Genomic DNA, 54,938 nt, shown 5'->3' with positions numbered 1-54,938 from the left:
AAATCCGCCCCTCCGCCGCATAGCCGAACAATTCCTGGAGCGCCGCGCGCATCCAGGCCGGGTCGCGGCGGGCATTGGTACCGAACGCGACGCCGCGGGCATCACAATTCTTCAAGAGCAGCAGGTTGAGCGGCAGCTTGGGGATGGAGCCGGCGGCAAAGCCGATCACCAGCAGCCGGCCGAACCAGGCCAGCGACCGCACCGCCTGCTCGGATTGCTCGCCCCCCACCGGGTCATAGACCACGTCGATGCCCTTCTCGCCGCCAAGACGCTTCAGCGCGGCCTTCAGGTCCTCTTGGGTGTAGTCGATCCCCGCGTCGGCGCCATGGGCCTTGGCAAACTCGATCTTGTCGGGTGAGGAAGCGCAGGCGATCACGCGCGCGCCCAGGATTTTGCCCAGTTCGACCGCCGCAAGGCCCACGCCGCCCGCCGCGCCAAGCACCGCCAGGGTCTCGCCGGGCTTCAGCTCGCCGCGATCCCGCAGCGCGTAGAGGGAGGTGCCATAAGTGACGGTGAGGCCGGCGGCCTTCACCATGTCGAGCCCCTCCGGCACCCGCGCCAGCGTGTCGGCGCGCACCACCACTTTCTCGCGCGCCGCGCCATAGGTGACATAGCCCGCCACCCGGTCACCCAAGGCCAGATCCGTGACGCCCTCCCCGAGCGCACTCACCGCCCCGGAGAACTCGCCGCCGGGGGAGAAGGGCAGGTCCGGCTTGTACTGGTAGAGGTCGCGGATGATGAGGGTGTCGAAGAAATTCAGCCCGACGGCGGCCACCGTCACCACCACCTCGCCGGGGCCGGGAATGGGATCGGGCAGGTCCACGACCTCCAGATCCTCGGCGGGGGCATAGCGGACGCAAAGCACGGCCTTCATCGTGATTCTTCTCCCGGTTCTGCCCCGTGGGCGCCGTCCACAGCACGACGCTAGGGATTGGCACGACTTGTGTTAAGGAAACGGCAAACTGTCTGTGTGCCATTTTTTGGTCGGCGTCCACCTTTAGGGGACGTCCCGAGACGCAGCGGGCGAGCTGGCGGGGACACCTGCGGCCGCCCCTCCAGCCAACAAGGTGACGTCATGGCTCCTATCCGTGCAAGTTCCGCCATCCTCGGCGCCGCTCTCCTCCTGGCGGCCACCGGTGGCGCTCTTGCCCAGGCGCCCCAGCCCAAGGCGGTGGCCCAGTTCGGTGACTGGAGCGTCTATGCCAGCGGCAGCGGCAACTCCAGGGTGTGCTACGCCATTTCCCAACCCAAGGATCGCCAGCCTGCCGGGCTGAAGCGCGATCCGGCCTATTTCTTCATCTCCACCCGTCCGGGCGAGAAGGTGACCAACGAGGTGAGCCTGAAGATGGGCTTCCCGTTGAAGGAAGGCAGCGAGGCCAAACTGACCGTCGGATCGCAGGCCTTCCAGCTCTACACCAAGGAAGACGGGGCCTGGGTTCGCAACGTGGCGGACGAGGGCAAGCTGGTGGATGCCATCCGCAAGGGCAAGGACGTGACGGTTGTCTCGACCTCGCTGCGCGGCAATCCCACCACGGACAAATATGGCCTGTCCGGCATCAGCCAGGCGCTCGACCGGGTGGCCCAGGAGTGCAAGTGATCGCGCTCCGCCGATGGCGGAGGCGTTGAAAGCGGGTTGAGGCCCGGTTCTGTGCATCCGGCATGCGTGCCGGGCGCGCGCCGCAGTGGCGGCGGCGGCCGGAAAACGCTATGTGTGGCCCCATGACGCGCATGATCGAAGAATTTTCGGCGCCTGTTCCGGCGGGCGCCGCACTGCCGAGCCTCGCCGGCCTTAGCCGGGAGAAGCTCAACCTTGCCCTCGGCGCCATCGGCGTGCCCGAGCGCGAGCGGCGCATGCGCGTCAACCAGCTCTGGCACTGGATCTATCTGCGCGGCGCCACCTCGTTCGACGAGATGACCAACGTCTCCAAACATTTGCGGGCACAGCTTGCGCAGAGCTATGGCCTTGCCCGGCCGGAGATCGTGGTCGAGCAGGTGTCCCAGGACGGCACCCGCAAATGGCTTCTGCGCCTGCCCGCCGAAACACCCGGGGAGCGTCCCCACGAGGTGGAGGCGGTCTATATTCCCGAGCGCGACCGGGGCACGCTCTGCGTTTCGAGCCAGGTGGGCTGCACACTCAATTGCTCCTTCTGCCACACGGGCACGCAGCGCCTGGTGCGCAACCTCACCGCCGCCGAGATCATCGGCCAAGTGCTGGTGGCCCGCGACCGGCTGGGCGACTATCCCGGCCAGGAGCGCGCGGTGGGCCCCGGCCTGCCCACCGAAGGCGACCGCCTCGTCACCAACATCGTCTTCATGGGCATGGGCGAACCGCTCTATGCCTATGATTCCGTGGCCGAAGCCATCGAGATCCTGGCGGATGGCGACGGGCTCGGGCTCGGCAAGCGGCGCATCACGGTTTCCACCTCCGGCGTGGTGCCGGAGATCGAGCGGCTCGGCCGCGATGTGGGTCCCATGCTCGCCATCTCGCTCCATGCGGTGCGCGATGATCTGCGCGACGTGCTGGTGCCCATCAACAAGAAGTATCCCATCGCGGAGTTGATGGAGGCCTGCCGGACTTATCCGCCCGCCTCCAACGCCAAGCGCATCACGTTCGAATATGTGATGCTGAAGGGTGTGAATGACAGCCCGGCGGACGCCCGCGCCTTGGTGAAGCTGCTGGAAGGCGTGCCGGCCAAGATCAACCTGATCCCGTTCAATCCCTGGCCCGGTACCAAGTATGAGTGCTCGGACTGGGAGACCATCGAACGCTTCTCGGACATCGTGTTCCGCGCCGGTTATGCGAGCCCTGTGCGCACGCCGCGCGGCCGTGACATCCTGGCCGCCTGCGGCCAATTGAAGAGCGAGACGGAAAAGCTCTCGGCCCGCGAGCGCCTGGCGCTGCGCGCCATGGCGGCGGCGGCGGAATGAGGCTCCCGCGCCTCAGCCGCCATATTTCAGGTTCAGCAGGGAACTGGTGAAGCCCGCCCCCGTGGTCGCGGACGGGTAGAGCTGCAGCACCGGATTGGTGGCGGTGTTCTGGGTGGCGTCCCACATCACCGTGAAGCGCTTCAGAATCTTGTCCACCTTGGCGGGGTCCTGCAGGTCCGCGACGTTGAGGCGCGCCTTCACGGCCTTCGCCTGCTGCTCGATGCCCGCGGCGCCCATTTCGGTTGGGAAGCCATAAACGGTCTTCACCACCTTCCAGAGCGCCGTATCCGCCAACAGGCCGTAGGCGCTTTTCACCGTCGGGGCCATGCGCTTGAAGTAAAGCGCGAGCTGCACACCCTGGTCGGTGGCGCCGAGGTCATCCTCCATGCTCTGCTGCACATAGGCCTTCACCACGTCGGTGGGTGAGGCGGCGGTGGCGAGCGAGGTGCCGTTCAGATAGCCGAAGGCCTTGGCAAAATTGGTGAAGCGGGAATCGGCAAGCTTGTTGGCAAAGCTGGTCTTGTCGGTGAGGTCCGAGGTGAGGACCTTCTTCATATAGGCCTTGGCATAAGCCATGTCGGACAGGCCATAGGCCTTCATGGCGAAATTGAAGACCCGGTAGTTGTTCACGAAGGCATCGACCGTCGTGATCTTGCCGACATTGGCCTTGAAGTAGTCCACCTCGTTCTTGACGGTGGGGCTCTTGGCCTGCTGGTCCAGGGCCTGCGCACCGGACTTGGTCAGGTAATTGTAGGTGAGGGTCGCCGATCCCAGATAGATGCTCATAACCTGCCTCACGCTACGCTTCCCTCACGCGTAGCAGTGGAAGCTGGCGCGAGGCTGGAGCGGGAGCGGCGGCAGGAGACGAACACCATGCTGGACCATATCGGCGTACCAGTCTCGGACTTTGACGCATCACGCACATTCTTCAGCGCAGCCCTGGCACCGCTGGGGATCTCGCTGGTGATGGAAGTGAGTGCCGAGGAAACCGGTGCCGCCGCCCATGCCGGCTATGGACAGGGGGGAAAGCCGTTCTTCTGGATCGGCTCAAGCGGCTCGACCGGCCCGACCACAAGCGCGGAAAGCCATGTACACGTGGCCTTCGCCGCGGCAAGCCGCGCCCAGGTGGACGCCTTCCACGCCGCGGCGCTCGCCGCCGGAGGCCGGGATAATGGCGGCCCGGGCTTGCGGCCGCACTATCATCCCCATTACTACGGCGCCTTCATTCTTGACCCGGACGGCCACAATATCGAAGCCGTCTGTCACCACCCGACCTGATGGGCGCATGGACAGCTTCTTCCGTCTTCTCCTGCGCCTGGTGCTCGTACCGGCGGGCTTCGTGACCGCGCTCACCGCGGGGGCACTGGTGATCCTGTTCGGCCAGTGGCGGGTGGGCGCCCTCTTCGCGGCGGTGCCGGGCGGTGACCCGGACACCGTCTTTGCCCTGCTGGATGCCCTGTTCGCGGCGGGCTTTCTGGTGATGTTCCTGGTGTCCACCATGTGGCTGGTGGGGGCGATCGGCGTCCTTTTTTCCGAGGCTTTCGCCGTGCGCTCCTGGCTGTTCCACGTGGCCAATGGCGCGGTGTCGGCCTTTGCCGGCGCGGCACTGTTTCCCCGCCTGTCCGGCGAGACGGCGCCGATCGCCGATCCCTTCTACATCCTGGCAGCGGGGCTTGCGGGCGGGCTTGCCTATTGGCTCACGGCCGGCTGGTCGGCCGGCTTCTGGAGGCCGGTGCTGCCCGCGCCCCACCGCCCGGCCCCGCCGGCCCCCGGGCGCGTAGACCCTGGGCCGACGGACCCGGCCGCCTGAAGGCCCCCTGCCCTCATTTTGCAGGGGAGAGACGAGCCTGGGCCAGGCTTACCGCGTGATCCAGGGCCTGCTCCAGGCGGTCGTTGCCCCAGAACAGGTCGCCATCGGCTGTGATGAAGGTTGGTGCGCCGAACACGCCGGCGGCTCCCGCTTCCTCGGTCACCGCCCGCAGGCGGTCCTTCACCGCCTGACTCTCCGCTTCCGCGCACAGATCCTCGCAGAAGTGCCCGAGGCCGGCCAGCAACTGGGCGAGCACCGTGCGGTCGGTGATGTCGCGGCCCTGGGCAAACTCCGCCTTGAAGGCGGCCACCGTAAAGCCGGGGCGGGAGGCATCATTGAGCCAGGTGGCCACCCGGGCAGCCGCCAGGGCATTGATGGGAAACGCCTCCGGCCGCCGGATGGGCTGCAGTCCATAGCGTTCCACCATGCGCTCCAGGTCCCGCCACATGTAGCGGCCCTTCAGCGGATAGGCGTTGAACGGGGAGGTGGTATAGCCCTGGGCGGCGAAGATGGGGCCGAGCAAGAACGGCTTCCAGCGCACATGCACCCCGGCCTGCTCTGCCAGGGGACCGATTCGGGCCGCCGCCAAATAGGAATAGGGCGAGGCGAACTCGTAGTAAAAATCCAGCGTGGCCTGGGCCATGGTACTTCCCCGTTTCTCGCCCGGCCCTCGCGGACAGCGGACGCACGCGCCGCGGCTCGGCTTCCCTCCCGGCCGCGCACGCACTATATGGCCGGAAGTCTTGCGGCCCACCCGGGTCACCCGCAAGGGTGAAGATCAAGGAAAGTGCGAACAAGATGCGGTTGCGCCGGTGAAGCTGACGGTCTTCTTCGCCCTTGTGGCCGGCGCTGCGGTCGCCATCCTCTTCACGGTCTTCCCGGAGTGGGACCTGGCCATCACCGGCTGGTTCTGGGACGCGGCCGCCGGCAATTTCCATCTGGCCGGCACGAAATGGGGCCAGTGGCTGCGCAAGGCGGGCAATATCATTCCCTGGCTGTTCGCCGGCCCCGCCTTTGCCGCCATCGCCCTGAAACTGCTCTTTCCCAGCGGGCGCATGTTCATGCCCGCGCGGGCAGCCGTGTTCCTGGCGCTGACCATGGCTCTGGCGCCGGGGCTGCTGGTCAATGGAATCCTGAAGGAGAATTGGGGGCGCCCCCGGCCGGTGCATGTGGAGACGTTCGGCGGCAAGGACGTGTTCAATCCCTGGTATGCCGCTGGCGGCGCCTGCCCCACCAACTGTTCCTTTGTCTCGGGCGAAGGGGCGCTGGGCTTCTGGATGATCGCGCCGGCGACCCTCGTGCCCGCCCCCTATCGCGGCCCGGCCCTGCTGGCCGCCGCCGCCTTCGGCACTGCCGCCGGCGGGCTGCGCATCACCTTCGGCGGCCATTTCTTCACGGACGTGGCCTTTTCAGCGGTTTTGACCATCCTCATCATCGCGCTCGCCCGCTGGCTGATCTTCACCCGGCCGGGCGCCCCCACGGACGCACGGATCGAGTCCTTCCTGGAATCTTGCGGGCGGGCGCTGCGCGCTCTCGCCCTGCGGCTGTTCCGCCTCGCGCGGTGGAGCCTGCGGCACGCCTTCCGGGGGCTGCGGGCGTTGTTCGCGCGCATCCCCTTGCCACGGCGCGGCTCGGGCCTATAGTCCGCCCGACTTTTCCGCCCCCCTATCCATCCGAGAGAAACGATGGCGCGCGATGTGAAGAAGGTGGTGCTTGCTTATTCCGGCGGGCTCGACACCTCGGTGATCCTGAAATGGCTCCAGACCACCTATGGCTGCGAGGTGGTGACCTTCACCGCCGATCTCGGCCAGGGCGAGGAACTGGCCCCGGCGCGCGAGAAAGCCCTGCTGCTCGGCATCAAGCCCGAGAACATCTTCATCGAGGACGTGCGCGAGGAATTCGTGCGGGACTATGTGTTCCCCATGTTCCGCGCCAACACGGTCTATGAGGGCCAGTACCTGCTCGGCACCTCCATCGCCCGCCCGCTGATCGCCAAGAAGCAGATCGAAATCGCCCGCAAGGTGGGCGCCGACGCGGTGTCCCACGGCGCCACCGGCAAGGGCAACGACCAGGTGCGCTTCGAGCTCGGCTATTACGCCCTTGAGCCGGAGATCACCGTCATCGCCCCCTGGCGCGAATGGGACCTGACCTCGCGCACCCGCCTGCTGGAGTTCGCCGAGGCCCACCAGATCCCGATCGCCAAGGACAAGCGCGGCGAGGCCCCCTTCTCCGTCGACGCGAACCTGCTGCACTCCTCGTCCGAGGGCAAGGTGCTGGAAGACCCGGCGGACGATGCGCCCGAATATGTCTACCAGCGCACCATTTCCCCCGAGGCGGCGCCCGACCAGGCGACCATCATCGATATCGGCTTCGAGCAGGGCGATGCGGTCTCCATCGACGGCGAGGCCCTTTCCCCGGCCACCCTGCTGGCGCGCCTCAATGCGCTCGGCAAGGAGAACGGCATCGGCCGGCTCGACCTCGTGGAAAACCGCTTCGTGGGCATGAAGTCGCGCGGCGTCTACGAGACCCCCGGCGGCACCATCCTTCTGGCGGCTCATCGCGGCATCGAGAGCATCACGCTCGACCGCGGCGCGGCGCACCTGAAGGACGAGCTGATGCCCCGCTATGCGGAGCTCATCTATAACGGATTCTGGTTCTCGCCCGAGCGCGAGATGCTCCAGGCCGCCATCGACCTGTCGCAGAAGTATGTGACAGGCTCGGTGAAGGTGAAGCTCTACAAGGGCAATGTGTCGGTCATCGGCCGTACCAGCCCCTATTCGCTCTACAACCAGGACCTCGTCACCTTCGAGGAAGGCGCGGTGGCCTATGACCATCGCGATGCGGCCGGCTTCATCAAGCTGAACGCCCTGCGCCTGCGCACCTACGGTGCCCGCGCCCGCAAGACCGGCGTCTGACCGGCACTTCTCCAAAAGCAAAAGGCCGGCCCGCATGTGCGGCGCCGGCCTTTTTGTTGCGCAGGACCAGGCTCACGCCGACTTGCGGAACACCTCGGCCTCGATCTCGTCGCCCGCCGCACCGATGAGGCCCACCGGGTCGGTGGCGATTTCCAGGTCCGCCTCGCTCACGGGAGGCGCGGACGCGGAGATCGGCTTCGGCTTCAGGAGCACATAAGCGGCGCAGGCGAGGACGCCCATGGCCGGGATCACGACGCCCATGGCCTGCGCCGGCTCGGAAAAGAGGCTCGCCACCGCCGAGCCCAGGAAACCGCCGCCGATCTGCATGCAGCCCATGAGCGCGGCCGCCGAGCCGGCCATGGTGGGAAAACCCGACAGCGCCGCCGTGGTGCCGCCCGGCAGCAGCAGGGCCACGCCGAAGGCCCACAGGGCCACCGGCCCCATCACGCTCGGAAAGCTGTAGGGCAGGAACCAGGGCATCACCGCCATGGTGCCGCCGCCCAGCAGCACCATCGCGAGACCCGCTGGCACCAGGCGGTTGGCGTCCACGCCCCGCTTCATGATCTTGCCGGCCACGATGGTGCCCAGCATGAACGAGCCCGTCTGGCACACCATGGCGTAGCCGAACTGGGTGGGCGAGAGGCCGACGGTCTCGATCAGCACGAACGGCACGATGGCCGCCAGCGAATAGATCCCGCCGAGCGAAAAGCCGATCATCAGGCTGGCGCGCATGAAGCCGGAATCCCGCAGCAGCGCGCCATAATTGCGCAGCACCTGGAGCGGGTGGGCGTTGGCCGGGTCGGGCGCCGCGTTGGTCTCCGGCACCGCCAGGATCAGGAGGCCCACGGCCAGCACGCCGTAAAGCACCATCACATAGAAAATGGGCTGCCAGCCCAGCGTGGAGAGGATCACGCCGCCGATGGTGGGCGCCAGCGCCGGGCCGATGGCCAGCATGGTCCCGATGAGATTGAGGATGCGGGCGGACGCCTGCCCCGTGAACTGGTCGCGCACGATGGCGCGGGAGATGGCGGGCCCGGCGGCCACCCCGATGCCCTGCAGGCCGCGGCCGATGATGAGCCAGGTCACATCCGGCGCGCTCGCCGCCACGATGCTGCCCACCACGTAGAGCGAGAAGAAGCCGATGGCCGCGGGGCGCCGTCCATAGGCGTCGGACAGCGGGCCACAGATGAGCTGCGAGAAGGCAAAGCCGCAGAAATAGACGCTCAGCGTCAGCTTCATCACCGAAGCGGAGGTGCCGAACGCATGGACCAGCGCCGGCAAGGCCGGCGTGTAGAGCGACATGCTGATGGGGCCGAGGACGATGATGAGCGCGCCGATGATGGCGGTGCGCATCTCTGTCATCACGGGCTTGGGCGCGGGGGGCATGGTCAAGGCTCCTCCGTCCGGCCGGACTGGCAGAGATTGGAGCGCACCCGCATGAGCACGTCCCGGAACACGTCGCGCTCGGCCGGCGTCAGGCCGGCCAGCGCTTCTTCCCGCGCCACGGAGGCCGCGGCCATGACCTGGTTCAGCAAGGGCTCGGCAGCGGCCGTGAGGCACACGATCTTGGCCCGGCGGTCCGTGGGGTCCGCCTCGCGCACGATCAAGCCGCGCGCCTCCAGGCGATCCAGAAAGCCCACCATGGTCATGGGCTCCACATTCATGCGCACCGCCAGGGCGCCCTGCCGCAGCCCCGGATTGATGTTCACATGCGCGAGCGTGCGCGCCTCGCCAGCGGTGAGGCCGAGGCCCGCCTGCTCGAAGGCGCGGTCGATGCGGGCCCGATACAGGCGCGCGGCATCCACCAGGAGAAAACCAAGAGGGACTTCGTTCATAGCCAGGACAACATAATGTAAGCTTACCTTACTATCAACCAATCCCCCCCTCCTTCGGTGCTGGTTTGCGCTCTCTAGCACCTGTCGCATTGGCGACGCAGGGTCAGGGCCTTATCTGAAGGACAGTCAGCACGGAGGTCGGGATGCCCTGGTCACTCACGCTCGGACGGATCGGCGGCACGGCCGTGCGCATCCACGTCACCTTTCTGCTCTTCCTGGTCTGGATCTGGGCCGCCTATTACCGGCAAGGGGGTGCCCAGGCCGCCTGGGATGGCGTCCTGTTTGTCGCGCTCCTGTTTTTGTGCGTGCTGCTGCATGAATTCGGCCACGTCTTCGCCGCCCGCCGCTACGGCGTGAAAACCCCGGACATCACCCTTTGGCCGTTCGGCGGAATCGCCAGCCTGGAGCGCATGCCGGAAAAGCCGTCGCAGGAACTGGTGGTCGCCATTGCCGGGCCGGCGGTGAACGTGGTCATCGCCCTGGTGCTGGTCCTGGTGCTCGGCGCCACCACCAATCCCGACCAACTCATGAAGATCGAGGACCCCGCCACCTCCATGCTGGCCAAGCTTGCGGGCGCGAACATCTTCCTGGTGCTGTTCAATCTCATCCCGGCCTTTCCCATGGATGGCGGGCGGGTGCTGCGGGCCTTGCTGGCCATGCGGATGGGGTTTGCCCGGGCCACCTCCGTCGCCGCCAGCATCGGACAGGCGCTGGCGGTGGGACTTGGGCTGCTCGGCATCTTCACCAATCCCATGTTGATGATTATTGGTGTCTTCGTGTTCCTCGCCGCCTCCGGCGAGGCGGGGCAGGTGCAGCTGAAGGAGGCCTCCCGCGGCCTCATCGTCTCGGATGCCATGATTACGCATTTCGAGACCCTCGGCCCCCAGGCGACGGTGGATGATGCGGTGGAAGAGCTCATCCGCACCACCCAGAAGGAATTTCCCGTGGTCGACGGCGCCGGGCGCCTGCGCGGCCTCTTGACCCGGGACGCCATGATTCGTGCCCTGCGAGATCCCGGTCCCGCCACCGCGGTGATCGAGGTCATGCAGGCGGATATTCCGACCGTGGACGCCCGCGCCCGGCTCGATGCCGCCCTCGCCCTCATCACCACGTCCCGCGCCCCGGCCATCGGCGTCACCGACAGTTCCGGCCGGCTGGTCGGCCTGCTGACCCCGGAGAATGTGGGCGAGCTGATGATGGTCCATGCCTCGCGTCCGGCAAGGCCCGCGACACCCTGGGCGCGTAAGGTCTAGCCGCGTCGTCCCAGGAATGGTTGACGGACCGGGGGAGACCCCTCACCGTCCACCGACGCTGGGTCACAAGAGCATCTCGACCGCGCGGGAGCGGGCATATCTTGCTGGATGGTTTTAAGAATCACCTCCGCCGGACGCAGGATCGCATGCCCATGGCGCAGCAGATCAGCCTGGTGGTCGCGCTCATCTGCCTGCTTGGCCTGTCGGGCCTTGCCCTTTTCTCCGCCCGCGTGAGCCGCGAGGAGATGAGCGGCCATGTCCGTGCCGACATGGAGCGGGTGGCCACCTCCCTGGCCGGGCAACTGGAGCGAGACCTGGGGGAACGCCTCGCGGACATCCGGCAGTTGGCGAATATGCAACCCCTGATGCCCGCCTGGGAATCGGGGGTCAGCGCCATGCGCTCCGTGCTCAGCCAGCTTCAGAGGATGATGCCGGTCTATGCCTGGATCGGCTTTGCCCGGCCCAACGGCGTGGTGGTGGCGGCCTCGCAGGGCCTTCTGGAAGGCCAGGATGCGGACCATCGCGCCTGGTTCAAGGAGGGGCTGAAGGGTCCCTTTGTGGGCGATGTGAACGTGGTGCCTGTCCTGGAGCCCCTTCTCCCACCGCGGCCGGACCGGTCGCCCCACCGCTTCGTGGACGTGTCCTTCCCGGTCTATTCACCCGACGACCGCCCGCTCGGGGTCATCGGCGCGCATCTGTCCTTCGCCTGGGCGGACGCCGCGCGGCGGCGGGTGCTGGATGACGAGCCGGGCCTGGAAGTGTGGATCTTGGGCGCCGACGGCACCATCCTGTCCGGCCGTGACAGCGGCCCCTCGCCCTATGGCCGCGAACAGATGGACCGGTTCCGCGCCGCAGGCAAAGGCACCCTCGTGGAAGATGACGGTGCCGCGACGACCCTCACCGGATTTGCCGTGATCGACAGCGAGCCCAGCATCGCCGCCCTCGGCTGGGTGGTGGTGGCGCGTCAGGATGCGGCCATCGCGTTCGGCACGGCCAACCGCATCGCCGCGTCGATCCTGGGCATCGGCGCCCTGGTGCTTCTGATCTCCATCGTCCTGGCCCTCGGCCTGACCCGCCTCCTGTCGCGCCCCCTTCAGCAGCTCACCGTCGCCGCCCATGCCATCGGCCGCGACCCGTCCGTGACCATGCTGCCTCGGGTGAGCGGAAGCCTGGACGTGCTCCAGCTCTCGGGGGCCCTGCGCGCGTTGCTGCGGCGCCTGGACATTGCCGAGCACCGCTATCTGACCTCCCAGCGCGCCCATGAAGAAGAAGTGGCGGCGCTGCGGGAACTGGCCGATACCGATCCCCTGACCGGCCTCCTCAACCGCCGGTCGTTCCTGTCCGTGGCCGAGGGGGCGCTCCAGGGCACCCGCAGCACCGACAGCCTGGGCATCCTCATGGCGGACATCGATCACTTCAAGGCGGTGAACGACACCTATGGCCATCCCGCCGGCGACGCGGTGATCCGCCATGTGGCCGCCACCATCGGCGCCAACCTGCGCGTGCAGGACCGCGTCGCCCGGTTTGGCGGCGAGGAATTCGTCGCCTTGCTCATGAATGTGGAGGAGGCCGGCACCCTGGCGCTCGCCGAACGCATCCGGGCCAGCATCAGCGCCCAGCCGGTTCACTTCGAGGGGCAGGACATCAAGGTGTCCATCAGCATCGGCGTGGCCCTCGCGGACCCCTCGGACCGGGATCTGGACGCCATCATTGAGAGGGCGGACTTCGCCCTCTACGATGCCAAGACCTCCGGCCGAAACAAGGTGGCGCTCTCGCGGCGGCCGACACGGGCGGTCTGAGGCGGGAGGCCGCCATGTGCAACCTCTACAGTGAAGTGAAGGGACAGGCGGCCATCCTGGCCTGGAGCCGGGCGATGCGGGATGCCACCGGCAACCTGCCGCCCCATCCGGCCATCTTCCCGGACCAGATGGCGCCTGTGGTGTGGACCGCCGCCGACGGGGTGCGGGAGCTGACGCGCATGCGCTGGGGGTTTCCGCCGGCCCCGGGCCTCGGCAGCCGGCCGGTGACCAATGCGCGCAATCTGGCAAGCCCCTATTGGGTGCCCTGGACGAAGGCCGAGCGGCGCTGCCTCGTGCCGGCCACCAGCTTCTGCGAATATGACGAGCGGGCCGGCAAGCGCCCCACCTGGTTCGCCCTGGATGCCTCCCGGCCGCTATTCGCCTTTGCCGGCTTGTGGCGGCCGTGGACCGGCACCCGCGGCACCAAGGCGGCGCCGGAGGACGGCGAGCATCGGCTTTTCGCATTCGCCACCTGCCCCGCCAACGGCATTGTGGCGCCTGTCCATCCCAAGGCCATGCCGGTGCTGCTGACCTCGGCTGAGGAACTGGACGTCTGGCTCCGCGCCCCCTGGGACGAGGCCCGCGCCTTGCAGCGCCCGCTGCCGGACGCCGCCCTTCAGATCGTCGCCACCGGCCTGCGGGAGGACGGCCTTTCGGCCCCAATCCCGGCCCCGTCCGGGCCGGAACTCGGGCAAACAAAGACCGGCGGCAAGCCACCGCCCCGGCAGCTTGGCTTCGACCTGTAGATCGCTTCAGAACATCATGAAAACATGAAGCGATCGAACTCTTTGTCTGCGCGCATTTCCTTCGCGAACCGGGTCGCGCTTCGCCCGGAAATGTCTGGGCGATCCTACGCCGCGAGGAAGGGGTTGGAGGCCCGCTCATCGCCGATGGAGGTGACCGGGCCGTGGCCCGGCAGGCACACCATGTTGTCGCCCAGAGGCAAGAGCTTGTCGCGGATGCCCTGGATCAGAAGGTCATGGTCGCCATAGGGAAAGTCCGTCCGCCCCACTGAGCCGCGGAACAGGGTGTCCCCCACGATGGCCACCGAGATGGGCTTGTGGACGAACACCACATGGCCGGGCGTATGGCCGGGCACCTGGAGCACATCCAGGACCAGATCGCCCACCTGAACCCTATCGCCTTCGGACAGATACAGGTCCGGCGTCACCGGCCGGGCGTCGGGAAGCGAGAAGCGGGCGGCGGAAGCCGGCAGGTCGTCCAGGAGAAATTGGTCGGCGGCATTGGGACCCACCACCGGCACGCCGAGGCTCTCCGCCAAGGCGGCCGCTCCCGCCGCGTGGTCCACATGGCCGTGGGTGAGGAGGATCTTCTCCACGGTGATGCCGGTCTCCGCGAGCGCGGAGCGGATGCGGTCGAGGTCGCCGCCCGGGTCGATCACGGCGCCCCGGTTGGTGGCGGAGCACCACAGGAGGGAGCAATTCTGCTGGAAAGGCGTCACCGGCACGATGGCGATCTGGATCGGCGGCTTTTCGGAAGAGCTGGAGGGCATGGCATGTCCAAGGCTAGCCCCGGCGCCGGCCGGGATCTCACCCATGCGCATAGAGCCTGGCGAGCCGCGGTTCAACCGGAGCCGGACGGCGCGGCTGAGTCCCCTACCCCTACCCCTACCCCTACCCCTACCCCGCCTTGCGGATGATGAGGCCGAAGCACGTGGAGGCAAAGCCGTCGATCATCAGCTTCAAATGCTGCGGCGCCTCGCGCCAGGACGGGACGCTGGCGGGCAGGTCGTCCGCATAGGGCGGCACGTCGATGAAGCGGTCGAGCCGGCCGGCGCCCACGTCGAAGTCCAGCGGCGCCACCTCATGCCCCTTGGCGGCAAGATGGGCCGCGAGATCCTTGAAGTGCCGGCGCTGGAACAGCACGGTCGGCCAATTGTCGATGGTGGCGTCGTCGCGCAGGAAGTTGAACTCGGTGGTGTGGACCGCCATGCCGCCGGGCTTCAGCGTCTCCAGCGAGGCCTCGATGAATGCCACGCCGTGGGCGATGGACCCCAGATGCTCCAGGGCGCAGATGGACCAGCAGAAGTCGAAGCCGCGCAAGCCGCGGTCGATGGCGTTCATGTCCACGAACTTCAAATGCACCAGCCGGTCGAAGGTGTCGCGATCCACCAGGTGCGGCTTGAAGGCGTGGTCGAGGGTGCTGGCATGCTGGGTGGTGGTGATCCAGCCCCGCGCCATGGCTTCGGCGGGATCGAGATCGGTCACGGTCACGTCGATGCCCAGCGCCGCCATGGCGCTCGGAAGCGGCTCCTGCCCGCAGCCGAAACCAAGGCCGCGCGCCCCTGAGACCAGGGCGCCCCGCTCGCTGAGGGCCTGCATCACATAGCACAGCTCCCAGACCTTGCGGTGATAGAGCGGGGCCATGCCGAGCCGCGCGCTCCAATAGGCAACCCACGGCGCCTCAATGTCGGCCTGCGTGGACGGCTTGCTCTTGAGGCCGACCGGGCCCGGCGCGTCGGGGGCGGCCCCCGCCCGTGCCTCATAGAGTTCCCGGGCCAGTTCGTAGCCAAAGAACTTCACATTCAGCTTGATGGCCTCGATGTCCTTCGCCAGGGCCCAGAGCCGGTTGATGTTGGGGGTCGCATCCGCGCGCACCAGATCCAGCAGGACATTGAGGTTGGCTTCGGTGTCGGCGGCCTTGGAGAAGGGCATCGTCTCCCACTTTCTGGCTTTGATGTGAGCGGCGCGGAGCATCCACGGACGGGAGCCGGGAGCGCATCCATCAACGGTCATAAAGGCTTCGCCCCTCGCCCACTTTAGGGCGCGCCTCCCGCTAGGGGAAGCACCCGGCGGGCTGTCACGGGCTGGGTTTGAAGCCGATTTCTCCCTTCACCGCATCAAACAAGACCTGGTAGTGGCGAAAGACAAGGCCGCCCGAATTGAAGCCCTTCACCCCTCCGTGAGGCGGCGCGTAGCGGTAGCGGTTGGTCCACAGCCGCCGCCCCGCGGTGACAGTCAGGTCCATCACGCCCTCCACGCGGGTTCGCACCAGTGCGCCCCTGCGAACAGGTCGGTGCAGCTGGGCGGGAGGCAGGTCGGGCGTCTGAAAGCTGCCACTGCCCGCTCCCGTGTCGAAGACCGTGCCATAGCATCCCTCAGGCCCGCCATTGACGGAAAAGCAGGTGCGGACGGACTTGGTGTTCCAGGCTCTCAGGCCCGCCGGCTGGGCGCCCTGGGCCGGTTCAAACGGGGCGCGCTTGAAGCCGGCGCTGTTCTGCGCCGTCAGTCCCACCACCAGATGCGGCTGGACGGAAGGCTCGGCCAGATCGTCCGCCACCACGATAAAGCCGTTGCCGAGATTTCCCGGCAACTGGGCGAGGGGATTGAAGACCGGCAAAGGATTATAGGCGACGCCCATGACACCCATCTGCCCGGGAGACCATCCGGGGCAGCGCGGCACCTCCGGCTTGCAGGTGATGGAATTCACCACATGCACGGCGATGGGGGCGGCGGTGGCCACACCGGGCTGTGCACCGGGAAAGGACACGGTGAGATAGCCGAGCACGCCGGTGAGCACATTGCCGCTGGTGTAGGAATAGGTCAGCGGCGTGGTTGTGAGCTGAACCTGCGGCCCGACCACTTCGGCCCGGATGCGCAGGCCCGTGGAACCGGTGTCCAGCAGCACCTGCCCCGCCGGACCGCCGCCGGCGGACACCGCGACGAAATTGGCAAAGCCGCTGTCGCCGGGCCGGTCGATCAGAGGAATGACCGCGCTTTCCGGCGGCGCATCCCCCTGTGCCCACGCATGGCCCCGGGCCAGCAAGGCGAGCAGAAGCCCCACCAGGATGAGGAGCCGCCGCCTGCGGCGCCGGTCAGGCCGTGGCGGCATCGCGCGCCATGTCCGCAAGGGTAGCCACCAGGGGCGACGCAGGGTCGGCCAATTGCTCAACCACGGTGAAGTGGTTGGTGTTGTCAACCACATGGGCGGCGGTGCGGGCGCCCTGCGCGGCCCAGCCGCTGGCGAGGTCCTGTCCCTGCCGCAGGAATTCGGCGCTTTCCAGCCCGCCGGTGAAGGTCTCGAACCAGCGCTGCGCCGGCACGGTCCACAAGGCGGGGGACAGCCGGCGGGCCTCCTCGGCGGTCAGATGCAGCCGGTCATTCATGCTGGTGTGCACCAGAGGCTCCACCTCATAGACACCCGATATTCCGGCACCGGCGGGCACGATATCGTCCGGCACGCGCGGATCGATCTCCAGCCAGCGGGTGGCGGTCAGGCTGGCCGCCAGATGCCCGCCCGCCGAATGACCGGTGACCGCGAAGCGGCGGCGAATGCGGTGGTAGAGGCAGACGGCGGCGCCCCTCAGCTGGCTGACGATCGTATCGAGCGGCACGTCCGGGGCGAGATCATAGCCGGCGAGAGCGACGCCGATGCCATGCTTCAACAAGCCCTCCGCCGCGAAGGTCAAATCGCGCGGATGCAGATATTGCCAGTAGCCGCCATGGATGAGCAGCACCACCGGCGCCTGCCGGCCGGTCTCGGGCCAGACGATGTCGAGGATCTGCCGGGGCGTCGGCCCGTAGGGGATGCCGAGATCGGCGGCCACCGCCTCGCCGCGCAGGCGCGCCGAGCGCGCCTTCCAATCGGCGAAGATGTCCGCCCAGTCGGGGACGCGGGCGCGGTTGTTGTATTCGGTTTCAAAATCCAAGGCCTGTCCTCCTGGTCACGGATGCGCCGGCCAAGGGCGCTGCAGGCATAAGGGCCAAGACCCGACCTGCTGAGGATGACGCCCGCGGGCGCAGACGGGGTGAATGCGGGATGGCGCGCGATCGTTCCCTTCAGGTCTCGCGCCCTCGCGCCTCAGTCGTGGTCGCCATGGGCCCGCCGGATCCGTCGCACCACGTTCCAGACGAAGAGGACGGCGACGGGAACGGCCAAGGCGGTGACAAAGCCCGGATTGACGGCAAAACCGAGATCATGGTCGATGCCGCTCTGGTGAATGCCCTCCGCCGTCAGATGGACGAGACTTGCCACATAATAGCTGATGGCCGCCACCGACAGCCCCTCCACCGTCCGCTGGAGGCGCAGTTGCAGGCGCGTGCGCTCGTTCATGGAAACGAGCAAGTCGCGGTTCTGCTGCTCCACCTCCACATTGACGCGGGTGCGCAACAAATCGGCGGCGCGGGCGAGCTTGTTGGACATGTCGCCCTGCCGGGCTTCCACCGCCGCGCAGGTGCGCATGGCCGGCGCCATCCGCCGGTCGAGGAATTGCTGCCAGGTGGGAAAGCCGGGAATGGGCTGCTCGCGCACGGTGGCCAGGCGCAGCTTGACGATGTCGTGATAGGCGCGGCTGGCGCCGAAGCGGAACAGCGAGGCGGTGGCCCCGGCTTCCAGCTCGGCGGCGAGCACCACCAGTTCGTCCAGCATGCGGGCATTGCCGGCCAGTCCCTCGGAATGGCGCATCTCGCCGGTCATGCGCGCCAGCTGGGCCTCGATGCGGGCAATATCCGGGCCGAGCCGCTGCGCCTCGGGCAGGCCGAGCAGCGCCAGAAGGCGATAGGTCTCGATCTCCAGCACCCGCTGCACCAGCGCACCGGCGGCTTCCGTCCCTAGCCCCCGGTCCCGCACCAGGATGCGCACGAAGCCGGACGGGTCCGGCTTGAAGTCGGTGGCGATCTCCGCGGCGCCGTCATTCACGTCGGAGCGGGCAAGGCTGGCCGGATCGAACACGGCCTCCAGATGAAAGTCCTCGGCGGTGTCGGTGACCAGGTGCAGGTCAACCGCGACCAGCAGCGGGCCGGGCTGGCTGATCTGGGTCAGGGGGCTGGCGAGGGCCAGGGCCGGCGGCTGGAACGGCAGGAGGCCGGGGCCCAGCTCCGTGGAGGGCAGGTCCCAGGTGAAGGTGGAAAATTCCGCATGGCTTTCCCACCGCAGGATCGCCCCGCCCAATTCCACCCGGTGGTGCTTGGCCCCCGGTGCCGGGCCGGCGACACCCCGCTCGCCGCAAAAAGCTTCGACGCCCTCCCGCGCCGCCTGGGGATGGGCGGGATCGGTCAGGAAGGCCACGTGCAGATAGCGGCGCGGCGTCGTGGCCGGAAAAAAGGGCCGGGCATGAAGCTCGGCGAGCACCGCGGCCCGCAACGGATGCGCCGCCATGGCCCGCCCTTCCCCGATGCCCAGATCCGCCGCTTCCCCCATGGCTTTCCCCCGCTGTTTCTTCCCCGCCAAAGGGCTGACACGCGCGAACCGGGCTGGCAAGCACGCGCGTGCGGCGGGGAAAAGATGTCGCGGGATTATGCGGGTTGAAGGTGCGCGGTGTCGTTGCAGCGGACGAGGCAGGCCTCGGCCCCCGTCCACTCAATGATGTTCAGGTTGCAGGGGTCCTGCTTGAACCGCCAATAGGCGCTCAACGGTAGCCCGAGGAGGTGGCACAGCAGCACGCGATTGACGCTGTCATGGCCCACCAGAACGACGCTCTCCCCCGCATGGGCGGACAGTACATGGCGCAGCATGTCGGCCGCTCGCACCAGCACGTCCTGGAGCGACTCGCCACCGGGGAAGCGCACCAGATGGGGTGCGGTGCGCCACTGGAGGTAGGCGTCGCCGTCCTCGGCCTCCACTTCCTCGTGGGTCTTCCACTGCCACGCCCCATAATCGATATCGCTTAATTCGGGACGGGACTGGGGCTCGATCCCGCAGGCGGTGCCGATGGCCGCGCCCGTGGCGATGCACCGGCCGAGCGCACTGGTGTAGATGGCCACTGGCCGAAACGCGCTGGCGATGCGCGCGGCGAGGGCGGCGGCTTGGCGCTCGCCCGCCGGAGAGAGCGCCACCTCCACGCGGCCCCGGAAGCGTTCAGGATGAATCCCGGGCACGAGCCCGTGACGGGTCAGGATCAAGGTGGTCAAGGCGCCCCTCCACACGATGTGGAACTTAACCTAGACCGTGGAAGTGACATTTGTCCCGCGTGCCGGCGGCACGATTACGCGCGCCGCCGGCTGCGCCTCAGCGGGTGCGGGGCGTTGGATCGTGGGCCGGTCCGCCATGGGGATCGGCAGACCGATAGGTCTTCGACTTCACCTTCCCGGTGGAATAGGACGTGTTCTGGGGAATGCCCAGCACGCCCTTCACGCCGCCGGCCACACCGCCCGCGACGCCGCCCACAACACCGCCGACGGCCCCACCCACGGGACCGGCCACAGTGTTGCCGGTGGCCGCGCCCTGCTGGGCGCCGCGAACCACGCCTTGCGCCGCCACGGGGGAAGCCGTCAGGGCAGCGACGCCAAGGGCCACGAAAATGATGCGTGTTTTCATGATCGGATCTCCCTTTCTGGCACTTGAACGGACGCGCGCCGGCTCAAGTTCCCGAAGGTGAGGCCGCACAGCCTTGCTCCGGGGCCTGCCCTCGCTCACATTGGCGTCAACGGGAATCCCATATGTCATCCTTTCTGATCGCCGGCCCCGCCCCTTGCCCTCCGGCCGTGATGCGGCCGATGGCGAACCTGCGCCCATCATGCCGCGCGTCCCTGCAGAGGACGTTGGCCGGACGGGTCGCCGGGGGCGTACTCCGCCCGCTCGCGCTCCTCCGCGTCCCCCCTTCCCTTCGGGGCCTCGCAAGGGGCTTCGCCCATGTGGTGGGAGCCGGACGACTGGAGGCGGTCGCGGTCCTGACGGCCAGGGCAGGCGTTTGGGGTCCCCCTCTTCTCCATCTGGCGCGGGTGCTGCGCATGGGAAAGGCAGACTAGGATGGCCGACGACCTCGCCGCCCCGCCCAAGCGCCGCCGCCGCAAGGCGCCGCCCCTGCTGCTGCCGTTCGATATGGAGGGCCCGGCACCGGCGGAAACCCAGCCGGCCGAGCCCGCTGCATTCGACACCGCGCCCTCGGTTGATTCTGCGGACGCCTCCCGTTCGGAGCCGCCCTTGGAGGCCCCATTGGACGCCCCTGCCGACGAGGACAGGGAGCCGCCGGTCCAAGCCGAAGCGCAGGGACCACAGATGCCTCCCCCCATCGAGGACGACGCGCCGTCCGAGGCGGCTGCCGCTCCGCCCCCGCCGCCCCCCCGCCGCCGGAAGCGATCCCCGCCGCCATCCCATGCCGTGGCGGAACAGCCGGTGTCGGAGGGCACCGCCCTGCCTTCGCCCGAAACTCAGGCACCATCGGCCGCGGGCGCGGTGCTTGATCCGGCCCCTGCGGCGTCCCGCGCAGAGAACAGCTCCGGCGAGCCCCCCCTTGCCGAACCGCCGCAGGAGCCACGCGCGGCAGACGTAGCCTCAGCTGACCCTGCATCAATCAAGCCGACCTCGGCAGAGCCGGCGTCGGCCGAGCCACAGGCGCCCGGCAAAGAGGCCCTCCCCGCCTCCGTCCTTCTGGAAACGGCATCGGCTCCAGAGGCGCAAGATCCCGCGACACCCGCCGCGCCGGGGGATGAGGCCGACGGCGCCGCCGAGACCGCGGACATTGCGCCGGAAGTGGCAGCGCCGGACGAAGCCAGCCCTCCCGGTGAGGCCACGTCTGCCGTCGCGGAGGGCCAGGACATGGCCCCGCACGATGGGGAGACCGTAAGGCCAGGCGTACCCCTCCCGGTGTTGGCGGAGATTGATGAGCCTGCATCAACCGAGCCGGCGCCGGACACCCGCTCTCCGGGCGAGGCCGAGGTGGCGGATGGCGCCGGCCCGCTGACCCTCACCGCCGCCCCAGGGGCCGAGCCTCCGGCGGAGGCGCGCCTTGACGATGGAGAGGACGGAAAGGACGCACTCCAGGCGGAGGCGCACGGCCGTCCCGCTGATGCGGCCTCTCAGGCATCAGAGGCCGTTCCCGCCCTCGCGGCCCTCCCGGAAGCTGCACCCTCCTACCGGCAAGACACGGCCCCGCTGGAGAAGGGACCGCCGGCCGCCGCCCTTGGGAAGCCAAAGGGGCCGGCCGGCCCGGCCCGCACGCCCGTTCGCCGCACCCGCACGGGCAAGGCCGTGAGCGTGAGCGCGGCGCAGATGGGCGCCGGCCAAGTGGGCGCGCTGGCGCTAGGGGCTCTGGCCATCGGCGCCTTGGCCATCGGCGCGCTGGCCATCGGGCGGCTCGCCATTGGCCGGGCGCGGGTGCGGCGCCTGGAGGTGGACGAACTGGTCATCGGCACCGTGAGCGAGCAGGACCGGAAACGGCCCCGCAAATAGGCCGGCGGCGCGACCCAAAGGGCGTGCACGGGAGCGTTCAATTGAGACGCTCCCGTCCGGCGCCGGGGGAACAGGTTTCCCCGCCGCAGATCTCGGTCGGCCCTTACAGGTGCCGCAGCACTCGAACGGGAGGCTCGCTCAGCGCGCGCCAGGTGCCGATGAGCCCGAAGCCCAAGGTGAAGGCAAGGGCCACCGCGATCACCACGCCCGCCGCCATGGGCGAGAAGGTGAAGCCGATATTCATCACCTGCGTCGCCACCCCATAGGCCGCGGCGGACCCCGCACCGATGGAAAAGACCGCCGTCACGAGACCCAGCGCCGCATATTCCAGGGCATAGGCGCCCATGAGCCGGGCGCGGGTGGCGCCCAACGTCTTCAGGATGACAGCGTCGTAAACGCGGTGCTGGTGTCCTGCCGCCAGCGCGCCCGCCAGCACCAGCACGGAGGTGAGCAGCGTCACCAGGCTGGCGATGCGGATGCCGAAGGCGATATCGCCGACCATCTTGTTGGCCTCGTCGAGGGCCTCCTTCACGCGGACCGAGGTCACGGCGGGGAATTGCGCGGCCATGGCCTTCAGCAAGGCGGCCTCCTGCGCGGGGGTGGCGCCGTCGGGGTAGGTCAGGGTCGCCAGCACGGTGTAGGGCGCGCCGGCGAAGGTGGCGGGCGAGAACACCATGACGAAATTGATGCCCAGCCGCTGCCAGTTCACGTCCCGCAGATTGGCGATGCGGGCGGTGATGTCCCGGCCGAGCACATTGACCGTCACTGTGTCGCCGATGTCGAGCCCCAGCCCATGGGCAAGCTTGCGCTCAAAGGACACCAGCGGCTCGGTCTCGCTCTCCGGCCACCAACCGCCCTGCACGAGCGTCGAGCCTTCCGGCACCTCATTGGAAAACGAGATGCCCCGGTCGCTCTGGAGGACCCAGGCGGCGTCGGCCGAGGGCTTGGCCTGTTCCACCGGCACGTCCTTCAGGGCTGTGATGCGCCCGCGCAGCATGGGAACGGAGCGATAGCTGGCGCCCGGCGCCTGAGCGGCCAGGAACGCCTTGACCGCCTCCTCTTCGCTGTTGGGCACGTCGACGAAAAAGAAGCTGGGCGCCTTTTCCGCGAGGGTGCCGGTGATCTCGGAGGTGAGGCTCCGGTCGATGAGGGCGATGGTGGTCAGGAGAGAGAGGCCGAGCCCCAGGGACAGAACCACCGTGGGCGTGAGAGCGCCCGGGCGGTGGATGTTGGCCAGCGCGAGGCGCGCCATGGTGCTGCGCGGGCGCGGCAGGCGCTTGGCCACGGCCATGATGGCTGACGCCACCAGGCGCAGCAGGGCGAAGACGCCAGCGGCCGCTCCGATGAAAATCAGCGCGGCCCGCTTGTCCTCGGCGCTCACCACGGCAAGCGCTGCCAAGGTGAGGATGGTAGCGGCGCAGGCCAGCATATAAAGACGCGGCGGCCTTCGCCGACCGGCCCCCAGCACGTCGCGGAACAGGGCGGAAACCGGCGCCTCCTGCGCGCGGGCCAGCGGCCAGAGCGTGAAGGCGAGGGTGACGAGCGCGCCATAAAGCGCCGCCAGCAGGAGCGCCAGGGGATCGAGGCTGGGCGCCAGCGGAAAGGGGATGAAGCCGGCGATGGCCGCGCTGGCCGCAAAGGGCAAGGCCGCGCCCAGAACGAGCCCACCGCCGATGCCGATGGCCGCCAGCGCCGACACCTGCGCGAAATAGGTGGCGAAGATGACCCGCCGGCTGGCCCCGAGCGCCTTGAGGGTGGCGATGGAAGCGCGCTTGGTGGCCAGATGGCTGGCCACCGCATTGGCCACGCCCACGCCCCCCACCAGCAAGGCGGTGAGGCCCACCAGGGTGAGATACTGGGCAATGCGCCGGACATTGCGCTCCAGCTGAGGGGCCGCGGCATCGCGGGTGCGCGTCTCAAACCCGGCTTCGGGAAGCTGCTGCTTCACCGTGTCGGTGAAGGCGGCGAGCGCGGCCGGCGCGGGGCTGTCGAGCTTCACCCGATAGGTCCAGCGCACCAGGCTGCCCGGCTGGATGAGATGGGTGGCCTCCAGGCCCGCCATGGAGGTGAGGAGGCGGGGGCCGAAGCCGACGCCCGCCGAGAGGCGGTCCGGTTCGTCTGTGATGACGCCCCGGATCTCCATGTCGGCCTCGCCCACCTTCACAAGATCCCCCACCGTCAAGCCCAGGCGGGCCATGAGGGTTTCGTCGGCGAGCACGCCGGCGCGCCCGTCGCGCACGGCCAGGAGCCCGGAAATGGGCGCCTCGGGCGCGGTCTTCAGCGTTCCGAACAGCGGATAGGCCTCGTCCACCGCCTTCAATTCCACCAGGGTGGCATCACCGGAGGGCGCCCGCGCCATGGCGCGCAGGGAGGCGATGCGGGCGAGCGAACCCGCCGAGCCGAGCACGGCCAGTTCCTGCGGCGTCGCCTCCCGCTGCACCAGGGCAAAGGAGGCATCCCCGCCGAGGATGGCCTGGCCCTGCCCGGCGAGCCCCTCGGTGAGGGCGCGGGCGAAGGAGCCGATGCCGGCAATGGCCATCACGCCGAGGATGAGGCAGGCGAGAAACACGCCGAAACCCCGCCGGGCGCCGCGCAATTCCCGCGCGGCAAGGCGCAGCGGGACGGGAACCGGCGAACGGCGAGCTGAACCGGGGGCGGGCTGGCACGCGACCGGCGGACGGGGAGCGGGCGCGTTCATGCCAATTCCCGCGCCTGGTCGGCCTCGATGCGCCCGGACCTCAGCCGCACCACGCGGCGACAGCGTGTGGCGAGGGCGGCATCATGGGTGACCAGTACCAAGGTGGTGCCACGCGCCCGGTGCGCGGCGAAGAGCAGGTCCATGATCTGCCGGCCGGTGGCCTCATCAAGGTTGCCTGTGGGCTCGTCCGCCACCAGCAGGGCCGGCTGCGGCGCCAGCGCCCGCGCCACCGCCACCCGCTGCTGCTCGCCGCCGGACAATTGGGAGGGATAATGGGTGAGGCGACCGCCGAGCCCCACAGCTTCCAGCTCTGCCGCCGCCCGCTCGAAGGCATCCCCCCGGCCCGCCAGTTCCAGCGGCACCGCCACATTCTCGATGGCGGTCATGGTGGGGATGAGGTGGAAGGACTGGAACACGATCCCCACATGACCGCCACGGAACCGCGCCAGGCGATCCTCGTTCAAGCCCACCAGCTCGGTCCCCGCCACCTTTACGGAACCCCGGTCCGCCCGTTCGAGACCGGCCATGACCATGAGGAGCGTCGACTTGCCAGAACCGGACGGTCCCACCATCCCCACGGTTTCGCCCGCTTCTATGGTCAGGGATAGATCCTTGAGAACATGCACCCGCGCGGCGCCCTCCCCCAGTGACAGATCCACGTTACGCAGGGCGATGGCGGGTGGAGAAGAAAGGCTGTCCATGAGGTCCTTACGCTTTGCGGTGCCGCCCGGATCGTCGCAATCGCCCGGGCGCCTGAACTGGATGCACCGCGCGCTTCATCGGTGCGCCGCACATCTTCGGGCATATGGCCCGTCCATTTCGTCACGGAAAGGGCTGATCCTGGCCATGGCCGCCTTCACGTTCGCGTCAGGTGCCGCCGCCGAAGCCCGCACGCTGCGCGTGGTGGCGCTCGGCGACAGCCTCACCGCCGGCTACGGCCTGCCCAAGGCGGACAGCTTCGCCTCCAAGCTGGAGGTGGCGCTGAAGGCCAAGGGCTATGACGTGGCCATCATCAATGCCGGCGTTTCTGGCGACACCACCTCGGGCGGCCTTGCCCGCCTCGACTGGAGCGTGCCGAAGGAAGCCGACGCGGTGATCCTGGAACTGGGCGCCAATGACATGCTGCGGGGCACCGACCCGGAGGTCACCCGCAAGGCGCTCTCGGACATCCTCTCCCGGCTGCAGAAGCGCGGCCTGCCGGTGCTGCTCGCGGGCATGCGGGCCGCCCCCAACCTGGGTTCGGACTACCAGGCGCGGTTCGACAAGGTCTTCCCGGACCTCGCCCGCACCTATCCCGTCATCTACTACCCCTTCTTCCTGGAAGGGGTCGCCGGCAACCGTAGCCTGAACCAGCCGGACGGCCTCCACCCCACGGCGGCGGGCGTCGACCGGATCGTCGCCGCCATCCTGCCGGATGTGGAAAAGCTTTTGGCGCGCGCGAAGGAAAAGTCGGCGGCTCAATAGCGCACCAGCGCCCCGAGGACGATGCCATTCTCCTGGGGCGCGTTGCGGGCATAATAAGTGGAGACGACGGCCACCATCAGCGACACGCTTTGGCTGAGGTCATACATGCCGCCCAGCTGAAGCTTGTAATATTCATAGGACACATCGAACACCGGCCCGTCTCCCGCCCCTTCCGAGATGACGTTGAAGGACTGGACCAAAGCCAGCCAGCGGGGCGCCACCCGCACGCCAAGGGTTGCATCCAGGCGGAACTCGTTGGGCGCCGCGCCGTAGCGCTGGCGCTGGGCCACCTCCAGGTCCAGGAAGCTGTCATAGCCCCACAGTGCAAATGAGAAGCCCGCCAGAAGCCGCAGGTCCAGTTCGCCATTCACATAGCCAATCACCGCCGCGCCCTCGGATGGCTTGGCGCCGGGAATGCGGCCGACCACCTGGGCAGAGACCACGTAATCAAGCCCGGGGACACCGCCCTGGGCGAGGCGCAGACGGGCGCCGATGTCGCTATAGCCGGGACCGAAATAGGATTGGTCCGTAGGCGCGCCCACCGAAATAGACACAAGCTCCGGGGCGGCCATCAAGGTGAGCCAATCGGCGGCGCCATATTCCAGGAACAGCTGAGTTGTGACCTTGTCATAGGTCTGCGCCGCGAACAGGCTGGAGGCGCCATCAAAGGCATGGTCCGACCAGGTCGCAGTGCCCTGAAGGAAGGCGGACCCCTCGGATTCCCTCAAGGTCCAGGCGCCGGCATGGGCATGCTGCGGGCACGCGAACATCCCTCCCGCGAGGCCCCCCAGCCCGACGCAGGCCGCTGCCAGCCGACGACGCCCCTGACCGCGTCGCATGCCTTTCCACCCAGAATGGAAATCCCCACGGCCACACCATGCCACAGGGGAAGCTTGGCTGTCCCTACGTTACGTTGCGGAAATTTCATCACAAGCGCACTTGCCCCGCATTTCGGAACTCCCCATATTTGGCACGAGCCGAGGCTGGGCGCGGTATCGCTGCGGTCCCCTCGGTCCAATGGAGAAAGACGATGTCCGATTATGATCGCAACGTCGCCGGGCGGTTCGGCGCGACGGCGACACGCTCGCAGGCCGCGATCGACCAGGGCCTGCGGTCTTATATGCTCAGCGTCTACAACTACATGACGCTTGGCCTTGCCATCACAGGTCTTGCCGCGCTCGGCGTCTTCATGCTCTCGGTCACCACCGACCCGAGCTTGGCGGTGGGTCGCGTGGCCGGTGGGATCATGCTGACCCAGTTCGGCTATGCCCTGTTTGTGAGCCCCCTGAAGTGGGTGGTGATGCTCGCCCCCCTGGCCGCGGTGTTCTTCCTGAGCTTCCGCATCCAGAACATGAGCGTCGGCGCGGCGCAGGCGACCTTCTGGGTCTATGCCGGCTTGGTGGGCGTGTCGCTGGCCACCATCTTCCTGGTCTACACCCATGAGAGCATCGTCCGGGTGTTCTTCATCACGGCCGCCTCGTTCGGTGCGCTGAGCCTGTGGGGCTACACCACGCAGCGGGACCTGTCCGGCATGGGCTCGTTCCTGATGATGGGCCTGTTCGGCATCATCATCGCCTCGCTGGTGAACATCTTCCTCGGCTCCACGATGCTCCAGTTCATCGTGTCCGTGGTGGGCGTGCTGGTGTTCGCGGGCCTCACCGCCTACGACACCCAGCGCATCAAGGAGATGTATTTCGAGGGTGACGACAGCGTGGTGTCCGGCAAGAAGGCCATCATGGGCGCCCTGACCCTCTACCTGGACTTCATCAACCTGTTCATGATGCTGCTCCAGCTGTTCGGCAACCGGAACAACAACTGACCGGTTCCCACACGTTGCACGAGATCGGGCCCCGGCATCGCCGGGGCCCTTTTCGTTTCGGCGGGGTGCGTTGCGGGGGTAAAGGGAGCCCTGCCCTTCCCTCCCGGCGGGGCCTCGGCCTAAAAGGGCCGAACACTCCCGTCCCGCCAAAGACCTGCCGATGAAGATCCGTCCCGCCCTCCCCGACCACATTGCCGGCATCTGCGCCATCTATGCCGAGGCGGTCCGCCACGGCACAGCCTCTTTCGAGCTGGAGCCACCGGACCTCGCGGAAATGACCCGCCGCTATCAGGCCCTCACGGAGGGCGGCTACCCGTATTTCGTGGCCGAGGACGTGGGGGGCACGGTGCTGGGCTATGCCTATGCTGGGGCATTCCGGCCGCGCATCGCCTATCGCTGGACCGTGGAGAACTCCGTCTATGTCGCCCCCACCGCCCACAAGCGCGGGGTGGGGCGGGCGCTGATGGAGGCCTTGCTGGCCGAATGCGAGGCAAGGGGTTTTCGCCAGATGGTGGCGGTGATCGGCGACAGCGCCAATGCCGGCTCCATCGCCCTTCACACCGCGTGCGGCTTTCGCCCCATCGGCATCCTGCCCTCCACCGGCCTCAAGTTCGGCCGCTGGATCGACACGGTCCTCATGCAGCGGGAGCTGGGTGCCGGAGACGCCACACTGCCCGACGCCTGACGCGCCAAGCTCTGGACAGACGCGAAAAAAATGCCATCGTCACAGGGTGTTGCCGCCTGCCAGAACATGGCAATCCAAGGGGGAGGGGCGCACCTTTGCTCGACTTCGCGTTGCAGGCTCGAAGCCTCAGCCTGGATCTCGTCCTGGGCGCCCTGGCCCAGATCGACCAGGGCGTGCTGATCCTGGGGGAAGACAGGCGCATCGTCTTTGCCAACCCGCAGTTTGCCCGCATGTTCAACCTGCCGGAGGATCTGGTGCGGCCCGGCTGCCAGACGCTGCATTTCCACCAGTATCTGGCCTATCGCGGCGAATATGGCCCCGGCGACCCCGAAGAAATGATCGTCGTGCGGGAAAGGGCGATCCGCCAGCGCGAGCGGTACCGCATCGACCGCCGCCGCCCGAACGGCATGTACATCTCAGTGAGCGGCAATCCGGTGGGCGAAGGCGGCTATGTGTTCACCTTCACCGATGTGTCCGAGCAGAAGCGGCTGCTGCTGGAGATGGAAAGCCGGGTTGAAGAGCGCACGCAGGAATTGCGAGCAGCCAACGAGGAGCTGATGCGGCTGGCCAGCCTCGATCCGCTGCTCGGCATCGTCAACCGGCGCACCTTCCTACAGGTGGCGGAGGAGGCGCGACGCCAGATGGTCGCGCTGAAGACGCCCCTGCATGTGCTGATGATCGACCTCGATCACTTCAAAGCCATCAATGACCGCTACGGCCATTCGCAAGGCGACATCGTCCTGGCCGCGGCGAGCGCCGCCATGCAATCCGTTCTGAAACCGGGGGAATTGCTCTCCCGCTATGGCGGCGAGGAATTCGTGGCCCTGCTGCCGCGCACCCCCGCCGAGGATGCCATGGCCCGCGCCGAAGCCATGCGATGCGCGGTGGCAAACCATCCGGTGGCCCTGGCCGGAACGCTGGCGCGGATCACCATTTCCCTGGGGCTGGCGCAGGTGCGCGAGACCGACCCGATGATCGGCCTCGCCATCGCGCGCGCCGACCAAGCCGTCTATGCGGCCAAAGCCAATGGCCGCAACCAGGTGGTCTCAATCGACGCAGAATGCCTCCATGACAACCCGCGTCCTCAGAACGGCCCGCGGGAATAGATGGACTGCAGCACCTGGTTGATGGCTTTGATTCGGGCGTCATAGGTCTCGGTCAGGCACGCCATGTCCGCCCCGCAGGACGCCCGGGCCTTCAGGAACGCGCGCTGGTCATCCTGGAGCATGCCGCGCTGGCCCATGGCCACCAGATGGCTTGCCACCTCGAACAGGGTGGCCATGCGCACATCGAGGTCGGACAGCACCATGCTGGCGCACACGGCTTTTTCATCCGCCGCTTTCGCCTGAACGCAGTCGAAGCTTGCCGCATTCCCAAGGGTGAGCCCGGCTAGCGTCAGGACAAGAGCCAGAAGCACGCGGCGCATCATGCCCGGATCTCCTCGGCCCGGTAGCCGGCATACCCCTGGGCGCGCAGCCGACAGGCGGGGCAGGTGCCGCAGCCGAAGCCCCAGTCATGCCGGGCGCCCCGCTCACCCAGATAGCAGGTGTGGGTCTTCTCGATGATCGCATCCACAAGGGCCGTCCCGCCAAGCGCTTCGGCAAGGCGCCACGTTTCCGCCTTATCGATCCACATGAGGGGCGTGTGCAGCACGAACCTTTTGTCCATGCCGAGGTTAAGAGCCACTTGCAGGGCCTTGATGGTGTCGTCGCGGCAGTCGGGATAGCCGGAGAAATCCGTCTCGCACATGCCGCCCACGATGTGGCGCAGGCCCCGGCGATAGGCGAGCGCGGCGGCGAAGGTCAGGAAGATGATGTTGCGGCCCGGCACGAAGGTGTTGGGAAGGCCACCCGCCTCCATCTCGATGGCGGTGTCCCGGGTCAACGCGGTCTCCGACACGAGCCCCAGGGCTTCCAGGCCGAGAACATGATCCTCGCCGAGCCGCCCCGCCCAAGCGGGCTTCAGATCGGCCAGGGCGGCGCGGATGCCCCCCCGGCCGTCCAGTTCGATGCGGTGACGCTGGCCATAATCGAACCCCACCGTTTCCACCCGCCCGAAGCGCTCCAGCGCCCAGGCCAGCGTCGTGGTGGAATCCTGCCCGCCGGAAAAGAGGACGAGCGCCCCCTCCTCCGGGCGGAACGGCGCGCCGGCGTCCATCACTCGCCCGGCGCCTTTGCCTCAATGGCAAGGGCATGAAGGCCCTTGGCCATCTCGGAGGTCAGGAGGGCATTCACCAGGCGATGGCGGTCCACCCGGCTCTTGCCGGCGAAGGCGGCCGAGACCACCCGCACCTTCAGATGGGTGACGCCCCCGTCCCAGCGCGCGGCAGCGCCGGCATGGCCGGCATGCAGAGCACTCTCGTCCTCGATCTGGAGGTCGAGGGGCGACAGGCCCTCGGTGAGGAGGTGGCGGATGTCGTCGAGATTGGATTTGGACATGGCTTATGGGTAACGCCCGGCAACGCCAAGCGTCAATGCCGGGCGGCCCGCTATGGTCATCGCGTGAACCGCACGCAGGGCATGGCGCAACGGCGCGAGTGACCTTATATGGGAGGGGCGGTATCCAACCTGCCGCGTCCCGCTGCGGCCAGCCCGGCCAACGGCGCCTCAGGCGCCGAAACGGGTGTCAGCCAAGCTTCAAATTCACTCGCGATTTCTTGCCGCGATGCAATGCGGCGGCCATACTCTGCCCCATGAAAATTCACTCCCCCTTCTTTGATCGCATTCGGGTGAAGCCCGAGATGGACCGGCAGCGCAGCCGGCTCCTGCCCACCTGCCAATGGCCGGGCTGCGACCGCGAAGGCACGCACCGCGCGCCCAAGGGGCGGCAGGCGGAGGGCGAGTACTTTCACTACTGTCTCGACCACGTGAAGGAATACAACCAGTCCTACAACTATTTCGCGGGCATGAGCGACGCGGCGGTCTATGCCTACCAGAAGGACGCGCTGACCGGGCATCGTCCCACCTGGAAGATGGGCACGCGTGGGCCGGAGGAGAAGACCGAGGGCTATCGCGACCCCTTCGGCTTCGCCAGCGAGATGGGCGGGTTCGAGCGATTCGAGCAGCCGGTGACCGAGAGCCGCGCCATCCGCACGGCGGAGCGGCGCGCGCTGGAGCAGCTCGGCCTTGAGCTTTCCGCCACCGCCGAAGAGATCAAGACGCGCTTCAAGGAACTGGTGAAGAAGCACCATCCCGACGCCAATGGCGGCGACCGTTCCACCGAGGACCGGCTGCGCAACGTCATCCAGGCCTACAACACCTTGCGGCAGGCGGGTTTCTGCTGATGGACACCGCATCCGCGACATCGGGTGCGATGCGAATGGTTTTTGCACCAGCGGAAAACCTTTAAGGTTCCGCACCGACCGACAACAAGGAACGCACGCGGGAGCGTTGCGCAGACGGAGGCGTTATGAGCGGCACCGAGACCATTGCCCCGACCCCTGACATGAAGGTGTCGGTGCGCCAGGTGTTCGGCATCGACATCGACATGGAAGTCCCGGCCTTTTCCGAGGCCGACCCCCACGTGCCTGATCTCGACCCCGACTATCTGTTCGACCGGCAGACCACCTTGGCGATCCTCGCGGGCTTCGCCTACAACCGCCGCGTCATGGTCACCGGCTATCACGGCACCGGCAAGTCCACCCATGTGGAGCAGATCGCCGCCCGCCTGAACTGGCCCTGCGTCCGCATCAACCTCGACAGCCATATCAGCCGTATCGACCTGATCGGCAAGGACGCCATCGTGGTCAAGGACGGCATGCAGGTCACGGAATTCCGCGACGGCATCCTGCCGTGGGCGCTCCAGAACAATATCGCCCTGGTGTTCGACGAATATGACGCCGGCCGCCCGGACGTGATGTTCGTGATCCAGCGCGTGCTAGAAGTCTCCGGTCGCCTGACCCTGCTGGACCAGAACCGGGTCATCCGCCCCCACCCCTCCTTCCGCCTGTTCGCCACCGCCAACACGGTGGGCCTCGGCGATACGTCGGGCCTCTACCACGGCACCCAGCAGATCAATCAGGGCCAGATGGACCGCTGGTCCATCGTCACCACCCTGAACTACCTGCCCCACGACAAGGAAGTTGAGATCGTGCTGGCCAAGGCCAAGCACTATCGCAACCCCGAGGGCCGCGACATCGTCAACCGCATGGTGCGCCTGGCCGATCTCACCCGACAGGCCTTCATCAATGGCGACCTGTCCACGGTGATGAGCCCGCGCACGGTCATCACCTGGTCCGAGAATGCCAATATCTTCAAGGATATCGGCTTCGCGCTGCGGGTCACCTTCCTCAACAAGTGCGACGAGCTGGAGCGGTCCATCGTGGCCGAGTTCTACCAGCGCTGCTTCGGCCAGGAGCTGCCCGAGAGCGCGGTGAACGTCGCCCTCTCCTGATCCGTCCGCCGGACCGGCCGCGCCCGCAGCAAGCAGGCGCGGCCCACTCCGTTCAAAGGTTGTTCGCGATGGCCCCGTCCAACAAGACCGCCAAGTCCGCGCCCAAGGAGGCGCCCGTCGAGCCCTTCAAGCGGGCGGTGGCGGGCTGCTTCAAGGCCATTGCCGGCGTCTCCGAGTTCGATGTCTCCTTCGCTTCCGAGCGTCCCTCCCTCGGCCCCGACAAGGTGCGCCTGCCCGAGCCGCCGCGCCGCCTGAGCCAGCAGGATGCGGCCATCCTGCGCGGCCATGCGGATTCGCTCGCTTTGCGCCTCGCCTGCCATGACCCCGGCGTGCATCGCCGCATGGTGCCGACCGGCGATGTGGCCCGCGCCGTCTTCGACGCGGTGGAGCAGGCGCGCGTGGAGGCGGTGGGCTCCAACCGCATGCTGGGCGTCCAGCGCAACCTGACCGCCATGCTTTCCGACCGCTATCATCGCGGTCCCTTCGCGGATATCACCGACCGCGCCGACGCGCCCATTGAGGATGCGGTGGCGCTGCTGGTGCGCGAGCGCCTGACCGGGCAGGCCCCGCCCCCCGCCGCCCGCAAGATTGTCGAGCTGTGGCGCGACTATATCGAGAGCCGCGCCGAGGGCGACCTCTCCCGCCTCGCCGGCAGCCTGGAAGACCAGAAGGCCTTCGGCCGCATCACCCGCGACCTGCTCTCCTCCCTGGAAATGGGCGAGGAAAGCAGCCTGGAGAGCGACGAGGACCAGGAAAGCGACGACGAATCCAGCGGCCGCGACGACAAGGCAGGCGAGGAAGGCGAGCAGTCCGAGGATGAGAGCCAGGAAGGCGCCACCGAGGTGGAGGCCGAGCTCTCCGAGGACGAGCTGCCCGAAAGCGCCATGGAGAGCGAGGCCGGCCCGCCGGCCGAAATGCCCGACGAAAGCGACATGGGGGATGCGGACGAGGCGGCCGAGCCCTGGCAGCCCCGCCAGCCCCAGAATGCCGACGCCAAGGGGCCGGACTATCGCGCCTTCACGGTCAAGTTCGACGAGGAAGTCCATGCGGAGGATCTGTGCGACGCGGAGGAGCTGACGCGCCTGCGCTCCTATCTGGACAAGCAATTGTCCAACCTCCAGGGCGTGGTCTCCCGCCTCGCCAACCGCCTCCAGCGGCGGCTCCTGGCGCAGCAGAACCGCGCCTGGGAATTCGACCTGGAGGAAGGCGTGCTCGATCCGGCGCGGCTGTCCCGCGTGGTGACCGACCCCACCGCCGCCCTCTCCTTCAAGCGGGAGAAGGACACCCAGTTCCGCGACACCGTCGTCACCCTGGTGATCGACAATTCCGGCTCCATGCGCGGACGCCCCATCACGGTGGCCGCCACCTGCGCCGATATTCTCGCCCGCACCCTGGAGCGCTGCGGCGTGAAGGTGGAGGTGCTCGGCTTCACCACCCGCGCCTGGAAGGGTGGCCAGTCCCGCGAAGCCTGGCTCGCCGCCGGCAAGCCGCCCAATCCGGGCCGGCTCAATGACCTCCGGCACATCATCTACAAGGCGGCGGATGCCCCCTGGCGGCGCGCCCGGCGCAATCTGGGCCTGATGATGCGCGAGGGCCTCCTGAAGGAGAATATCGACGGCGAGGCCCTGGCCTGGGCCCATGAGCGCCTGCTCGGCCGGCCCGAGGCGCGCAAGATCCTGATGATGATCTCCGATGGCGCGCCGGTGGATGATTCCACCCTCTCCGTGAACCCCGGCAATTACCTGGAGCGGCACCTGCGCCATATCATCGCCGAGATCGAGAACCGCTCGCCGGTGGAACTCATCGCCATCGGCATCGGCCATGACGTGACGCGCTATTACCGCCGCGCCGTGACCATCGTGGATGCCGAGGAACTGGGCGGCGTCATGACCGAGAAGCTGGCGGAACTGTTCTCGGAGAACGGCCCCGCCCCGGTGCGCGCCACCGGCGGCGCCCGTCGGAAGCTGCACTGACGGGCATGTCGCGCCCCTCCCCGTTCTCCCCCCGCCCCGGTGCGCCCGCGCCGGGGCGGCGGCGTTTCCTGATGGGGCTGGTCGCCGCCGGCCTGGTGACCCCTCCTCTGGCCTTGACGCTTGCGCGCGCCTTCGCCAAGCCGTCCGTCCTGCCGGTGAGCCCGGTCGCCATCGATGTCACCTGCATTCCCATCGATCATTTTCGGCCGGGAGGCGAGGAGACCCGGTTCGGCGCCCTCACCTTCCTCGGTGGCCTGCGCCTGACCTCAAGCTTTCCGGGCTTCGGCGGCTTGTCCGCGCTGCGGATCGAAGGCCGGCCCGAGCGCTTTCTCTCCCTCACCGATGCCGGGCTTTTCGTGGCCGGCCAATTGGACACCGAGGGTTTGAAGCCCGTCGGCCTCTCCCACGTGCGCGCGGCGGCCATGCTGGATGAGAACGGACGCCCCTTGGCGGACAATGGCCGGGCGGACACCGAATCCCTCGCCATCGGCCCGGATGGCATCTATGTGGGCATAGAAGGCGTCAACGAGGTCTGGCGCTTTCCCGGCCCCGATCCGCTCGGCCAGCGCGGCGTGAGCGTGCACGTGCCAGAAGGCGTGAAGGCGCTTGCCACCAACCGGGGCGTGGAGAGCCTCGCCGTGATCCCATCAGGACCGCGCGCGGGCACCCTCATCGCCATCGGCGAGGCGGGCACCACTGGCAATCCCGACCTGCCGGGCTTTCTCATCGGCGGGCCGCGCCCGGGCCGGTTCCTGGTGAAGAAAAGCTGGAAATTCAACGCCACGGACGCGGATGTGGGCCCCGATGGCCGTCTCTACCTGCTGGAGCGCCATTATTCCCCAATGGAAGGGGTCTTCATGCAGATCCGTCGCTTCGAGATGGAGGCGGTGCGCCCTGGCGCCACCATTGATGGAGAAGTGCTGATCCGCGCCGACATGGGCTTTGAGATCGACAATATGGAGGGGCTGGCGGTCACCGCGGGCCCCTCGGGAGAGACCCTCCTCACCCTGATCTCGGATGACAATTTCAGCCCGCTCCAGCGCACCTTGCTGCTGCGCTTTGCGCTGGAGGGCGAACGGGCCAATCCGCCGCTGCGCTGACGCGCCCCGAGGGCGGGCGCGCCTATTTGCCGAACAGCGGAAGCCGGGCCTGAGGCCCATCGGCGGGCAGGAGGCTGCAACGCGGATCCTGCACCTGCCCCGCCTCCCAGCCCAATATGGCGCGCTTGCGGGTCAGCCCCCAATGATAGCCGGTCAGGTCTCCGCTCTTGCCCAATACGCGGTGGCAGGGCACCACGAAGGAAATGGGGTTCTTGCCCACGGCCGCGCCCACCGCCCGCGCCGCGGCGGGGCGCCCCACATGGCCGGCTATGGTGGAATAGGTGGTGGCCCGGCCCATGGGAATGCGCAGAAGCGTCTCCCACACCCGCACCTCGAAATCGGTGCCGATGAAGACGATGCGCAGCGGCTGGTCCTCCCGCCAGCTGGCGGGGTCGAATATGCGCCGCACCAGGGGCGCGGTGGCGGTGGGGTCCTCCACATAGTCCGCATTGGGCCAGCGCCGGCGCATGTCGGCGAGCGCCTCCACCTCCTCGCCGAGATCCGCGAAGGCGAGGCCGCACAGGCCCCGCGCGGTGGACATGGCCAACGCCCGGCCGAAGGGCGAGGGATGGAAGCCATAGCGGATCACGAGCCCCTGCCCGCCGGTCTTCCATTCGCCGGGCGACATGGCCTCGTGCACCACGAACAGGTCATGCAGGCGCCCGGGGCTGGACAGCCCCAGCTCCAGAGCCGCATCCAACACGTTGGAGGATTCCGCCAGCACCCGGCGTGCCCGGTCGAGGGTTACTGCCTGCAGGAAGGCCTTGGGGGTGAGGCCGCACCAGCGTCGGAACAGGTCGGTCAGCGCCCGCGCGCTGACGCCGGTGGCACGGGCGATCTCTTCCACCTCGGGCTGGTTCCGCACGTGGTTGGAGATATAGGACACCGCCCGCCGCACCACGTCATAGTCGGCGGCGGCAATCTCCAGCTCGGTGGCCGGCGTGGGGATGGCGAGGGCACCGGGTTGGGGGAAGTCCAGGGTAAAGCTCTCCTGCGCAAGCACCGGCTCATCTCCTCGCGAGTGTCGAGCCCACATCAGACCACGGGGCCAGGGGGCTGCCCACCCGATTTCCCGGAGGCGCTTTAGAACACCGAACGCGTCACGCCCCGCTTCACCTCGCTCAGCGCCGAGGTCAGGTCCGCCGCCAGCACCGACTTCTGGTGTGGACCCAGATGAATGCCCACGGGCGTGCGGCGGCCGCGCGATTCCAGGGCCATGTCGAGGGTGCCGAACTCCTCCACGTCCCGCCGCCAGAGACGGGTGAAGAAGGGGTTCATCTCCACATCCCGCGGGGCGCCGCGCGCCGGCACATGGCGCACCTGGATGAGGCTCGGTGTGATGCGGATATATTCGCGGGCGGCGGCGGCCTTGAAGTTAGCCTTGAAGGCCCAATAGAGCAGCGCCACGTCGAGCCCGAAAAAGCCGAAGATGGGCCAGGCACCCAGCGCCAGAAAGAACAGCCCGCAGGCAAAGCTGATCCCGCCCATGGCCAGCATCACAATGAAAAAGCCCTTGCGCGACAAGGAGCGATGGGGCGCCATCACCGCCGCAAAAACGGTGGGTTCTCCATCGTCTGGAAAGGGCATCTCATTGGCGTGGGTCATGGCCCTTAGTATAAGAAGAAAATGGGCCGAAAAACCATAGCCAACAAACCCGCGCCGTCCGGCCTCCCCGGCACGCCCGGCGCCGCTGCGGAAGGCGAAACGGATCGGCCGTCCCCAGCCCCCGCCTCCCCGAGGCCGAAGGCGCCGCGCGCCGCAAAGCCCGGCGCGATGGAGGCCAAGGTCGCTGTTCCCGCGCGCACCGCTGCAAGCGCCACCGAGAGCGCCGCTCCAAGCACCGCCAAAATCACTCCTGCCAAGGGATCGCCGCGCCGCAAGGCGGCGACGCCGATCCTGCTTCCCGCGGCCGTCCCGCCACCCCGCCGCCGCGCGGTGGCCAATGCCGCCGCCGCCGCCCATGGCAGGACGGTCCAGCCCTGGACCAAGCGCGAGATCACGGAGGCGTTCACCCGCTTCGAGCGCCTCAATCCCGAGCCGAAGGGCGAGCTGGAGCATTCCGACCCCTTCACCCTCCTGGTGGCGGTGGTGCTGTCCGCCCAGGCCACCGATGCCGGCGTCAACAAGGCCACCCGCGGCCTGTTTGCCGCAGCGCCCACCCCGGCCGCCATGGTGGCCCTGGGGGAGGAAGGCGTCGCCAGCCATATCCGCACGCTCGGCCTTTACCGGGGCAAGGCGAAGAATGTGGTGGAGCTCTCCCGCCTGCTGCTGGAGCGCCATGGCGGGACCGTGCCGCAGGATCGGGACGCGCTAGAGGCTTTGCCGGGGGTGGGGCGCAAGACCGCCAATGTGGTCTTGAACATCGCCTTCGGCCATCCCACCATCGCCGTGGACACCCATCTCTTCCGCGTCGCCAATCGCACCGGCCTTGCGCCCGGCGCCACGCCACTTGAGGTGGAAGAGAAGCTCGAGGCGCGCATTCCCGGCCGCTTCAAGCTGCACGCCCATCACTGGCTGATCCTGCACGGGCGCTACATCTGCAAGGCGCAACGGCCGGACTGCCCGCTCTGCCCCATCAACGACTTGTGCCGCTGGCCCGACAAGCCGCTGTGAGGCGGGTCAGAAGATGCCGGGAATGATCCGCCGGGTGCGGGCGCAATAGGCCTCATAGGCCGGCCCGAAGGTCTGGCGCATCATGGCCTCCTCGCGCCCGACGCGGAAAGCGAACAGGATGCCGAAGCCGATGAGGCCCGCTGGCCCGGCGAGGAGATTGGGCAGAAGCAGAGCCTGCGCCACCGCCCACAGGAAGAAGGCGGAATACATGGGATGGCGCACATAGGCATAGACGCCGCCCGTCACCAGTTGATGGGCGTCCTTGATCTCCAGCGTCACCGACCAATTGCGCCCGAGGTCGCGATGGGTGCGCCAGAACAGCCAGAGCGCGACGACAAAAACGCAGACACCGGCCACCATCTGCACCGGCGAGAGCGCATAGTTCAGGCTCTTGGGAAAGCCGGTGGCGGCAAAGACCGCGGGCACGATGCCAAGGCCCAGCGTGGAAATGGACAACAGCACCATTTCCCGCAGCGTGCGGTGGCGCGCATCCGCCACTTGCGCGCGCTTGGCCTTGCGTTCGAACGGTAGGCGGATGAGATACCAGGCGATGACGCCGAGCGCCCAGGCGATCTTGGAACATGCAAGCAGGGTCATAAACGTCTCAGATGTGCGCCGGGAATGAGGCTGCCGTCGGGAGCGAAGACGACCATCGGCCCCTCCATTTGCGCCACCAGGTCGGAAAACGAGATGGGCGCGTGGATAAAGGCGTAGAAGTCGTAGGGCGCGCGCCTGTCGTTGGCCAGGAAGAACTGGCAGTGAAGGCGCATGATGTCGAAGCGATAGCGGGCATAGGTGCCCGGCGTCATCATCCCCCGGATGGTCACTTGCCGGATGAAGGGCCGGCGAGTGCCATCGCCATTGCCGGCATGGGTGAGATGGACCGGATCGACCTTGTAGAAGCTGACGATGTCGTCCTTGGCCTGAAACTCGATCCAGTCGAGGGTGGTGGCGTCATGCACCGCATAGGCGGCCTCCCGCAGCCGGGTGCCGGCAGGGTGAAGGGCGAACTTGGCGGCCGTTGAGCCCACGGTGAGCAGGCGGACGGGCACGTTGCGGGCGAAATCGGGGTCCTTGCGCAAGGCGATGGCCACAAGGCTCACCACATGCATGGCCCCAAGGCTGTGGCCGGCGACGACGATCTCGTCGACGCCCCCCTCCCGCGCCACCGCGATGAGCCGGTCGGCGAAGGCCTCCAGGCGCGCATCAATGGCGCCATGACGGCCGCGCACGAAATCCACGGAGAATTCGGCGAGGTCCAAAGACTGCTTGAGCTTCACCCGGGCCCCGAGCGTGGCCATGAGCGCGAAAAAAACGCCCCCCGCCGCCAGGAGCGCAGCGCCCCCCGCCACCGCCAGCCCAAGCGGGGCGGCAAGGCCATAGGCGAGCGTCCCCGCCGCCAGGCCAAGGCCCGCCATCGCCAGCAGCGTCACGTAGGTCAGCGCGAAAAAGATGCCGTAGCGGCGGCTGAAGCGGAAATACCGCTTTACCGTGCCGGTGGCGACCATGTCCCACAGGGCGCGAGCGGTGCCCTTCAGGTGGGACCAGCGGGAGCGGGACATGTCGGCCTTGACGATGTCGTTCCACGCCAGAAGCTCGAACCGGGTGGCGCTCTCCCAGTTCGTCCCGGCCGCGCCCGCATCCCAATAGGCCCCGGTCGGGGTCTCGTGCGCGGCCTCCTCGCTCCAGGTGCGCGCGCCCCAGGTGCCGGCGAAGCGTGCGCTTTCCCGCACGAAGATGCGGTGATGGCCCACGACATCCATGGGGTCATAGCCGGCCACGAAAAAGAAGTGGCGGCGAATGGAGGTATGGGAGCCGTCCTGCGACATGGTCCGCGCCTTCTACTGGAGGACGGCGCCGGACGGAAGGGCAACCGTACCGGTCCGGCGCGCCTTCCCAAGGCGCCCGCGCCGGTCTACCAAGCCGGAGGATGGAGGAGAGGCGCCGGCACGGGATCGGGGAACTGAGCGGGCAACAGGGCGGGCAACAGGGCGGACTAGGGAGGTTCAACTGGCAGCGGCGTATCCGGCGATGGATCTCTCATCGGTCAGCGTGGTGTTCGTGACCTATAACAGCGACGCCGTGATCGGCCGCGCCGTCGCGTCGGTGCCAGCGGCCTGCGAGGTCCTCATCGTCGACAATGCGAGCCCGGCAGGGACCGGCTTTGCCACACGGCTGGCCCGCCCGGTCCGCCTTCTTGCGCAACCGCGCAACCTGGGATTCGGCGCCGCCTGCAACCTGGGGGCAAAATCAGCGACCGGGCGCATGCTGCTCTTCCTCAATCCCGACGCCGCGCTGGAAGAGGGCGCGGTGGAACGCCTGCTGGCGGCCGCCGCCAGCTATGGCCCGGCCCTGCTCATGCCCACCATCCTGGCAGAGGACGGACGGCTGATGCGCAAGGAGGGCTCCATCCTGGAGCCGGTCCCGCGTGCCCGCCGCCTTTCGGCGCCAGAGATTGCGGGCGATTATTGCACCCGCTTCGTGCACGGCGCCGCCTTCCTGGTGGCGAAGGACGTATTTTTGGACCTGGGCGGCTTCGACGAGGCCATCTTCCTCTATCACGAGGACGACGACCTGGGGCTGCGGGCGCTGGCGCGGCGCATTCCCATTATCTTGGTGCGCGAGGCGCGCGTCCGCCACGCGGGAGGGAAATCCTCGGCGCCCGCCCTGTCCCAGACCTTCCGCATCAATCGCTGGAAGATGCGCTCGGAAATCTATGTGCGCCGGAAATACCACCGCGCGCCCTCCTTTGCCGCGGCCTGCGCCAAGCTTGCCGGCGGGGTGGCGCTGGCCGCCCTCTCGCTCAATGCCCACCGCGTCATGATCCGCGCCGGCAAGCTCGCCGGCCTGCTGGACATGCGCACGCCGGGCATGGGCACCGGCCCGGAGTAAGCGGGACGGCGTAAACGGGACGGCGCGCACGGAATGGCGTCCTGTTGTGGTCCATTGCGTGTCCGTCGTGCGTTGTTATTTGTGTTTGCGAGGGTCCCGCGCTAGGGGACCATGAAACAGCCGCACTCAGGGCGGCACAAAGCGAGCTTCCGGCCAGCCAAGCCGGGCGCCCGACGCCGGCTCCGCAAGGGGCCGCGCCTTATTCGGCGGAGTGATAAGTGACGGTTTCCAAGACCCCGCTTCTTGACACGGTCCATGTGCCGGCGGACCTGCGCCGGCTTCCCGACGAGAAGCTCGCCCAGCTCGCCAACGAACTGCGCGCGGAAACCATCGACGCCGTATCGGTGACGGGCGGCCATCTGGGAGCGGGGCTTGGCGTGGTGGAGCTCACCGTCGCCCTGCACCACGTGTTCGACACCCCGCACGACCGGCTGATCTGGGACGTGGGGCACCAATGCTATCCCCACAAGATCCTCACCGGCCGGCGCGACCGCATCCGCACCCTGCGCCAGGGCGGCGGCCTGTCCGGCTTCACCCGCCGGGCGGAGAGCGAATATGACCCCTTCGGCGCGGCGCATTCCTCCACCTCCATCTCCGCCGGCCTCGGCATGGCGGTGGCGCGTGATCTTTCCGGGCAAGAGCGCAACATTGTCTGCGTGATCGGGGACGGCGCCATGTCGGCGGGCATGGCCTATGAGGCCATGAACAATGCTGGCGCCATGGACAGCCGCCTGATCGTGGTGCTCAACGACAACGACATGTCCATTGCCCCGCCCACCGGGGCCATGTCGGCCTATCTCGCCCGCCTCATTTCCGGCCGCACCTATCTCTCCCTTCGGGAGATCGGCAAGCAATTGGCCGGCCATCTGCCCAAGTTCGTCAAGGACGGGGCAGCCAAGGCGGAGGAGTTCGCGCGCGGCTTCTGGACCGGCGGCACCTTGTTCGAGGAGATGGGCTTCTATTATGTGGGCCCCATCGACGGGCACAATTTCGAGCACCTGCTGCCGGTGCTGCGCAATGTGCGCGACGCCAAGACTGGGCCGATTCTCGTCCATGTGGTGACCCAGAAGGGCAAGGGCTATGCGCCCGCCGAGGCCTCGGCCGACAAATATCACGGCGTCGTGAAGTTCGACGTGGTGACGGGCGCCCAGGTCAAGCCCAAGTCCAATGCGCCGAGCTATACCCGCGTCTTCGCCGAGAGCCTCATCAACGAGGCCCGGCGCGACGACAAGATCGTGGCCATTACGGCGGCCATGCCGTCAGGCACGGGCATCGACCTGTTCGGCCAGGCCTATCCCGAGCGCACCTTCGACGTGGGCATTGCCGAGCAGCATGCGGTGACGTTTGCCGCCGGCCTCGCCGCCGAGGGCTACAAGCCGTTCTGCGCGCTCTATTCCACCTTTCTCCAGCGGGCCTATGACCAGGTGGTGCACGACGTGGCGCTGCAGGGCCTGCCGGTGCGCTTCGCCATCGACCGGGCGGGCCTGGTGGGGGCGGATGGCGCGACCCATGCGGGCGCCTTCGACATCGCCTATCTGGCCTGCCTGCCGGGCTTCACCCTCATGGCGCCCTCCGACGAGGCGGAACTGACCCACATGGTCGCCACCGCCGCCGCCTTCGAGGACGGCCCCATCGCCTTCCGCTTCCCGCGCGGCGACGGGGTGGGCGTCGAGCGGCCGGTGAAGGGAGAGATCCTGCCCATCGGGCGCGGCCGGGTGGTGAAGGAGGGCACGCACGTCGCCCTGGTGTCCCTGGGCACCCGGCTCGCCGCGTGCCTGGAGGCGGCGGAGCGGCTGGGGGACCTCGGGGTTTCCGCCACCGTGGTGGACGCCCGTTTCGCCAAGCCCATCGATGCGGATCTGATTCTGCGGCTCGCCCGGTCCCATGAGGCCCTGGTGACGGTGGAAGAAGGCTCGGTCGGCGGGTTCGGTTCGCTGGTGTTCCAGTTGCTGTCCGACCAGGGCGCGCTTGATCGCGGGCTGAAGGTGCGCAGCATGGTGCTGCCGGACATCTATATCGACCAGGACACGCAGGCCCGTCAGCTGGCCGAGGCCGGCCTTGATGCCGATGCCATCTGCGTCAAGGTCCTCGGCGCGCTCGGCCGCACCGGAGAGCGACAGGTCCGCTCCATCCGCGCCTGATGCGAAAACGGGGCGCCACGCGCCCCGTCTTTCTCGTGTGGCACGGCCGCGCCGCCGCCCCCTTGGAAGGCAGGCTTACCGGCCTCGGGGGTCGAGCCTATTTGCAGGCGGCCTCGAACTGGCCATAGGCCTCCGGCGCGCCGGTCAGGGCGATCTGCTGCTTGGCCCCCTTCACCTCTAGGGTCAGGGTCTTGCCGCTGGCGAGCAGCGCCTTCAGATCGTCCAGCTTGGCCCCGGCCTCCACATCTATGGAGGAGGTGTCGTCATTGGCCACCGCCTTGCCGGTCAGCTCCTTCTTGAGCTTGCCGGCGGTGAAGACGATCTTGGCCGGATCATCCGCCTTCAGGCCCTTGGCGCCCGAAACATTGACCAGAGCCAGCGCCTTGCCGCGCTCGCACACGAAAAGCAGTGCGCTATTGTCTTCGGTGCCGAAGGCCAGGGTGGCGCCGTTGTCCGTCTCGGTGGTGGTCCAATTCAGCTTGACCTGTGCTGCCGCCGGCAGAGCCGAGACCGCAAGGACGGAAAGCGCCAGAACTGCGCGATACATGATGTGCTCCATGAAGGCAGGCGCGCGATCATAGCGAGACTTGTAAAAAGAAAAAGAACCCCCGCGGCCGCATCAAAAAATGCCATCGGCGCGGCACGGGCGGGCAAGAAGCCTGCACCTCAGCGCCGGGCGAGGCAGGCCCGCTCGAAGTCGGCCAGACGCGTCCGCGCCCCGGCCAGCGGCAGGGACTGGGTTTCCCCGGGCAGCTTGATGGCCAGCGTATCGCCATCGCGGAACAGGTCGAACACCCGGGCATTCAGGCTCACCGCCGCCTCCACCACCAGGTCGCCATCCTGCGAACCCAGAAAAGCGGTGGCCGCCAGTTCCAGCCGGCGCCGGCCGTTGGACAAGGCTAGCGGCACACCGTCCCCCGAGCCGATCTTCTTGCTCTTCACCTCCACCGCGATCTGCAACAGATTGGCGGAGGGCTGGCAGGTGGCGGCAAAGGAGGGGTCGGCATCGCGCGGCAACCCGTAGCGCAGGACAAAGGTATCCTCGCCCTTGGCCATGGACCAGACGCGCGGGTCCGGCGGCGTGGCGGGCTTCGCGGGCTTGGGCTTGGCCGGGGCCGTGGCGGCATCGACCGCGCAAATGCCGGGCAGCAGGGCGAGCGCCACCGCCACGAAGGGAAGAACAAGGACCTTAAAACGCATCTCGTCTCCCATCGCGACCTTGCGGCCGGAGCATGGCATGGCTTGGGCGCGCAAACGGCAGAGGCTGCGCCTGCGCACCGGACGGGAGCCCACCACAAGCAGGCAGGAGCCACGGCACGCATTCCCGCACAGACCGGGTGCTCGCCCCCCCAATTGAGGAAAGACGAGAGACCGGCCCCGTGCGCTGCGGGAGAGCACCGCACAATCCTGTCGCGCTCCCGAAGAGGCAAACCTCTTTCTTTATTATTTCAACGCCCTAGCCGCGTCGACTCGGAACGCGGGGGCACCTGTGGCATGAGATCCCTCACCCCGGTAGCTACTGCGAACAAAACCTTATGTTTCCCAACATGTTCAGCCCTGATGCTGGAGCGGACCTTGCAACCGCGCTGCACACATCGCTCAAAAGTGTTGCATCCTTGCCCTCCCCTGGGCGATGGAGCCCGACAAACGAGACGGTGGGACAGTCAGGAAATGGGGCGGGAGCGGATCGACAAGCTGCTGGTGGCGCGGGGATTGTTTGACAGCCGCGCCCGCGCCCAGGCCGCCATCCTGGCCGGTGGCGTCAGCGTCGCCGGGCGTGTGGTGGACAAGCCCTCCGACATGGTGGACACGAACGCGCCCCTCGCGGCCACGGACCTGCACCCCTATGTCTCACGCGGCGGGCTGAAGCTGGCGGCAGCCCTTGATGCATTCGGTATCGATCCGGCAGCCCAGGTGGCGCTGGATCTCGGCGCATCCACCGGCGGCTTCACCGATGTGCTGCTGCGGCGAGGCGCCCGGCGAGTCTATGCCGTGGATGTGGGCCACGACCAGTTTCACCCCCGCCTGCGCGACCGGCCCGAGGTTCGGCTCCTGGAAGGCACCGATGCCCGCAGCCTCACCCCCGCGCTCATCCCGGAGCCGGTGGACCTGGTGGTGGCGGATGTCAGCTTCATCTCCCTTTCCCTGGTTCTGCCCCCCGCCTTGCCGCTGGCGGGGCCCGGTGCCCGGCTGGCCGTGCTGGTCAAGCCCCAGTTCGAGGCGGGGCCCGCCCATGTGAAGAAGGGCATCGTGCGCGACCCCTGCGTGCACGCCGAGGTGTGCGCCCGCATCCAAGGCCTGATAGAGGAGCACGGCTGGCGCGTGGTGGGCCTTGTCCCCTCCCCCATTGCTGGTGGCGACGGCAATCGCGAATTTCTTCTGGGCGCCGTGCGCCCATGACCCAGGGGAAGAGGCAGGCAGGCCCGATGCAGGTTGAGATCGCTCGCATGGGCGCGCAGGGCGACGGCATCGCCCAGACGCCCGATGGCCCCCTGTTCGCCACCTATGTGCTGCCCGGCGAGAAGGTGGAGGGCGTGCGCGAGAAGGACCGCCTGAAGGTCAGTTCCATCCTGGAGCCAAGCGCCGAGCGGGTGGCGCCGGAATGCGCCCACTTCGGCATTTGCGGCGGCTGTCTGCTCCAGCATTGGGAAGCCGGCGCCTACCAGGCCTGGAAGCGCCAGATCGTGGTGGAGGCGCTGGAGCGCGAGGGCATCGCCACCGAGGTGACCCCCCTCATCGACGCCCACGGCGCCGGCCGCCGGCGGGTCATCTTCCATGCCCGCCAGAAGGGACCGCGCACGGTGGTGGGGTTCGCCGAGCGTCGGTCCCACGCCATGGTGGCCATCACCCATTGCCCCGTTCTTGCCCCCGGCCTTGCCCGTGCGCTTGAGGCCTCGCAGGCCCTGGCCGAAGCGCTGGCGCCACTCAACAAGCCGCTGGACCTGCAGGTCACGGCCACCGAGAGCGGGCTCGACGTGGATGTGCGCGGCTCCGGCCCCCTCCCCCCGCTGCTGGCCATGGAGCTGGCTGGCATTGCCGAGCGATTCGGGCTCGCGCGCCTCACCCGCCATGGCGAACTGGTGCTGCAGCGCGCGGCGCCCTTCCTCACCATGGGCACGGCGCGGGTGGAATTGCCGCCCGCATCCTTCCTTCAGGCCACCGCCGAGGGCGAGGCCTGCCTTGCCCAGCTCGCCCAAGTGGGCGTCAGCGGCGCCAAGCGGGTAGCGGACCTGTTCTGCGGCGTGGGCACCTTCGCGCTGCGCCTCGCTGCCACCGCCCGCATTCTGGCGGTGGAAAGCAACGCCCCGGCCATCGCGGCCCTGAAGCGAGCCGCCCAGGGCACGCCGGGCCTGAAGGCCGTGGACACGGAGACGCGCGACCTGTTCCGCCGCCCCCTCCTGCCGGAGGAAATGGCCAAGCTCGACGCCGTGGTCATCGACCCGCCCCGCCAGGGAGCGGAGGCGCAGGCGCGGGAACTGGCCCGCGCCAAGGTGGGCCGGCTCGTCTATGTGTCCTGCTCGGCGGCGACCTTCGCCCGCGATGCGGCGCTCCTTGCCGCCGGCGGCTTCCGCCTCTCCCAAGTCACACCCGTGGACCAGTTCCGCTATTCGCCCCACGTGGAACTGGTGGGGGTTTTCGAGCGGTAGGGAACATCCGGGGACGCCGGACAGACCCTGCTGTCGCGTAACCAATGTTGCTGTAGAATGCCCAACGTAAAGAAATCATCGAAGGGGCCTTCCGTGCGTGGCTTGAAGAGTGCGAGCGTGGCGCTGATCCTCGCCGTGGCGAGTGTGTCCCTCCCCGCGCAAGCGCAGGATACCCCGGGGCCCTCGCCCCAGGCCTTGGTGGCGGTGGCCCGCGTGCCCTCGACCGAGGTGTTCGTGAAGACGGCGGCGGCGGCCAACGGCTTCGAGATCGCCAGCAGCAAGCTGGCCCTGGAGAAAACCAAGAATCCCGCCATCCGGGCCTTCGCCCAGCACATGATTGCCGACCACACCCGCATCGGGGAGGCTTTCGTCGCCGCGCTCGGCAAGGCGGACGCGGGCATCACCCCGGCGCCCGGACTGACGCCGGACCTGGAGAAGATCATGGCCGACCTCTCCGCCAAGTCCGGCCCCGCCTTTGATGCCGCCTATGTGGCCGCGCAGACGCAGGCGCATATGGATGCGGTGGGTCTGTTCGGCGGCTATGCCAAGGGCGGCAGCAATGCGGTCCTGCGGGCCTTCGCGACCGAGACCTTGCCCACCATCAAGATGCACCTGACCATGTGCTACGAGCTGGCGTCCGCGAAGGCTGCCGCCCGCTGAGCCGCCCCGCAGATCCGCCTAATTGTTCCAGTGCTCCTGCCACAGGCGCTCGCCGATGAGGCAGGAGATGCGCGGAGGGCTGACGGCGGGGATGATACGCGCCACCTCCGGCGGCCGCAGCCCCGCCACTTCCAGGATCAGCTTGGTCTTGATGGCGCGGGCGAATTCCGCCTGCTCGCGCACCGGGATCACGAACGCCCCGGCGCCGCCGATGACGCAATCCTCGTAATAGACATCCAGGTCGGGAATATCGATGGCCGAATTGCTGCTGCGCTTCAGCAGCAGGGGCAGGCCGTTGATGGTGATACCCTGCGCCACCACTTCGTCCCGCACCCGCTCCACCGGCGGCCCCTGGTTGTTCACGCCGTCGCCGGACACGTCGATGACATTGCGCAAGCCCCGGTAGCCCGAGGTCTTCAGGAGATTGGCGGAAAAGAGCAGGGCAGAGGAGATGGAGGTGCGATAGACCCGGCGCAGCGGCGCCGCGCGAATGGCATCTGAGAAGGCGCGGGCGCTGGCGGGGCCATCGATGATGCGCCAATCCAGCACCACCTTCTGCTCGCGCTCGCCGGCCCATTCCACATAGGTGGCCGCGATCCGGCCACGGGGGCCTTGCCGGAGGGCGGTCAGAAATTCATCGGAGACCAGGGCAGACGCATAGCCCTCCCGCTGGAGGGCCTGCTCGTCGGGGTCCATGGAATAGGACACGTCGACGGCGAGGACCAACTGCACGTCCACCATATTGTCGGCCGCGGGGGCCGCCTTGGCGGCGCCGTCTCCCAGCAGCGCCACGAGCAAGGAAGCGAGGCAAAGGGAAGGGGCGAACCGCCAGGCCATGGCGTCCTCCGAAGATGGCAGCCGGGATGCCCCATGCTGCCATCAACGCCGCGTCGGCAAAAGACCGCGTTCGCACCGCCGCGCACCCGAAGGCGCGCAGCGGCCTCACAAAGACGGCATCAGCCCTCCAGGGTCTCGGTCTCGACGATCTCGATGCCGAAACCGGCAAGGCCCACATAGGTGCGGGTCTTGGAGGCGAGGAGGCGGATGGAAACGACCCCAAGGTCCCGCAGGATCTGCGCGCCGAGGCCGATCTCGCGCCAATGGCGGTCGCGCTCGGCTTCGCTGGCACTCTTGCCGGTCTCGCCCACAGCGGTGGCGGGCACGCCCGCCGTGCCGTCGCGCAGATAGACCAGGACGCCCCGGCCCTCGGCCTTGATGCGCTCCAAAGCCTTCTGCACCGACTTGGCGCCGCCAAAGGCATCGCCGATGGGATCGGCCCGGTGCAGGCGCACCAGCACATTCTCGCCATCGCCAATGCGGCCATAGACCACCGCCAGATGGTTCACGGACTCGAACGGGGTGAGGAAGGAGAAGCCCTTCATCTCGCCGATAACGGTAGGAACGGGGAATTCGGCCGAGCGGGTGACCAGCTTCTCGCGCGCTTGGCGATAGGCGATGAGGTCGGCCACCGAGATACGCACCAGATTGTGCTTGTCGGCGAAAGCGGTGACTTGCGGGCCGCGCTGGACGGTGCCGTCGTCATTGACCAATTCGGCGATCACGCCCACGGGCGGCAGGCCGGCGAGGCGGCACAGATCCACCGCCGCTTCCGTATGGCCGGAGCGCATGAGCACGCCGCCTTCCTTGGCGATCAGCGGGAAGACATGGCCGGGCCGCACGAAATCGGCGGCGCCCATGTTCGGATTGGCCAAGGCGCGCACGGTGTTGGTGCGCTCCTCGGCGGAGATGCCGGTGGTGGTGCCGTGCTTCACGTCCACCGAGACGGTGAAGGCGGTGCCCATGGGGGCATCATTGTTGGCCACCATGGGCTCAAGGCGCAGGCGCTTGGCCTCGGAAGGGGGCAGCGGCGTGCACACGATGCCGGACGTGTTGCGGATGACGAAGGCCATCTTTTCCGGCGTGGTCAGCGAGGCGGCGAGGATCAGGTCGCCTTCATTCTCACGATCGTCATCATCGGTGACGACGACGATGTCTCCCCGGGCAATGGCCTCGATGGCGGACTGGACGCGGGACTGGGCAGTATCGGTCACGGGCAAACCTCGGATGCGGGGAGCGGGCAGGCCGAGAAGGTCGTTGGGGGTCACAGCGTGACCCGTTGCCTCCGCGATCCGCTCGGCCGTCTCGCGGGAGACCCAGGCGCGCGCATCGTTGCACAGGGCCGTCACGCTGGCGGGGGACAGACCCACCTGCCGGGCGAAGGCACTGCGCTTGGTTCCGGTGCTGACGAGCCAGTCCGCGAGCTTCATGTCGGCAAGCTAGCAGAGGCGAATTTCAGTCTCAATGAAATTTTGAAGATTTCAGCGACACTGAAATTAGACCTCGAATGGCCAATGAGGCGTGGTTCCCACCTGCCCGCGATGGCGCAGCACATGGTCGGCCAGCACGCACCACAGCATGGCCTCGCCCACGGGAACGGCGCGAATGCCGACGCAGGGGTCATGGCGCCCCTTGGTCATCACCTCGGTCTCGGCCCCCGTGCGGTCCACCGAGCGGCGCGGGGTGAGGATGGACGAGGTAGGCTTGACCGCGAAGCGCGCCACCAGCGGCGCGCCGGTGGAAATGCCGCCCAGGACGCCGCCCGCATGGTTGGACAGGAAGACCGGCCCATCCGGGCCATGGCGCATCTCGTCGGCATTTTCCTCGCCCGTGAGGCGGGCGGCGTTGAAGCCCTCGCCAATCTCCACGCCCTTCACCGCATTGATGCCCATGAGGGCGGAGGCGATGTCGGCGTCGAGCTTGCCATAAAGCGGCGCGCCGAGGCCCACGGGGACGCCCTCCGCCACCAGTTCCACCACCGCGCCGACGGAGGAGCCGCTCTTGCGGATGCCGTCCAGATACTCGGTCCACAGCGGCACGGTCCCGGCATCCGGGCAGAAGAAGGGATTGTTGGGGACCTCGTCCCAGTCCCAGCGGCTGCGGTTGATGGCGATCTCGCCGATCTGCACCAGCGCGCCCCGCACGGTCACGCCGGGCAGCACCTTGGCGGCCAGCGCGCCGGCCGCGACGCGGGTGGCGGTCTCGCGGGCCGAGGAGCGGCCGCCGCCGCGATGGTCGCGCAGGCCATACTTGGCATCATAGGTATAGTCGGCATGGCCGGGGCGGTAGCTGCCGGCGATGTTGGCATAGTCCTTGGAACGCTGGTCCACATTGTCGATCTGGAGCGCCACCGGCGTGCCGGTGGTCACCAGCACGCCCTCCTCCTGCTCCAGCACGCCGGAGAGGATGCGCACCTCGTCGGGCTCGCGGCGCTGGGTGGTGAAGCGCGACTGGCCGGGCCGGCGGCGGTCGAGCGCCGCCTGGATCTCGGCGAGGGTGAAGCGCAGGCCGGGCGGGCAGCCGTCCACCACGCAGCCGATCGCGGGCCCGTGGCTCTCCCCGAAGGTGGTGACCCGGAACATGTGACCGAACGTGTTGAAGGACATGGACGCCTGCCGGAAGCCGGATGAACCGATGGCGTTCTCCTAGAGCGCCATGCGCCCTTTGGGCAATGTTTTGTTCCTCCCGCCGCCTTTCGAGCACCCCGCCACACGCCAGACCGACCTTCATGCCAGGGGGTGCGCGGCCCGAAAACCGGGAGCCGGCATCGTCGCAAAAGTGTCAAGATCAAGCGCCGGCGCGGTTTTCGCTGCGTCGGGCTTCGCGTTTTGCCCTTCGCTTGTGATATGGAGAGAGGGCACAGGTCACACTTCAAGCCATGCCCATATTAGAAATCCTGATCGTACTCCTGCTCGTTCTTCTCAATGCGGTGCTTGCCGCAGCGGAATTGTCCATCGTCTCGGCCCGCCCCGCCCGCCTTCGGAATCGGGCGGATCGCGGCCACAAGGGCGCCCAGGCCGCGCTCCTGCTCGGGGCGGAGCCAGGCCGATTCCTGTCCACCGTCCAGATCGGCATCACCCTCATCGGCATCCTGGCCGGTGCCTTTTCCGGCGCCAGCCTCGGCGCCTATCTGTCCGCCGTGCTCCAGGAAGCCGGTCTCACCCAAGCGATCGCCGATGGCGTGGGCTATGCACTAGCGGTGGGCGGCATCACCTATGTGTCGCTGGTCATCGGCGAGCTCATCCCCAAGCGCCTCGCCTTGCAGAACCCCGAGGCGCTCGCCTGCGTGATGGCGCCCTTGATGGTGCGCCTGTCCAAGGTGGCAGCTCCCGCCGTCTGGCTGCTGGACGCCTCGACCCGCCTGGTACTGCGCCTTCTGGGCGAGAAGGGCCGTAGCGGGGAAGGCGTCACCGACGAGGAAATCCGGGCCATCATCACCGAGGCGGAGAATTCTGGCGTCATCGAGCCCGCCGAACGGCGCATGATCTCCGGCGTGATGCGCCTGGCCGACCGGCCGGTCACCGCCATCATGACCCCGCGCCCGGATGTGGAATGGGTGGACATCTCGGCCAGCGCCGAGGAAATCCGCGACACCTTGCTCCAGACGCCCCACAGCCGCCTGCCCGCCTGCGACAAGTCGCCGGAAGAGACGGTGGGCATCATCCAGGCCAAGCGCCTGCTGGATTCCTACCTCCAGGGCGAGACGCCGGACCCGCGCGCCTTCGTGCAGCCCGTGCCCTTCGTGGTAGAAACCGTTGGGGCGCTGGAAGCCATGCGCATCCTGCGCGGCGCAGACGTGCCCATGGGCATCGTGGTGGACGAGTATGGCGACATGGTCGGCGTGGTGACCGGCTATGACCTTCTAGTGGCCATCACCGGCTCCATCTCCGAGGAGCACTCCCCCGACGAAGTGCATGTGGTGCGCCGACAGGACGGCTCCTACCTGATCTCGGGCGAGACCCCGGTGGACGAACTGCGCGAAGTGCTCGACGTGGAACTGCCCTCGGACCGAGGCTTCCACACCATCGCCGGCTTTGCCCTCTCCCACATCAAGGAACTGCCGTCCGTGGGCGCGGTGTTCGACGCCTATGGCTGGCGCTTCGAGATCGTCGACATGGACGGCCGGCGCATCGACAAGCTGCTGGTGTTCCGCCCGCCGGTGCTCCATCGCCAAAAGGTGGTGGGCGAGGATTAAGGGCGGGGCCGGTTCCATTCTTCCCTGCGCCGAGGGAGACGGGATCTGGCGGCGGGGTTCGGCGAAGGCTGGCCCCGCCGCTTTCCTTTTGAACCACCCGTGGGCAGCCAGGAACAAAGCGCGGATATCCACAGGGCCGCGATTCGCTCCCCTCCTGTTCCCGCTCTGGCCTGGCCGCAGCCCTTCTCCTGTCCCGGAATGGGACAGGGACGCTCAGGTGGGATCGAGGGGCGCGGTGCCGCTCGGGCGACCGTCCGCATCGCGCACGATGGTCTCGACGCGGGCCTCGGCGTCCTTCAGCAGGGCATCGCAACGCTTCTTGAGGGCTTCGCCGCGCTCATAGATGGCGATGGATTCCTCCAGGGGCACATCGCCGCGTTCCAGGCGCTGGACGATGGCTTCCAGCTCGGCCAGTGCCGCCTCGAAGCTGAGGCTGCCGACGGCCGGAGCCTTGCCGGCCTTGGCGGGGGCAGTGGGGGTTTCAGCCATGGGCATCTCCTCAAAGGGGCGGACGTTCATCCGCCGAATCCAATCAAATCGGCGCGCACCATAGCCTGATCGCCCCTCCCTCTCCATGCGGCGAGAGACCGGAGCCGTCCCGCGCAGCCCCCTCCCGCGCCGGCCGGGGTGGTGGCGGGGCGCTGCCTTTGCTAGAAGCCGCGCCAACCGCACGTGCACTCCCACAGGGCGAAGACATCCCATGGCCGAAGCGCCGCAGAGCCCCCTCCCCCCGCGCGACACCCGCGCGCTCGACGACGCCCTGTTGGCGCGGTTCGCCGCCGCCGGCTATGCGCCGTGCGATCCGCCCATCCTCCAGCCGGCGGACGTATTCCTGGACGTGTCGGGCGAATCCATCCGCCGCCGTCTGTTCCTGACCGTGGATGCGGACGGGCGGGAACTGTGCCTGCGGCCGGACCTGACCATTCCCGTCGCCCGCGACGTGATCGCCCGCAAGCTGCCGCTGCCGGCGGCGGTGAGCTATCTCGGCCCGGTCTTTCGCTTCCGGGGCGAGGCCTCCGGCGAGTTCCGGCAGGCGGGGGTGGAATCCTTCGGCCGCACGGATGCCGAGGCGGCGGATGCGGACATCCTGGCGCTGGGCCTTGAAGCCTGCGCGCTTTATGGCTTGCCCGCCCCCAAGATCCGGCTGGGCGATCTCGGCCTGTTTTCGGCGCTTTTGGAGGCGCTGCCCCTCGCCCCGGCCTGGAAGCGCCGCCTCATCAAGGATTTCGGCCAGAGCCGGCTGGATGCCGACCTCTCTCGCCTCGGCGCGCCCCGTGCCAATGGCGGGACGGTGCCGAGCGGCGTGCTGAACGCGCTCGCCGGCAGCGACCCGGAAGGCGCCCGGGCGCTTATCACCGATCTCCTGTCCATCGCCGGGATCAATACGGTGGGCGGCCGCTCCGTCTCCGAGATCGCCGAGCGCTTCCTGGAACAGGCGACGCTGGATGCGGGCGAGGGCATTCCCGCCGAGACCTCCATGATCCTGACCCGCTATTTCGGCATTGCCGGTGACCCTGACAGCGCCTCGGCTGCGCTGCGGGCATTGTCGGCCGATGCGGGCATCGACCTTTCCGCCGCCCTCGACGTGTTCGACCGCCGCACCGGCTTCTTCACCGTGCACGGCATCGAGCCCGCCGACATCGCCTTCTCCACCGCCTTCGGCCGGCCCATGGACTATTATAGCGGCATGGTGTTCGAGCTGGATGATCCGCAGGGCCGGGCCTCCGGTCCCCTGGTGGCGGGAGGACGCTACGATCCGCTGCTGGCGCGCATCGGTGCCGGGCGGAGCGTGCCGGCGGTGGGATTTGCCGTGTGGGTGGAACGGCTCGCGAACCTGGAGGCGCGCTGATGAGCGAGACCTTGATCCTCGCCGTGCCCTCCAAGGGCCGGCTTCAGGAAAATGTGCAGAATTTCTTCTCCCGCGCCGGCATGCCCCTGCTTCAGGCGCGGGGCGCCCGCGACTATCGCGGCGCGCTAGGCGGGGTCGCCGACGTCGAGGTGGCCTATCTCTCCGCCTCGGAGATTGCCGGCGCGCTCGCGTCCGGCTCCGCCCATGTGGGCGTGACCGGCGAGGACCTGGTGCGGGAGAACATACCCCAGGCCGAGACCCGCGTGACGCTGCTGCAGAAGCTGGGCTTTGGTCACGCCAATGT

The 54,938-nt window shown here is 68.1% G+C and carries 55 protein-coding genes (2 of these 55 cut by a window edge); 27 read left to right on the top strand and 28 right to left on the bottom strand.

Going from position 1 to position 54,938, the window contains the following annotated elements:
- Positions 1-874, bottom strand: partial view of an NADPH:quinone oxidoreductase family protein gene (locus ACT54L_RS14480; RefSeq protein WP_476086324.1) — the 5' portion only. It extends 107 nt beyond the left edge of the window; 874 of the gene's 981 nt are visible here — the first part of the coding sequence; it begins with the start codon at positions 872-874; the stop codon falls past the left edge of the window.
- A 201-nt stretch (positions 875-1,075) separates the two neighbouring features.
- Between ACT54L_RS14480 and ACT54L_RS14475 the strand changes: the two genes are divergently transcribed.
- Positions 1,076-1,597 carry an invasion associated locus B family protein gene (locus tag ACT54L_RS14475; RefSeq protein WP_476086323.1) on the top strand — a complete coding sequence of 174 codons (522 nt, stop codon included), beginning with the start codon at positions 1,076-1,078 and terminating at the stop codon, positions 1,595-1,597.
- Between the two features lie 122 nt (positions 1,598-1,719).
- Complete coding sequence (rlmN, locus tag ACT54L_RS14470; RefSeq protein WP_476086322.1) at positions 1,720-2,928, top strand: dual-specificity RNA methyltransferase RlmN; 1,209 nt, start codon at positions 1,720-1,722, stop codon at positions 2,926-2,928.
- A gap of 12 nt (positions 2,929-2,940) precedes the next feature.
- On the opposite strand, the gene ACT54L_RS14465 is transcribed toward rlmN, so the two are convergent.
- Positions 2,941-3,714 carry a DUF1217 domain-containing protein gene (locus ACT54L_RS14465; RefSeq protein WP_476086321.1) on the bottom strand — a complete coding sequence of 258 codons (774 nt, stop codon included), beginning with the start codon at positions 3,712-3,714 and terminating at the stop codon, positions 2,941-2,943.
- Positions 3,715-3,801: 87 nt separating this feature from the next.
- Here ACT54L_RS14465 and ACT54L_RS14460 point away from each other — a divergent pair, with 87 nt between their 5' ends.
- Both ACT54L_RS14460 and ACT54L_RS14455 read left to right on the top strand, forming a co-directional pair.
- Complete coding sequence (locus ACT54L_RS14460) at positions 3,802-4,206, top strand: VOC family protein (protein WP_476086320.1); 405 nt, start codon at positions 3,802-3,804, stop codon at positions 4,204-4,206.
- A 7-nt stretch (positions 4,207-4,213) separates the two neighbouring features.
- Positions 4,214-4,738, top strand: coding sequence for a hypothetical protein (locus ACT54L_RS14455; protein WP_476086319.1), 525 nt, complete (start codon positions 4,214-4,216; stop codon positions 4,736-4,738).
- A gap of 13 nt (positions 4,739-4,751) precedes the next feature.
- On the opposite strand, the gene ACT54L_RS14450 is transcribed toward ACT54L_RS14455, so the two are convergent.
- The gene (locus ACT54L_RS14450) at positions 4,752-5,381 is read right to left on the bottom strand and encodes a DsbA family protein (protein ID WP_476086318.1); all 630 of its coding nucleotides are present in this window, start codon (positions 5,379-5,381) and stop codon (positions 4,752-4,754) included.
- Positions 5,382-5,550: 169 nt separating this feature from the next.
- Between ACT54L_RS14450 and ACT54L_RS14445 the strand changes: the two genes are divergently transcribed.
- Both ACT54L_RS14445 and ACT54L_RS14440 read left to right on the top strand, forming a co-directional pair.
- Positions 5,551-6,381 carry a phosphatase PAP2 family protein gene (locus ACT54L_RS14445; protein WP_476086317.1) on the top strand — a complete coding sequence of 277 codons (831 nt, stop codon included), beginning with the start codon at positions 5,551-5,553 and terminating at the stop codon, positions 6,379-6,381.
- A gap of 42 nt (positions 6,382-6,423) precedes the next feature.
- The gene (locus ACT54L_RS14440) at positions 6,424-7,653 is read left to right on the top strand and encodes an argininosuccinate synthase (protein WP_476086316.1); all 1,230 of its coding nucleotides are present in this window, start codon (positions 6,424-6,426) and stop codon (positions 7,651-7,653) included.
- A gap of 72 nt (positions 7,654-7,725) precedes the next feature.
- On the opposite strand, the gene ACT54L_RS14435 is transcribed toward ACT54L_RS14440, so the two are convergent.
- Complete coding sequence (locus tag ACT54L_RS14435; RefSeq protein WP_476086315.1) at positions 7,726-9,039, bottom strand: multidrug effflux MFS transporter; 1,314 nt, start codon at positions 9,037-9,039, stop codon at positions 7,726-7,728.
- Positions 9,040-9,041: 2 nt separating this feature from the next.
- Positions 9,042-9,488: a MarR family winged helix-turn-helix transcriptional regulator gene (locus tag ACT54L_RS14430; RefSeq protein ID WP_476086314.1), complete on the bottom strand. Its 447-nt coding sequence runs from the start codon at positions 9,486-9,488 to the stop codon at positions 9,042-9,044.
- Positions 9,489-9,631: 143 nt separating this feature from the next.
- Here ACT54L_RS14430 and ACT54L_RS14425 point away from each other — a divergent pair, with 143 nt between their 5' ends.
- The 3 genes from ACT54L_RS14425 (at position 9,632) to ACT54L_RS14415 (ending at position 13,286) form a co-directional block, all read left to right on the top strand.
- A complete protein-coding gene (locus tag ACT54L_RS14425; RefSeq protein WP_476086313.1) occupies positions 9,632-10,741 on the top strand; it encodes a site-2 protease family protein in 1,110 nt (369 codons plus the stop codon).
- Positions 10,742-10,893: 152 nt separating this feature from the next.
- Positions 10,894-12,540 carry a sensor domain-containing diguanylate cyclase gene (locus tag ACT54L_RS14420; protein ID WP_476086312.1) on the top strand — a complete coding sequence of 549 codons (1,647 nt, stop codon included), beginning with the start codon at positions 10,894-10,896 and terminating at the stop codon, positions 12,538-12,540.
- Positions 12,541-12,554: 14 nt separating this feature from the next.
- Complete coding sequence (locus ACT54L_RS14415) at positions 12,555-13,286, top strand: SOS response-associated peptidase (RefSeq protein WP_476086311.1); 732 nt, start codon at positions 12,555-12,557, stop codon at positions 13,284-13,286.
- A gap of 104 nt (positions 13,287-13,390) precedes the next feature.
- Here ACT54L_RS14415 and ACT54L_RS14410 read toward each other — a convergent pair whose 3' ends face one another.
- The 7 genes from ACT54L_RS14410 to ACT54L_RS14380 all read right to left on the bottom strand — a co-directional run bounded on the left by ACT54L_RS14410 (position 13,391) and on the right by ACT54L_RS14380 (position 19,815).
- Positions 13,391-14,053 (bottom strand): MBL fold metallo-hydrolase, encoded by a 663-nt coding sequence (locus ACT54L_RS14410; RefSeq protein ID WP_476086310.1) that lies wholly within the window; start codon positions 14,051-14,053, stop codon positions 13,391-13,393.
- A 127-nt stretch (positions 14,054-14,180) separates the two neighbouring features.
- Positions 14,181-15,215 carry a methyltransferase domain-containing protein gene (locus ACT54L_RS14405; protein WP_476086309.1) on the bottom strand — a complete coding sequence of 345 codons (1,035 nt, stop codon included), beginning with the start codon at positions 15,213-15,215 and terminating at the stop codon, positions 14,181-14,183.
- Positions 15,216-15,360: 145 nt separating this feature from the next.
- The gene (locus tag ACT54L_RS14400; protein WP_476086308.1) at positions 15,361-16,392 is read right to left on the bottom strand and encodes a hypothetical protein; all 1,032 of its coding nucleotides are present in this window, start codon (positions 16,390-16,392) and stop codon (positions 15,361-15,363) included.
- On the bottom strand, positions 16,376-17,209 hold the full coding sequence (locus ACT54L_RS14395; RefSeq protein ID WP_476086307.1) for an alpha/beta hydrolase: 834 nt from the start codon (positions 17,207-17,209) through the stop codon (positions 16,376-16,378). The genes ACT54L_RS14400 and ACT54L_RS14395 overlap by 17 nt, the downstream gene beginning before the upstream one ends.
- Before the next feature lie 152 nt (positions 17,210-17,361).
- The gene (locus ACT54L_RS14390) at positions 17,362-18,699 is read right to left on the bottom strand and encodes a DUF3422 family protein (RefSeq protein WP_476086306.1); all 1,338 of its coding nucleotides are present in this window, start codon (positions 18,697-18,699) and stop codon (positions 17,362-17,364) included.
- Positions 18,700-18,794: 95 nt separating this feature from the next.
- Positions 18,795-19,409, bottom strand: coding sequence for a histidine phosphatase family protein (locus ACT54L_RS14385; RefSeq protein ID WP_476086305.1), 615 nt, complete (start codon positions 19,407-19,409; stop codon positions 18,795-18,797).
- Between the two features lie 97 nt (positions 19,410-19,506).
- Positions 19,507-19,815 (bottom strand): hypothetical protein, encoded by a 309-nt coding sequence (locus tag ACT54L_RS14380; RefSeq protein ID WP_476086304.1) that lies wholly within the window; start codon positions 19,813-19,815, stop codon positions 19,507-19,509.
- A 1,221-nt stretch (positions 19,816-21,036) separates the two neighbouring features.
- On the opposite strand from ACT54L_RS14380, the gene ACT54L_RS14375 reads away from it, so the two are divergent.
- Entirely contained in the window at positions 21,037-21,669 is a 633-nt protein-coding gene (locus ACT54L_RS14375) for a hypothetical protein (protein WP_476086303.1), read from the top strand.
- A 103-nt stretch (positions 21,670-21,772) separates the two neighbouring features.
- Here the strand turns inward: ACT54L_RS14375 and ACT54L_RS14370 are convergent, their stop codons facing one another.
- Positions 21,773-24,367: an ABC transporter permease gene (locus ACT54L_RS14370; RefSeq protein WP_476086302.1), complete on the bottom strand. Its 2,595-nt coding sequence runs from the start codon at positions 24,365-24,367 to the stop codon at positions 21,773-21,775.
- Entirely contained in the window at positions 24,364-25,068 is a 705-nt protein-coding gene (locus ACT54L_RS14365) for an ABC transporter ATP-binding protein (RefSeq protein WP_476086301.1), read from the bottom strand. The genes ACT54L_RS14370 and ACT54L_RS14365 overlap by 4 nt, the downstream gene beginning before the upstream one ends.
- Positions 25,069-25,213: 145 nt before the next feature.
- Between ACT54L_RS14365 and ACT54L_RS14360 the strand changes: the two genes are divergently transcribed.
- A complete protein-coding gene (locus tag ACT54L_RS14360) occupies positions 25,214-25,831 on the top strand; it encodes an arylesterase (RefSeq protein WP_476086300.1) in 618 nt (205 codons plus the stop codon).
- Here the strand turns inward: ACT54L_RS14360 and ACT54L_RS14355 are convergent.
- On the bottom strand, positions 25,825-26,601 hold the full coding sequence (locus ACT54L_RS14355; protein ID WP_476086299.1) for a hypothetical protein: 777 nt from the start codon (positions 26,599-26,601) through the stop codon (positions 25,825-25,827). The genes ACT54L_RS14360 and ACT54L_RS14355 overlap by 7 nt on opposite strands.
- 260 nt (positions 26,602-26,861) lie before the next feature.
- On the opposite strand from ACT54L_RS14355, the gene ACT54L_RS14350 reads away from it, so the two are divergent.
- The 3 genes from ACT54L_RS14350 (at position 26,862) to ACT54L_RS14340 (ending at position 29,441) form a co-directional block, all read left to right on the top strand.
- Positions 26,862-27,650, top strand: coding sequence for a Bax inhibitor-1/YccA family protein (locus tag ACT54L_RS14350; RefSeq protein ID WP_476086298.1), 789 nt, complete (start codon positions 26,862-26,864; stop codon positions 27,648-27,650).
- A 160-nt stretch (positions 27,651-27,810) separates the two neighbouring features.
- Positions 27,811-28,335: an N-acetyltransferase family protein gene (locus ACT54L_RS14345; RefSeq protein ID WP_476086297.1), complete on the top strand. Its 525-nt coding sequence runs from the start codon at positions 27,811-27,813 to the stop codon at positions 28,333-28,335.
- A gap of 95 nt (positions 28,336-28,430) precedes the next feature.
- Positions 28,431-29,441, top strand: a complete 1,011-nt coding sequence (locus tag ACT54L_RS14340; protein WP_476086296.1) for a sensor domain-containing diguanylate cyclase — start codon at positions 28,431-28,433, stop codon at positions 29,439-29,441.
- Here ACT54L_RS14340 and ACT54L_RS14335 read toward each other — a convergent pair.
- The 3 genes from ACT54L_RS14335 to ACT54L_RS14325 are packed head-to-tail and all read right to left on the bottom strand — an operon-like array spanning position 29,420 to position 30,773.
- Positions 29,420-29,764: a lysozyme inhibitor LprI family protein gene (locus ACT54L_RS14335; protein ID WP_476086295.1), complete on the bottom strand. Its 345-nt coding sequence runs from the start codon at positions 29,762-29,764 to the stop codon at positions 29,420-29,422. The two genes, ACT54L_RS14340 and ACT54L_RS14335, sit on opposite strands and share 22 nt — an antisense overlap.
- Entirely contained in the window at positions 29,761-30,492 is a 732-nt protein-coding gene (gene queC / locus ACT54L_RS14330; RefSeq protein WP_476086355.1) for a 7-cyano-7-deazaguanine synthase QueC, read from the bottom strand. The genes ACT54L_RS14335 and queC overlap by 4 nt, the downstream gene beginning before the upstream one ends.
- Entirely contained in the window at positions 30,492-30,773 is a 282-nt protein-coding gene (locus tag ACT54L_RS14325) for a BolA family protein (protein WP_476086294.1), read from the bottom strand. Before ACT54L_RS14325 ends, queC begins: the two co-directional genes overlap by 1 nt.
- A 254-nt stretch (positions 30,774-31,027) precedes the next feature.
- Here ACT54L_RS14325 and ACT54L_RS14320 point away from each other — a divergent pair, with 254 nt between their 5' ends.
- The 4 genes from ACT54L_RS14320 to ACT54L_RS14305 all read left to right on the top strand — a co-directional run bounded on the left by ACT54L_RS14320 (position 31,028) and on the right by ACT54L_RS14305 (position 35,800).
- Complete coding sequence (locus ACT54L_RS14320; RefSeq protein ID WP_476086293.1) at positions 31,028-31,618, top strand: J domain-containing protein; 591 nt, start codon at positions 31,028-31,030, stop codon at positions 31,616-31,618.
- 125 nt (positions 31,619-31,743) lie between these two features.
- Positions 31,744-32,727: a cobaltochelatase subunit CobS gene (gene cobS / locus ACT54L_RS14315; protein WP_476086292.1), complete on the top strand. Its 984-nt coding sequence runs from the start codon at positions 31,744-31,746 to the stop codon at positions 32,725-32,727.
- A 68-nt stretch (positions 32,728-32,795) separates the two neighbouring features.
- Positions 32,796-34,700: a cobaltochelatase subunit CobT gene (cobT, locus tag ACT54L_RS14310; RefSeq protein ID WP_476086291.1), complete on the top strand. Its 1,905-nt coding sequence runs from the start codon at positions 32,796-32,798 to the stop codon at positions 34,698-34,700.
- Between the two features lie 71 nt (positions 34,701-34,771).
- Complete coding sequence (locus ACT54L_RS14305) at positions 34,772-35,800, top strand: esterase-like activity of phytase family protein (protein ID WP_476086290.1); 1,029 nt, start codon at positions 34,772-34,774, stop codon at positions 35,798-35,800.
- Between the two features lie 22 nt (positions 35,801-35,822).
- Here the strand turns inward: ACT54L_RS14305 and ACT54L_RS14300 are convergent, their stop codons facing one another.
- Both ACT54L_RS14300 and ACT54L_RS14295 read right to left on the bottom strand, forming a co-directional pair.
- Complete coding sequence (locus ACT54L_RS14300) at positions 35,823-36,803, bottom strand: methylated-DNA--[protein]-cysteine S-methyltransferase (protein WP_476086289.1); 981 nt, start codon at positions 36,801-36,803, stop codon at positions 35,823-35,825.
- An 80-nt stretch (positions 36,804-36,883) separates the two neighbouring features.
- A complete protein-coding gene (locus tag ACT54L_RS14295; RefSeq protein ID WP_476086288.1) occupies positions 36,884-37,405 on the bottom strand; it encodes a DUF2244 domain-containing protein in 522 nt (173 codons plus the stop codon).
- Positions 37,406-37,573: 168 nt separating this feature from the next.
- Here ACT54L_RS14295 and nth point away from each other — a divergent pair, with 168 nt between their 5' ends.
- Complete coding sequence (gene nth / locus ACT54L_RS14290; RefSeq protein ID WP_476086287.1) at positions 37,574-38,413, top strand: endonuclease III; 840 nt, start codon at positions 37,574-37,576, stop codon at positions 38,411-38,413.
- Positions 38,414-38,419: 6 nt separating this feature from the next.
- On the opposite strand, the gene ACT54L_RS14285 is transcribed toward nth, so the two are convergent.
- Both ACT54L_RS14285 and ACT54L_RS14280 read right to left on the bottom strand, forming a co-directional pair.
- Positions 38,420-39,010: a protein-S-isoprenylcysteine O-methyltransferase gene (locus ACT54L_RS14285; protein WP_476086286.1), complete on the bottom strand. Its 591-nt coding sequence runs from the start codon at positions 39,008-39,010 to the stop codon at positions 38,420-38,422.
- Positions 39,007-40,242, bottom strand: coding sequence for a hypothetical protein (locus tag ACT54L_RS14280; protein WP_476086285.1), 1,236 nt, complete (start codon positions 40,240-40,242; stop codon positions 39,007-39,009). Before ACT54L_RS14280 ends, ACT54L_RS14285 begins: the two co-directional genes overlap by 4 nt.
- Positions 40,243-40,444: 202 nt before the next feature.
- On the opposite strand from ACT54L_RS14280, the gene ACT54L_RS14275 reads away from it, so the two are divergent.
- On the top strand, positions 40,445-41,305 hold the full coding sequence (locus tag ACT54L_RS14275; protein WP_476086284.1) for a glycosyltransferase family 2 protein: 861 nt from the start codon (positions 40,445-40,447) through the stop codon (positions 41,303-41,305).
- A 218-nt stretch (positions 41,306-41,523) separates the two neighbouring features.
- Positions 41,524-43,446 carry a 1-deoxy-D-xylulose-5-phosphate synthase gene (dxs, locus tag ACT54L_RS14270; protein WP_476086283.1) on the top strand — a complete coding sequence of 641 codons (1,923 nt, stop codon included), beginning with the start codon at positions 41,524-41,526 and terminating at the stop codon, positions 43,444-43,446.
- 97 nt (positions 43,447-43,543) lie between these two features.
- On the opposite strand, the gene ACT54L_RS14265 is transcribed toward dxs, so the two are convergent.
- Positions 43,544-43,993, bottom strand: a complete 450-nt coding sequence (locus tag ACT54L_RS14265; RefSeq protein ID WP_476086282.1) for a hypothetical protein — start codon at positions 43,991-43,993, stop codon at positions 43,544-43,546.
- 119 nt (positions 43,994-44,112) lie between these two features.
- Positions 44,113-44,646, bottom strand: a complete 534-nt coding sequence (locus ACT54L_RS14260; protein ID WP_476086281.1) for a hypothetical protein — start codon at positions 44,644-44,646, stop codon at positions 44,113-44,115.
- Positions 44,647-45,117: 471 nt separating this feature from the next.
- Between ACT54L_RS14260 and ACT54L_RS14255 the strand changes: the two genes are divergently transcribed.
- The 3 genes from ACT54L_RS14255 (at position 45,118) to ACT54L_RS14245 (ending at position 47,753) form a co-directional block, all read left to right on the top strand.
- Positions 45,118-45,846 carry a TlyA family RNA methyltransferase gene (locus ACT54L_RS14255; protein ID WP_476086280.1) on the top strand — a complete coding sequence of 243 codons (729 nt, stop codon included), beginning with the start codon at positions 45,118-45,120 and terminating at the stop codon, positions 45,844-45,846.
- A 26-nt stretch (positions 45,847-45,872) separates the two neighbouring features.
- Positions 45,873-47,093 (top strand): class I SAM-dependent RNA methyltransferase, encoded by a 1,221-nt coding sequence (locus ACT54L_RS14250; protein WP_476086279.1) that lies wholly within the window; start codon positions 45,873-45,875, stop codon positions 47,091-47,093.
- A 93-nt stretch (positions 47,094-47,186) separates the two neighbouring features.
- Positions 47,187-47,753 (top strand): DUF4142 domain-containing protein, encoded by a 567-nt coding sequence (locus ACT54L_RS14245; protein WP_476086278.1) that lies wholly within the window; start codon positions 47,187-47,189, stop codon positions 47,751-47,753.
- Positions 47,754-47,771: 18 nt separating this feature from the next.
- Here ACT54L_RS14245 and ACT54L_RS14240 read toward each other — a convergent pair whose 3' ends face one another.
- The 3 genes from ACT54L_RS14240 to aroC form a co-directional block, all read right to left on the bottom strand.
- A complete protein-coding gene (locus tag ACT54L_RS14240) occupies positions 47,772-48,590 on the bottom strand; it encodes a DUF1194 domain-containing protein (RefSeq protein ID WP_476086277.1) in 819 nt (272 codons plus the stop codon).
- Positions 48,591-48,709: 119 nt separating this feature from the next.
- Positions 48,710-50,020, bottom strand: a complete 1,311-nt coding sequence (gene ribB / locus ACT54L_RS14235) for a 3,4-dihydroxy-2-butanone-4-phosphate synthase (protein ID WP_476086276.1) — start codon at positions 50,018-50,020, stop codon at positions 48,710-48,712.
- A gap of 66 nt (positions 50,021-50,086) precedes the next feature.
- A complete protein-coding gene (aroC, locus tag ACT54L_RS14230) occupies positions 50,087-51,196 on the bottom strand; it encodes a chorismate synthase (protein ID WP_476086275.1) in 1,110 nt (369 codons plus the stop codon).
- Between the two features lie 272 nt (positions 51,197-51,468).
- Between aroC and ACT54L_RS14225 the strand changes: the two genes are divergently transcribed.
- The gene (locus ACT54L_RS14225; RefSeq protein WP_476086274.1) at positions 51,469-52,785 is read left to right on the top strand and encodes a hemolysin family protein; all 1,317 of its coding nucleotides are present in this window, start codon (positions 51,469-51,471) and stop codon (positions 52,783-52,785) included.
- A gap of 213 nt (positions 52,786-52,998) precedes the next feature.
- On the opposite strand, the gene ACT54L_RS14220 is transcribed toward ACT54L_RS14225, so the two are convergent.
- Positions 52,999-53,274: an exodeoxyribonuclease VII small subunit gene (locus ACT54L_RS14220; RefSeq protein WP_476086273.1), complete on the bottom strand. Its 276-nt coding sequence runs from the start codon at positions 53,272-53,274 to the stop codon at positions 52,999-53,001.
- A gap of 211 nt (positions 53,275-53,485) precedes the next feature.
- Here ACT54L_RS14220 and ACT54L_RS14215 point away from each other — a divergent pair, with 211 nt between their 5' ends.
- Both ACT54L_RS14215 and hisG read left to right on the top strand, forming a co-directional pair.
- Complete coding sequence (locus ACT54L_RS14215) at positions 53,486-54,634, top strand: ATP phosphoribosyltransferase regulatory subunit (protein WP_476086272.1); 1,149 nt, start codon at positions 53,486-53,488, stop codon at positions 54,632-54,634.
- On the top strand, positions 54,634-54,938 hold the 5' portion of the coding sequence (hisG, locus tag ACT54L_RS14210; RefSeq protein ID WP_476086271.1) for an ATP phosphoribosyltransferase. 676 nt of this gene lie beyond the right edge of the window; the window shows 305 of its 981 coding nt (coding positions 1-305); it begins with the start codon at positions 54,634-54,636; the stop codon falls past the right edge of the window. The genes ACT54L_RS14215 and hisG overlap by 1 nt, the downstream gene beginning before the upstream one ends.

The sequence above is a fragment of the Aquabacter sp. DMC10 genome (assembly GCF_056314145.1).
Note: the sequence above shows the minus strand (reverse complement) of the source record. Positions and strands in the feature narration are given on the sequence as shown.

Bases quoted from the DNA above. Each gene is read 5' to 3' on its own strand.
- ACT54L_RS14475 (WP_476086323.1), top strand. From the start codon at position 1,076: ATGGCTCCTATCCGTGCAAGTTCCGCCATCCTCGGCGCCGCTCTCCTC.
- rlmN (WP_476086322.1), top strand. From the start codon at position 1,720: ATGACGCGCATGATCGAAGAATTTTCGGCGCCTGTTCCGGCGGGCGCC.
- ACT54L_RS14465 (WP_476086321.1), bottom strand. From the start codon at position 3,714: ATGAGCATCTATCTGGGATCGGCGACCCTCACCTACAATTACCTGACC.
- ACT54L_RS14460 (WP_476086320.1), top strand. From the start codon at position 3,802: ATGCTGGACCATATCGGCGTACCAGTCTCGGACTTTGACGCATCACGC.
- ACT54L_RS14455 (WP_476086319.1), top strand. From the start codon at position 4,214: ATGGACAGCTTCTTCCGTCTTCTCCTGCGCCTGGTGCTCGTACCGGCG.
- ACT54L_RS14450 (WP_476086318.1), bottom strand. From the start codon at position 5,381: ATGGCCCAGGCCACGCTGGATTTTTACTACGAGTTCGCCTCGCCCTAT.
- ACT54L_RS14440 (WP_476086316.1), top strand. From the start codon at position 6,424: ATGGCGCGCGATGTGAAGAAGGTGGTGCTTGCTTATTCCGGCGGGCTC.
- ACT54L_RS14435 (WP_476086315.1), bottom strand. From the start codon at position 9,039: ATGCCCCCCGCGCCCAAGCCCGTGATGACAGAGATGCGCACCGCCATC.
- ACT54L_RS14430 (WP_476086314.1), bottom strand. From the start codon at position 9,488: ATGAACGAAGTCCCTCTTGGTTTTCTCCTGGTGGATGCCGCGCGCCTG.
- ACT54L_RS14425 (WP_476086313.1), top strand. From the start codon at position 9,632: ATGCCCTGGTCACTCACGCTCGGACGGATCGGCGGCACGGCCGTGCGC.
- ACT54L_RS14420 (WP_476086312.1), top strand. From the start codon at position 10,894: ATGGCGCAGCAGATCAGCCTGGTGGTCGCGCTCATCTGCCTGCTTGGC.
- ACT54L_RS14415 (WP_476086311.1), top strand. From the start codon at position 12,555: ATGTGCAACCTCTACAGTGAAGTGAAGGGACAGGCGGCCATCCTGGCC.
- ACT54L_RS14410 (WP_476086310.1), bottom strand. From the start codon at position 14,053: ATGCCCTCCAGCTCTTCCGAAAAGCCGCCGATCCAGATCGCCATCGTG.
- ACT54L_RS14405 (WP_476086309.1), bottom strand. From the start codon at position 15,215: ATGCCCTTCTCCAAGGCCGCCGACACCGAAGCCAACCTCAATGTCCTG.
- ACT54L_RS14400 (WP_476086308.1), bottom strand. From the start codon at position 16,392: ATGCCGCCACGGCCTGACCGGCGCCGCAGGCGGCGGCTCCTCATCCTG.
- ACT54L_RS14390 (WP_476086306.1), bottom strand. From the start codon at position 18,699: ATGGGGGAAGCGGCGGATCTGGGCATCGGGGAAGGGCGGGCCATGGCG.
- ACT54L_RS14380 (WP_476086304.1), bottom strand. From the start codon at position 19,815: ATGAAAACACGCATCATTTTCGTGGCCCTTGGCGTCGCTGCCCTGACG.
- ACT54L_RS14375 (WP_476086303.1), top strand. From the start codon at position 21,037: ATGGCCCCGCACGATGGGGAGACCGTAAGGCCAGGCGTACCCCTCCCG.
- ACT54L_RS14370 (WP_476086302.1), bottom strand. From the start codon at position 24,367: ATGAACGCGCCCGCTCCCCGTCCGCCGGTCGCGTGCCAGCCCGCCCCC.
- ACT54L_RS14365 (WP_476086301.1), bottom strand. From the start codon at position 25,068: ATGGACAGCCTTTCTTCTCCACCCGCCATCGCCCTGCGTAACGTGGAT.
- ACT54L_RS14360 (WP_476086300.1), top strand. From the start codon at position 25,214: ATGGCCGCCTTCACGTTCGCGTCAGGTGCCGCCGCCGAAGCCCGCACG.
- ACT54L_RS14355 (WP_476086299.1), bottom strand. From the start codon at position 26,601: ATGTTCGCGTGCCCGCAGCATGCCCATGCCGGCGCCTGGACCTTGAGG.
- ACT54L_RS14350 (WP_476086298.1), top strand. From the start codon at position 26,862: ATGTCCGATTATGATCGCAACGTCGCCGGGCGGTTCGGCGCGACGGCG.
- ACT54L_RS14345 (WP_476086297.1), top strand. From the start codon at position 27,811: ATGAAGATCCGTCCCGCCCTCCCCGACCACATTGCCGGCATCTGCGCC.
- ACT54L_RS14335 (WP_476086295.1), bottom strand. From the start codon at position 29,764: ATGATGCGCCGCGTGCTTCTGGCTCTTGTCCTGACGCTAGCCGGGCTC.
- queC (WP_476086355.1), bottom strand. From the start codon at position 30,492: ATGGACGCCGGCGCGCCGTTCCGCCCGGAGGAGGGGGCGCTCGTCCTC.
- ACT54L_RS14325 (WP_476086294.1), bottom strand. From the start codon at position 30,773: ATGTCCAAATCCAATCTCGACGACATCCGCCACCTCCTCACCGAGGGC.
- ACT54L_RS14320 (WP_476086293.1), top strand. From the start codon at position 31,028: ATGAAAATTCACTCCCCCTTCTTTGATCGCATTCGGGTGAAGCCCGAG.
- cobS (WP_476086292.1), top strand. From the start codon at position 31,744: ATGAGCGGCACCGAGACCATTGCCCCGACCCCTGACATGAAGGTGTCG.
- cobT (WP_476086291.1), top strand. From the start codon at position 32,796: ATGGCCCCGTCCAACAAGACCGCCAAGTCCGCGCCCAAGGAGGCGCCC.
- ACT54L_RS14305 (WP_476086290.1), top strand. From the start codon at position 34,772: ATGGGGCTGGTCGCCGCCGGCCTGGTGACCCCTCCTCTGGCCTTGACG.
- ACT54L_RS14295 (WP_476086288.1), bottom strand. From the start codon at position 37,405: ATGACCCACGCCAATGAGATGCCCTTTCCAGACGATGGAGAACCCACC.
- nth (WP_476086287.1), top strand. From the start codon at position 37,574: ATGGAGGCCAAGGTCGCTGTTCCCGCGCGCACCGCTGCAAGCGCCACC.
- ACT54L_RS14285 (WP_476086286.1), bottom strand. From the start codon at position 39,010: ATGACCCTGCTTGCATGTTCCAAGATCGCCTGGGCGCTCGGCGTCATC.
- ACT54L_RS14280 (WP_476086285.1), bottom strand. From the start codon at position 40,242: ATGTCGCAGGACGGCTCCCATACCTCCATTCGCCGCCACTTCTTTTTC.
- ACT54L_RS14275 (WP_476086284.1), top strand. From the start codon at position 40,445: ATGGATCTCTCATCGGTCAGCGTGGTGTTCGTGACCTATAACAGCGAC.
- ACT54L_RS14265 (WP_476086282.1), bottom strand. From the start codon at position 43,993: ATGTATCGCGCAGTTCTGGCGCTTTCCGTCCTTGCGGTCTCGGCTCTG.
- ACT54L_RS14260 (WP_476086281.1), bottom strand. From the start codon at position 44,646: ATGCGTTTTAAGGTCCTTGTTCTTCCCTTCGTGGCGGTGGCGCTCGCC.
- ACT54L_RS14255 (WP_476086280.1), top strand. From the start codon at position 45,118: ATGGGGCGGGAGCGGATCGACAAGCTGCTGGTGGCGCGGGGATTGTTT.
- ACT54L_RS14250 (WP_476086279.1), top strand. From the start codon at position 45,873: ATGCAGGTTGAGATCGCTCGCATGGGCGCGCAGGGCGACGGCATCGCC.
- ACT54L_RS14240 (WP_476086277.1), bottom strand. From the start codon at position 48,590: ATGGCCTGGCGGTTCGCCCCTTCCCTTTGCCTCGCTTCCTTGCTCGTG.
- ribB (WP_476086276.1), bottom strand. From the start codon at position 50,020: ATGAAGCTCGCGGACTGGCTCGTCAGCACCGGAACCAAGCGCAGTGCC.
- aroC (WP_476086275.1), bottom strand. From the start codon at position 51,196: ATGTCCTTCAACACGTTCGGTCACATGTTCCGGGTCACCACCTTCGGG.
- ACT54L_RS14225 (WP_476086274.1), top strand. From the start codon at position 51,469: ATGCCCATATTAGAAATCCTGATCGTACTCCTGCTCGTTCTTCTCAAT.
- ACT54L_RS14220 (WP_476086273.1), bottom strand. From the start codon at position 53,274: ATGGCTGAAACCCCCACTGCCCCCGCCAAGGCCGGCAAGGCTCCGGCC.
- ACT54L_RS14215 (WP_476086272.1), top strand. From the start codon at position 53,486: ATGGCCGAAGCGCCGCAGAGCCCCCTCCCCCCGCGCGACACCCGCGCG.